Origin of the sequence: Chryseobacterium phocaeense, from assembly GCF_900169075.1 — a bacterium.
In the GTDB taxonomy this organism is placed as follows: Bacteria; Bacteroidota; Bacteroidia; order Flavobacteriales; family Weeksellaceae; genus Chryseobacterium; species Chryseobacterium phocaeense.
This window is the reverse complement of sequence record NZ_LT827015.1, coordinates 3,055,483-3,113,153: the sequence shown is the minus strand read 5'-3', so window position 1 is coordinate 3,113,153 and position 57,671 is coordinate 3,055,483. Positions and strand designations below refer to the sequence as shown.

At 38.7% G+C, this 57,671-nt stretch carries 57 protein-coding genes and 1 pseudogene (2 of these 58 only partly in view); 44 read left to right on the top strand and 14 right to left on the bottom strand.

The features are described from left to right. On the top strand, positions 1-707 hold the 3' portion of the coding sequence (aceA, locus tag B7E04_RS20945) for an isocitrate lyase (protein WP_080780459.1). 574 nt of this gene lie to the left of the window's left edge; only the last 707 of its 1,281 coding nucleotides appear in the window; its start codon lies beyond the left edge, outside the window; it ends in the stop codon at positions 705-707. A gap of 740 nt (positions 708-1,447) precedes the next feature. Further along, the gene (locus tag B7E04_RS20940) at positions 1,448-1,837 is read left to right on the top strand and encodes an acyl-CoA thioesterase (protein WP_080780458.1); all 390 of its coding nucleotides are present in this window, start codon (positions 1,448-1,450) and stop codon (positions 1,835-1,837) included. A 19-nt stretch (positions 1,838-1,856) separates the two neighbouring features. Here B7E04_RS20940 and B7E04_RS20935 read toward each other — a convergent pair whose 3' ends face one another. Then, positions 1,857-3,296, bottom strand: coding sequence for a hypothetical protein (locus B7E04_RS20935; RefSeq protein ID WP_080780457.1), 1,440 nt, complete (start codon positions 3,294-3,296; stop codon positions 1,857-1,859). A gap of 63 nt (positions 3,297-3,359) precedes the next feature. Between B7E04_RS20935 and B7E04_RS20930 the strand changes: the two genes are divergently transcribed. The 4 genes from B7E04_RS20930 (at position 3,360) to B7E04_RS20915 (ending at position 6,557) form a co-directional block, all read left to right on the top strand. Continuing rightward, the gene (locus B7E04_RS20930) at positions 3,360-3,806 is read left to right on the top strand and encodes a 6-pyruvoyl trahydropterin synthase family protein (RefSeq protein ID WP_040998146.1); all 447 of its coding nucleotides are present in this window, start codon (positions 3,360-3,362) and stop codon (positions 3,804-3,806) included. Between the two features lie 29 nt (positions 3,807-3,835). Further along, positions 3,836-4,627, top strand: coding sequence for a UDP-2,3-diacylglucosamine diphosphatase (locus B7E04_RS20925; RefSeq protein WP_080780456.1), 792 nt, complete (start codon positions 3,836-3,838; stop codon positions 4,625-4,627). Positions 4,628-4,811: 184 nt separating this feature from the next. Beyond that, positions 4,812-5,795 carry a LuxE/PaaK family acyltransferase gene (locus B7E04_RS20920; protein WP_080780455.1) on the top strand — a complete coding sequence of 328 codons (984 nt, stop codon included), beginning with the start codon at positions 4,812-4,814 and terminating at the stop codon, positions 5,793-5,795. Positions 5,796-6,011: 216 nt separating this feature from the next. After that, on the top strand, positions 6,012-6,557 hold the full coding sequence (locus tag B7E04_RS20915) for a hypothetical protein (RefSeq protein ID WP_080780454.1): 546 nt from the start codon (positions 6,012-6,014) through the stop codon (positions 6,555-6,557). A gap of 271 nt (positions 6,558-6,828) precedes the next feature. On the opposite strand, the gene aqpZ is transcribed toward B7E04_RS20915, so the two are convergent. Continuing rightward, the gene (gene aqpZ / locus B7E04_RS20910; RefSeq protein WP_080780763.1) at positions 6,829-7,545 is read right to left on the bottom strand and encodes an aquaporin Z; all 717 of its coding nucleotides are present in this window, start codon (positions 7,543-7,545) and stop codon (positions 6,829-6,831) included. A 218-nt stretch (positions 7,546-7,763) separates the two neighbouring features. Between aqpZ and B7E04_RS20905 the strand changes: the two genes are divergently transcribed. From B7E04_RS20905 to B7E04_RS20895, 3 genes are all read left to right on the top strand, one after another. Next, a complete protein-coding gene (locus B7E04_RS20905) occupies positions 7,764-8,384 on the top strand; it encodes a DUF5715 family protein (protein ID WP_080780453.1) in 621 nt (206 codons plus the stop codon). Between the two features lie 199 nt (positions 8,385-8,583). Beyond that, a complete protein-coding gene (locus B7E04_RS20900) occupies positions 8,584-9,321 on the top strand; it encodes a hypothetical protein (protein ID WP_080780452.1) in 738 nt (245 codons plus the stop codon). Positions 9,322-9,339: 18 nt separating this feature from the next. Further along, complete coding sequence (locus B7E04_RS20895; protein WP_080780451.1) at positions 9,340-9,963, top strand: hypothetical protein; 624 nt, start codon at positions 9,340-9,342, stop codon at positions 9,961-9,963. A 2-nt stretch (positions 9,964-9,965) separates the two neighbouring features. Here B7E04_RS20895 and B7E04_RS22580 read toward each other — a convergent pair whose 3' ends face one another. Continuing rightward, a complete protein-coding gene (locus B7E04_RS22580; protein ID WP_262484668.1) occupies positions 9,966-10,100 on the bottom strand; it encodes a hypothetical protein in 135 nt (44 codons plus the stop codon). A gap of 12 nt (positions 10,101-10,112) precedes the next feature. On the opposite strand from B7E04_RS22580, the gene B7E04_RS20890 reads away from it, so the two are divergent. The 13 genes and pseudogenes from B7E04_RS20890 (at position 10,113) to B7E04_RS20830 (ending at position 28,104) form a co-directional block, all read left to right on the top strand. Continuing rightward, positions 10,113-10,742: a sensor histidine kinase gene (locus tag B7E04_RS20890; RefSeq protein WP_228440009.1), complete on the top strand. Its 630-nt coding sequence runs from the start codon at positions 10,113-10,115 to the stop codon at positions 10,740-10,742. Next, positions 10,711-11,388 (top strand): response regulator transcription factor, encoded by a 678-nt coding sequence (locus B7E04_RS20885; protein WP_080780449.1) that lies wholly within the window; start codon positions 10,711-10,713, stop codon positions 11,386-11,388. Before B7E04_RS20890 ends, B7E04_RS20885 begins: the two co-directional genes overlap by 32 nt. 148 nt (positions 11,389-11,536) lie before the next feature. Then, positions 11,537-12,160, top strand: a pseudogene (locus tag B7E04_RS22715) (T6SS phospholipase effector Tle1-like catalytic domain-containing protein); the annotation flags it as partial. Positions 12,161-13,161: 1,001 nt separating this feature from the next. Further along, positions 13,162-15,090: an ATP-binding cassette domain-containing protein gene (locus B7E04_RS20875; RefSeq protein ID WP_080780447.1), complete on the top strand. Its 1,929-nt coding sequence runs from the start codon at positions 13,162-13,164 to the stop codon at positions 15,088-15,090. Positions 15,091-15,357: 267 nt separating this feature from the next. Continuing rightward, entirely contained in the window at positions 15,358-15,714 is a 357-nt protein-coding gene (locus B7E04_RS20870; RefSeq protein WP_165439483.1) for a hypothetical protein, read from the top strand. Between the two features lie 302 nt (positions 15,715-16,016). Beyond that, the gene (locus B7E04_RS20865) at positions 16,017-18,401 is read left to right on the top strand and encodes a TonB-dependent receptor (protein ID WP_080780446.1); all 2,385 of its coding nucleotides are present in this window, start codon (positions 16,017-16,019) and stop codon (positions 18,399-18,401) included. A gap of 27 nt (positions 18,402-18,428) precedes the next feature. Further along, complete coding sequence (locus B7E04_RS20860; protein WP_080780445.1) at positions 18,429-18,989, top strand: hypothetical protein; 561 nt, start codon at positions 18,429-18,431, stop codon at positions 18,987-18,989. Positions 18,990-19,219: 230 nt separating this feature from the next. Then, on the top strand, positions 19,220-20,554 hold the full coding sequence (locus tag B7E04_RS20855; protein ID WP_080780444.1) for a trigger factor: 1,335 nt from the start codon (positions 19,220-19,222) through the stop codon (positions 20,552-20,554). Between the two features lie 441 nt (positions 20,555-20,995). Then, on the top strand, positions 20,996-21,682 hold the full coding sequence (locus B7E04_RS20850; RefSeq protein WP_080780443.1) for a hypothetical protein: 687 nt from the start codon (positions 20,996-20,998) through the stop codon (positions 21,680-21,682). 151 nt (positions 21,683-21,833) lie between these two features. Beyond that, positions 21,834-24,686, top strand: coding sequence for a M16 family metallopeptidase (locus tag B7E04_RS20845; protein WP_080780442.1), 2,853 nt, complete (start codon positions 21,834-21,836; stop codon positions 24,684-24,686). Between the two features lie 175 nt (positions 24,687-24,861). After that, positions 24,862-27,072: a cysteine peptidase family C39 domain-containing protein gene (locus B7E04_RS20840; RefSeq protein WP_139785466.1), complete on the top strand. Its 2,211-nt coding sequence runs from the start codon at positions 24,862-24,864 to the stop codon at positions 27,070-27,072. A 4-nt stretch (positions 27,073-27,076) separates the two neighbouring features. Next, entirely contained in the window at positions 27,077-27,574 is a 498-nt protein-coding gene (locus B7E04_RS20835; RefSeq protein ID WP_080780440.1) for a hypothetical protein, read from the top strand. 29 nt (positions 27,575-27,603) lie between these two features. Then, complete coding sequence (locus B7E04_RS20830; RefSeq protein WP_080780439.1) at positions 27,604-28,104, top strand: hypothetical protein; 501 nt, start codon at positions 27,604-27,606, stop codon at positions 28,102-28,104. A 58-nt stretch (positions 28,105-28,162) separates the two neighbouring features. Here B7E04_RS20830 and B7E04_RS20825 read toward each other — a convergent pair whose 3' ends face one another. The 3 genes from B7E04_RS20825 to B7E04_RS20815 all read right to left on the bottom strand — a co-directional run bounded on the left by B7E04_RS20825 (position 28,163) and on the right by B7E04_RS20815 (position 30,165). Next, positions 28,163-28,528: a helix-turn-helix transcriptional regulator gene (locus tag B7E04_RS20825; protein ID WP_080780438.1), complete on the bottom strand. Its 366-nt coding sequence runs from the start codon at positions 28,526-28,528 to the stop codon at positions 28,163-28,165. A gap of 141 nt (positions 28,529-28,669) precedes the next feature. Beyond that, positions 28,670-29,254 carry a DUF3109 family protein gene (locus tag B7E04_RS20820; protein ID WP_080780437.1) on the bottom strand — a complete coding sequence of 195 codons (585 nt, stop codon included), beginning with the start codon at positions 29,252-29,254 and terminating at the stop codon, positions 28,670-28,672. Positions 29,255-29,259: 5 nt separating this feature from the next. Next, on the bottom strand, positions 29,260-30,165 hold the full coding sequence (locus tag B7E04_RS20815; protein WP_080780436.1) for a DUF6427 family protein: 906 nt from the start codon (positions 30,163-30,165) through the stop codon (positions 29,260-29,262). 42 nt (positions 30,166-30,207) lie between these two features. On the opposite strand from B7E04_RS20815, the gene B7E04_RS20810 reads away from it, so the two are divergent. Next, positions 30,208-30,441 (top strand): DUF6341 family protein, encoded by a 234-nt coding sequence (locus B7E04_RS20810; RefSeq protein ID WP_062649610.1) that lies wholly within the window; start codon positions 30,208-30,210, stop codon positions 30,439-30,441. A gap of 80 nt (positions 30,442-30,521) precedes the next feature. On the opposite strand, the gene B7E04_RS20805 is transcribed toward B7E04_RS20810, so the two are convergent. The 5 genes from B7E04_RS20805 to B7E04_RS20785 all read right to left on the bottom strand — a co-directional run bounded on the left by B7E04_RS20805 (position 30,522) and on the right by B7E04_RS20785 (position 33,712). Continuing rightward, positions 30,522-30,959, bottom strand: a complete 438-nt coding sequence (locus B7E04_RS20805; RefSeq protein ID WP_062649608.1) for a universal stress protein — start codon at positions 30,957-30,959, stop codon at positions 30,522-30,524. Between the two features lie 61 nt (positions 30,960-31,020). Continuing rightward, a complete protein-coding gene (locus B7E04_RS20800; RefSeq protein ID WP_080780435.1) occupies positions 31,021-31,626 on the bottom strand; it encodes a fumarylacetoacetate hydrolase family protein in 606 nt (201 codons plus the stop codon). A 65-nt stretch (positions 31,627-31,691) separates the two neighbouring features. Then, positions 31,692-32,114, bottom strand: a complete 423-nt coding sequence (locus B7E04_RS20795) for a putative signal transducing protein (protein WP_080780434.1) — start codon at positions 32,112-32,114, stop codon at positions 31,692-31,694. A gap of 3 nt (positions 32,115-32,117) precedes the next feature. Next, entirely contained in the window at positions 32,118-32,882 is a 765-nt protein-coding gene (locus tag B7E04_RS20790) for a 3'-5' exonuclease (RefSeq protein ID WP_062649600.1), read from the bottom strand. A gap of 116 nt (positions 32,883-32,998) precedes the next feature. Further along, positions 32,999-33,712, bottom strand: coding sequence for a CDP-alcohol phosphatidyltransferase family protein (locus B7E04_RS20785; protein ID WP_080780433.1), 714 nt, complete (start codon positions 33,710-33,712; stop codon positions 32,999-33,001). Positions 33,713-33,801: 89 nt separating this feature from the next. On the opposite strand from B7E04_RS20785, the gene B7E04_RS20780 reads away from it, so the two are divergent. The 12 genes from B7E04_RS20780 to B7E04_RS20725 all read left to right on the top strand — a co-directional run bounded on the left by B7E04_RS20780 (position 33,802) and on the right by B7E04_RS20725 (position 47,609). Beyond that, entirely contained in the window at positions 33,802-35,730 is a 1,929-nt protein-coding gene (locus B7E04_RS20780; protein ID WP_080780432.1) for an LTA synthase family protein, read from the top strand. A 252-nt stretch (positions 35,731-35,982) separates the two neighbouring features. Next, positions 35,983-36,402, top strand: coding sequence for a DUF2147 domain-containing protein (locus tag B7E04_RS20775; protein ID WP_080780431.1), 420 nt, complete (start codon positions 35,983-35,985; stop codon positions 36,400-36,402). Positions 36,403-36,659: 257 nt separating this feature from the next. Next, positions 36,660-37,640: a pyruvate dehydrogenase complex E1 component subunit beta gene (locus tag B7E04_RS20770; RefSeq protein ID WP_080780430.1), complete on the top strand. Its 981-nt coding sequence runs from the start codon at positions 36,660-36,662 to the stop codon at positions 37,638-37,640. A 117-nt stretch (positions 37,641-37,757) separates the two neighbouring features. Next, on the top strand, positions 37,758-39,749 hold the full coding sequence (locus B7E04_RS20765; RefSeq protein WP_080780429.1) for a KUP/HAK/KT family potassium transporter: 1,992 nt from the start codon (positions 37,758-37,760) through the stop codon (positions 39,747-39,749). A 67-nt stretch (positions 39,750-39,816) separates the two neighbouring features. Next, positions 39,817-40,290, top strand: a complete 474-nt coding sequence (locus B7E04_RS20760; protein ID WP_034706517.1) for a Fur family transcriptional regulator — start codon at positions 39,817-39,819, stop codon at positions 40,288-40,290. 3 nt (positions 40,291-40,293) lie between these two features. Continuing rightward, a complete protein-coding gene (locus tag B7E04_RS20755; RefSeq protein ID WP_080780428.1) occupies positions 40,294-42,027 on the top strand; it encodes an OstA-like protein in 1,734 nt (577 codons plus the stop codon). Positions 42,028-42,301: 274 nt separating this feature from the next. Then, positions 42,302-43,225 carry a hypothetical protein gene (locus B7E04_RS20750; RefSeq protein WP_080780427.1) on the top strand — a complete coding sequence of 308 codons (924 nt, stop codon included), beginning with the start codon at positions 42,302-42,304 and terminating at the stop codon, positions 43,223-43,225. A gap of 1 nt (position 43,226) precedes the next feature. Further along, positions 43,227-44,054, top strand: coding sequence for a hypothetical protein (locus B7E04_RS20745; protein WP_080780426.1), 828 nt, complete (start codon positions 43,227-43,229; stop codon positions 44,052-44,054). A gap of 2 nt (positions 44,055-44,056) precedes the next feature. After that, the gene (locus tag B7E04_RS20740) at positions 44,057-44,833 is read left to right on the top strand and encodes a hypothetical protein (RefSeq protein WP_080780425.1); all 777 of its coding nucleotides are present in this window, start codon (positions 44,057-44,059) and stop codon (positions 44,831-44,833) included. 137 nt (positions 44,834-44,970) lie between these two features. Continuing rightward, positions 44,971-46,146, top strand: a complete 1,176-nt coding sequence (locus B7E04_RS20735) for an aspartate aminotransferase family protein (protein ID WP_080780761.1) — start codon at positions 44,971-44,973, stop codon at positions 46,144-46,146. Positions 46,147-46,335: 189 nt separating this feature from the next. Further along, complete coding sequence (locus tag B7E04_RS20730) at positions 46,336-46,722, top strand: START-like domain-containing protein (protein ID WP_040998091.1); 387 nt, start codon at positions 46,336-46,338, stop codon at positions 46,720-46,722. A 77-nt stretch (positions 46,723-46,799) separates the two neighbouring features. After that, positions 46,800-47,609, top strand: a complete 810-nt coding sequence (locus B7E04_RS20725) for an aminotransferase class IV (RefSeq protein WP_080780424.1) — start codon at positions 46,800-46,802, stop codon at positions 47,607-47,609. Between the two features lie 136 nt (positions 47,610-47,745). Here the strand turns inward: B7E04_RS20725 and B7E04_RS20720 are convergent, their stop codons facing one another. Together B7E04_RS20720 and B7E04_RS20715 are read right to left on the bottom strand one after the other, a co-directional pair. Beyond that, positions 47,746-48,264: an N-acetylmuramoyl-L-alanine amidase family protein gene (locus B7E04_RS20720; RefSeq protein ID WP_228440007.1), complete on the bottom strand. Its 519-nt coding sequence runs from the start codon at positions 48,262-48,264 to the stop codon at positions 47,746-47,748. A gap of 107 nt (positions 48,265-48,371) precedes the next feature. Next, positions 48,372-48,920: a YqgE/AlgH family protein gene (locus B7E04_RS20715; RefSeq protein WP_080780423.1), complete on the bottom strand. Its 549-nt coding sequence runs from the start codon at positions 48,918-48,920 to the stop codon at positions 48,372-48,374. 24 nt (positions 48,921-48,944) lie between these two features. On the opposite strand from B7E04_RS20715, the gene pdxH reads away from it, so the two are divergent. Continuing rightward, complete coding sequence (pdxH, locus tag B7E04_RS20710) at positions 48,945-49,589, top strand: pyridoxamine 5'-phosphate oxidase (protein ID WP_080780422.1); 645 nt, start codon at positions 48,945-48,947, stop codon at positions 49,587-49,589. Positions 49,590-49,933: 344 nt separating this feature from the next. Here pdxH and B7E04_RS20705 read toward each other — a convergent pair whose 3' ends face one another. Further along, the gene (locus tag B7E04_RS20705) at positions 49,934-50,224 is read right to left on the bottom strand and encodes an HU family DNA-binding protein (RefSeq protein WP_062649570.1); all 291 of its coding nucleotides are present in this window, start codon (positions 50,222-50,224) and stop codon (positions 49,934-49,936) included. A gap of 399 nt (positions 50,225-50,623) precedes the next feature. Here B7E04_RS20705 and panD point away from each other — a divergent pair, with 399 nt between their 5' ends. The 8 genes from panD to B7E04_RS20665 all read left to right on the top strand — a co-directional run. After that, positions 50,624-50,974: an aspartate 1-decarboxylase gene (gene panD / locus B7E04_RS20700; RefSeq protein WP_027379879.1), complete on the top strand. Its 351-nt coding sequence runs from the start codon at positions 50,624-50,626 to the stop codon at positions 50,972-50,974. Continuing rightward, a complete protein-coding gene (locus tag B7E04_RS20695; RefSeq protein ID WP_080780421.1) occupies positions 50,974-52,002 on the top strand; it encodes a lysylphosphatidylglycerol synthase transmembrane domain-containing protein in 1,029 nt (342 codons plus the stop codon). The genes panD and B7E04_RS20695 overlap by 1 nt, the downstream gene beginning before the upstream one ends. A 384-nt stretch (positions 52,003-52,386) precedes the next feature. Next, positions 52,387-52,962 carry a TerD family protein gene (locus B7E04_RS20690; protein WP_080780420.1) on the top strand — a complete coding sequence of 192 codons (576 nt, stop codon included), beginning with the start codon at positions 52,387-52,389 and terminating at the stop codon, positions 52,960-52,962. A 27-nt stretch (positions 52,963-52,989) separates the two neighbouring features. Beyond that, entirely contained in the window at positions 52,990-53,661 is a 672-nt protein-coding gene (locus tag B7E04_RS20685) for a TerD family protein (protein WP_062649562.1), read from the top strand. Positions 53,662-53,743: 82 nt separating this feature from the next. Continuing rightward, a complete protein-coding gene (locus B7E04_RS20680) occupies positions 53,744-54,382 on the top strand; it encodes a vWA domain-containing protein (protein ID WP_062649559.1) in 639 nt (212 codons plus the stop codon). A 23-nt stretch (positions 54,383-54,405) separates the two neighbouring features. Further along, positions 54,406-55,449, top strand: a complete 1,044-nt coding sequence (locus B7E04_RS20675) for a TerY-C metal binding domain-containing protein (protein ID WP_080780419.1) — start codon at positions 54,406-54,408, stop codon at positions 55,447-55,449. A 24-nt stretch (positions 55,450-55,473) separates the two neighbouring features. After that, complete coding sequence (locus B7E04_RS20670; protein ID WP_080780418.1) at positions 55,474-56,697, top strand: PP2C family serine/threonine-protein phosphatase; 1,224 nt, start codon at positions 55,474-55,476, stop codon at positions 56,695-56,697. A gap of 2 nt (positions 56,698-56,699) precedes the next feature. After that, positions 56,700-57,671, top strand: partial view of a helix-hairpin-helix domain-containing protein gene (locus B7E04_RS20665; RefSeq protein WP_080780417.1) — the 5' portion only. Its footprint extends 540 nt past the window's final position; the window shows 972 of its 1,512 coding nt (coding positions 1-972); its start codon is at positions 56,700-56,702; its stop codon lies off the right edge, out of view.

Genomic DNA, 57,671 nt, shown 5'->3' with positions numbered 1-57,671 from the left:
GTGGAAAAGTTTTGGTACCTACTCAGGAAGCGATTAACAAACTCGTGGCGGCACGTCTGGCCTCGGATGTCTTGGGTGTTCCCTCCATTATTATAGCAAGAACCGATGCGGATGCGGCAGATCTTCTGACTTCAGATATTGATGACAGGGATAAAAGATTCGTGACGGGAGAAAGAACTTCTGAAGGCTTCTATGTGGTGAAGAACGGAGTAGAGCAGGGAATAGACCGGGGGCTTTCCTATGCCCCTTATGCAGACCTGATCTGGATGGAAACTTCTAATCCGGATCTTGAACAGGCACGAAAATTTGCAGAAGGAATTCATGCCCAATTTCCAGGGAAGATGCTGGCTTATAACTGCTCACCATCGTTTAACTGGGCTGCAAAACTGAGTGTGGAGGAAATGGCAGATTTCCGGGAAGAGCTGGCGAAAATGGGATATAAATTCCAGTTTATTACTCTGGCAGGTTTCCATGCGCTGAATACGGCTATGTTTGAACTGGCTCTGGCTTATAAAGAAAGAGGGATGGCAGGATATTCCGAACTGCAGGAGCGTGAGTTTGCCCTTCAGCAGAAAGGATTCAGAGCGGTAAAGCACCAGTCGTTTGTAGGAACCGGCTACTTTGATGAGGTTCAGAATGTGGTAACCAACGGTTCTTCCGCAACGGTAGCGATGAAAGACTCTACAGAAACAGCACAGTTTCATTAATCATTTTCTATATTTAATTAAAATTTTTGATGTAAGCCTTCCCTATTTTGGGAAGGTTTTTTGGGTGAAACGCTTACTAAATTATTCTTTAAATGTTATTTTTTAATAACTGATGTACTTATGATTGATTTTTTTCATCTTTCTTGTCGGGTTGATAGGTGTTTTTTTGTCTCTTTCTGTTATCTTTTTGGAAAAAAGATGTTAACTGCTTTTTTGTTTTATTATTGATAATGAGTAGTTTGTGTGTTTGTTTTGTTAACCAGGATTGTTGTTGTTTTATTTTTCTTTTGAATTGTACTAGTTTTGGAAAAGAGAATTGAAAGAATTATTTAGAAATGTAATAATTGATTATGATTATTAATCTATACAAGAAAATGTAATATTATTTTTTAGAAACAGCAAAGGTCGGCTGTATAAATTGGTGCCCGCCAACAGCTCTTATCTTTTGATGATCACTCTACTCAGGCAGATTGGAATATTTTAAAGTGAAGTAATAATAAAGTAAAAATGAAATCATAAACTTTCTGCTGCGAAAATAGAGTGATGGCTTAAGATCGAGTAACAGATTCTAAAAACACAAATGATGATGATGAAGTAAGTGTCTTTGGGCAGGCCCTGCTTCATCTTTTTTAAATGAAACCCTGATAGAAATCATTGAAATTTAATGTTGCTTCCGTTAGTTTATCATATTAATCGCAATCAAAAGTTTATATATTTGATTGTAAAAGAAAACAGACGGAATGAATTTAGTTTATGAGAAAAATATAACGGTCACCGAAGAGCATATAGATCAGAATAATCATGTGAATAATGTGCAGTATGTACATTGGGTAGAAGAAATGGCAGCAGAGCACTGGGATCATGTAAAGGAAAAAACAGAATACCCCGATGATGTATGGATGCTTGTGGATCACCATATTCAATACAAAAAGCAGGTCTATCTTGATGATATCATTACAGTAAAAACTTACCCAAAAGCCCCGGAAGGAATCAGACAGCCCAGAAAAGTAGAATTTTATTGCCACGGGCAGCTGGTGGTGGATTCACATACCTTATGGGTGCTTTTTGATAAAACTACCGGGAAAATAAAGCGGCTGCCTGAAAACTGGCTGGATAAGCTGAGCGAATAATACGGCTTTACAGGTCTATTCAGAATTTGTAAGCCGAAACCCCTCTGTTTTCTCTAAAAATTTCCGGGTCTTCATACACAGACTCATATAATTCCTGTATTTCTTTCAGATCTACGCTCCGGATGATATTTCCCTGCAGATCCAGCAGGTACCATTCTCCACCGGTTACTGCGTATTCATCAAGATATTCTTCAGGCCTTTTCCATTGGCTGTATTCGTAATACAGGTCAAATTGATAAACGTCTCCGTTTTTATTGGCGAGATATGAATGAGGATTCAGTTCTTCAATCCATTCATATTCAAAAGGGATGATTATTTCAGATTGCAGATTAATCATTCCAAATTTACCTTTTTCCAGTTTTTTCCCGGCACTGGTATACATATCTTCATCTTCGCAGGTAATCTTCGGGCTGATATTTTCATTGAATTCATCAGAGTAAGTCCATGAGAAATCTCCCTGAAACGCTTTTAATCTCGATGTATCGTAAGTCCAGTCCAGATAATTATAGAAAGGTCCTGTTTCAATCCCATAATCATTTAAAATTCCCCATTTTTTATAAACATCAAAAAACCGGATCCATGATTTTTTCTTATCAACCAGCTGACCTTCTGCAATTTTAACCTTAGTTTTATCAGCAAACAAATGAAGAGCTATTTCATTGTCATTATGAGTGATAGCTGCGTTCAGCATGTCACTAACAAATATTTTCTGATAAAAACCGTCAATTAAAAATTCATTCCGATGGTTAACCAAACCAAACCCACCTTCTTTCTCAATGGTGTACATCGTATGGGAATGGATTTCCTCTACAAATTCTAAATTAATTTCAGTAAAAATATGTTCTTTCTCATTATATGCAATCTTTGGAATGCGGTTGGGAATATATCCTTTTTCCTCCTTTATAAAACGTCCTTTGCTATCAAAATAGAACAATTTTTTTATGTGGTTTTGTGAATCTTCTTCATTATCCGGAAACATGGAGCAACAAAACACATTGAAATCCTTATAATATCTGATTTCATAAAAATAGGGAAGAATCAGAATGCTTTGGTTTTTTAGGTCAAATACTCCGGTCAGGTGGAAATAGTTTTTATCAAAATAATGATCGAAGGGCTGGGAAACGATATTGATATTAAAAGTTACCTGATGAAGCGAATGCACATATTCCCCAAGCAGGGCAAAAGGATGTTCCCTGTTTTTTAAATGGAGAATATGCCGGTCATCTATAACGGTTACCGGATAAGCCGCCTGGAAATCACTGCTTTTATGTTTTTCCAGACAGACACTTTCAAGATACTCACGGAAATCCATATCAGGAATGAATTTATACTCAAACCGGCCTGCTGGATTTTCCTGCTCCTGAATTTCTTCATCAGAATACAATTGGTCTTTTCCAAGATAAGTTCTTATAAAATTGTGGGCTTTTTTGAACTCCGGATCTAATTGATCACTATCCATTTTTTGTTATTTTAAAATCAAAGCTAAAATAATTAATTCAAACTTAAGCCTTATCTTTGCATTATGATACGTATTACAAAAATTTTCACATTCGAGACAGCCCATGTGTTGTACAATTATGATGGGAAATGTAAAAATATGCACGGGCATTCCTATAAACTGTTTGTAACCGTGAAAGGAAGACCTGTTAATGATCTGGAGAATCCCAAAAACGGGATGGTTGTAGATTTTGGGGATATTAAAAGTATCGTAAAATCTGAGATTGTAGATGTTTGGGATCATGCCGTTCTTGTGAATGCCTTATCTCCGCATAAAGAACTTGGAGAAGACCTTGAAAACAAAGGACATAAAGTGATCTATTGCAGCTTCCAGCCGACCTGCGAAAATATGCTGTACGCTATTGCTGCCAAAATAAAATCAAAACTTCCGGCTGAGGTTTCTCTTGCCTACCTTAAACTTCACGAAACGGAAAACTCTTACGGAGAGTGGTTCGCAGAAGATAATAAATAACAGATATTTACCTATAAAAGCTCAGACCGGTGTTAAAAACAATTATTAATTTAGAGCCTGGAAAAAAAGTCTACTTCGCTTCAGATCAGCATTTTGGAGCTCCTAATCCGAAGGAGAGTAAAATGCGTGAAGAGAAATTTATCCGCTGGATGGATGAGATCAAGGAAGATGCGCAGGTTTTGTTTTTAATGGGTGATCTTTTTGACTTCTGGCATGAATGGAAGCACGTTATTCCCAAAGGCTACGTAAGAGTTCTTGGAAAAATAGCCGAGCTGAAAGACAGGGGAATTCACATTTATTTTTTTGTAGGAAACCATGATCTATGGATGAAAGACTACCTGGAAGAGGAGATCGGGTGTACTGTTTTTTATCAGAAGCAGTATTTTGAAATGGGAGGAAAACAGTTTCTGCTGGCTCACGGAGATGGGCTGGGGCCTGGCGACAAAGGGTACAAAAGAATGAAAAAGCTGTTCACTAATCCTGTTGCCCAATGGTTTTTCAAATGGCTGCACCCGGATATTGCCATGAAGTTTGCCCTCTATCTTTCCCAGAAAAATAAAATGATCTCCGGGGAAGAAGATAAAGCCTTTTTAGGTGAGGATAAGGAATTCCTGGTTATTTACTCGAAAGAAAAACTGAAAACCCAGAAAATTGATTATTTCATTTATGGACACCGTCATCTTCCGATGGTGCTGGAATTGGAACCTAATGCAAAATACATCAACCTGGGAGACTGGATTTCTTATTTTACGTATGGGGTTTTTGAAAAGGATTTTGAATTGAAAACTTTTAAGGACGGGACACAAAAAAATTACCCCTGAGAGAGAGGTAATCTCCGAATGAACCGAAGCCCACTCTTGTTTTTAATCCATATTCCGAATAGGTAATTGCAATAAGTTTACCAAAATATAATTCATCGGAAAAAAAATAATAAAGAAATATGTTTTTATTTCGTAATTGATTCATTATGAGTATGTAGTGAATTAAAAAAAATCTCAAAAAAAATTGAAAAATATATTCAGTATACGGACAGAGCAGGATTTCCTGACTGCAGCGATAACCACTTTCAGGTATCAATATGAAAACATTGAGATCTACAGGAAGTTTGTGGATTTTCTGAAAATTGATGCAGAGAAAGTTGATAGTCTGACAAAAATTCCTTTTCTGCCGATAGAAATGTTTAAAAATCATCAGATCCTGGATGAAAACACTACGGCTGACCTGTTTTTTCAGAGCTCAGGGACTACTCAGATGAATCTTTCAAAACATTTTATTGCAGATCCGGCTTTATATGAAGAAAGTATTTACAGAAGTTTTGAAAAATTTATAGGAAAACCTGAAGACTTTATCTTTCTGGGACTTCTTCCGAGCTATCTCGAAAAGCAGAATTCCTCACTGATTTATATGGTGGATTATCTGATGAAAAAATCTGCAAAGCCGGAAAACGGATATTTTCTCTACAACCATTCTGAGTTACTTGAACTTTTAACCAGGCTCAAAGATAAAAAAGTGATTCTTTTCGGAGTGTCTTTTGCGTTGCTGGATTTTCTGGATACCGCAGCAGCATCGGGACTTTCGATATCAGGATCTGAACATCTTACCGTTATTGAAACGGGTGGAATGAAAGGAAGAAAAGAAGAAATGACCAAAGATGAACTTCTGAAAATTTTACAGGATGGTTTTAAAACAGAGAAGATCTATTCAGAATATTCAATGACGGAACTGCTTTCACAGGCCTATTCTCTCGGGAACAATGAATATCAATGCCCGGAGTGGATGAAAATTTTAGTCCGCAATGCGGAAGATCCTTTCTCCTACGAAAAAGAAGGAAGAACAGGAGCAATTAATATTATTGACCTTGCCAATATCCATTCCTGTTCTTTTATTGCCACACAGGATCTGGGAAAAACACTTTCCGGTGATCGTTTCCAGGTATTGGGAAGAATAGACCATTCCGATATCCGGGGATGCAGTCTGTTAGTGAGCTAAGTTTGAGCGTGGGAGAGTGAGAGAGTCTGAGAGTATCAGTGTTGGAGCGTATGAGCGTTGGTGAGATTCAGATCGCTTGATTTTGTTTAATATTTCTTAAAAAACTTTCAGCGGTCAGATAATTAAATTTTAACTTTCCCTAAACCCTAAACCCTAAACCCTAAACCCTAAACCCTAAACCCTAAACCCTAAACCCTAAACCCTAAACCCTAATCAATGCTCAAAATAGAAGAACTTGTACATGCCTACATCCATTCCCACTGCGATTTTGAAAAAGAAATTGTACTGACGAATTATTTCCAGGCAGACTGGGAGGCGGATATGCTCTTCATTGATGCTGAGGGATTCAGTCATGAAATAGAAATCAAACTTTCAAAAAGTGACTTTAAAAATGATTTTAAAAAATCATACCTTAATAAAGATACCGGTGAAAAATTCCTGAAGCATGATAAAATTTCCTGTGGCGATTATGTCTGTAATGCTTTCAGCTTTCTTCTTCCGATGGGAATGATAGATCATGCTGTAATTCCGGAACATTGCGGAATTATTGAATTCTACCATAATGAGGACACCTGGGAAACTGAATTTTATCTCATCCGGAAACCTACGAGAGTCCATGAAGACTCTTACTGGAAGCTGAATGATAAGGACCTTTTTATCCGCAAAATGGCCCTCAATTTACTCCAGCGCAAGCTGGAAATTAAAGGAAAACATGAAGAACTGATCTTTAAAAATCCTTTTGAGATCAGAAAAATAAAATAGCCTGAGTTCGGAGTGAGACATTTTTGTTTTTCAATAGGGTCAGGAAGTTTGAAGATCGAAGCGGGAAGTTCCTGAAGCCTGAAACAGAACTTTAAACAATTTTTATTAATTTTTTAAAGCCAGATTGATCAAATTTCATGATTGCTGTTTAAAATTATTGGCTGCTATTAACTTCCAGCCTCTTACTTCCAGCCACTTTATCTTGAACTCATATTAAATAAAAAAATCCTGTCAGACGACAGGATTTTGTATGGATATCATCATGAAGATATTAATCAGGAACTTCTGCGGTGTCTCTCTGAAGAAGGAATTTGTAAACCAAACCTCCCACAACTCCTCCTAAGATAGGTGCTGCCCAGAACAGCCAAAGCTGTGACATCGCCAGCCCGCCCGCAAAAATAGCCTGTGACAGTGATCTTGCCGGGTTTACTGAAGTATTTGTGATGGGAATTGAGATAAGGTGGATCAGGGTAAGCGCCAGACCGATCGCAATGCCGGCAAATTTTCCGTTAGCCCATTTGTCTGTAGCCCCCATTATAACAATCAGGAAGAAAGCTGTTAGTAAGAATTCGGCAAGGAATGCTGCTCCCATACTGAACGCTTTACCATTGTACACCGCTTCTCCGTAGAAATTGGTAGCAAAAGCTCCCGGTTTTGAAAAGTCTACAACTCCCGCGCCGTTAAGAATCACATAAAGACATCCTGCCGCTGCAAGAGCACCAAGACATTGTGCTACGATGTAAGGAATCAGGTCTTTTGCAGGAAATCTTCCTCCGGCTAAAAGTCCGAAAGATACTGCCGGATTGAAATGTCCGCCAGAAATATGCCCGACGGCATAAGCCATCGTAAGAACCGTAAGACCAAATGCTAGGGATACCCCAAGTAGGCCAATTCCGATATCGGGAACTCCGGCGGCAAAAACTGCACTTCCGCAGCCTCCGAAGACAAGCCAAAAGGTGCCGAAAAATTCAGCAAAAAGTTTTTTTATCATGTTGTTTATTTAAAAATGTATCTCAAATGTAAAATTTAAATTTTATAAAAAAAAGTTAAAATGTAAAAAATAATTAACTTTTAGTAAGTTAAAATTCAGGATTTAGTAATTTGGTTTAATGTTTGTTAAGAATTTTTTTTAGAATGACATTGTGTGAAAGTTAAATGCTGCAACATAATTGTTTATCTTTCGTTTAGTAATTTAAAGCATGGTTAATGAGAAAGTTTTTTTGTGTGGCACTGGTGCCCTTTATGTACAGCTTTTATTATTCGCAGGCAGTAAAGAAAGCACTTCCCTGTTATGATCTGACATCGGTCCTCAAAGTAGAGCCTACAGCTTTGTATAAACCGCATCTGGACGCTTCCAAAAGTTTTGGGGTAAAGCTGCTGAAAGATTCCAAAACAGTACAGAAATACATTAACAGCGGAAAATTCCATAAAATAAAGAAAACATCAAAGGGCTATCGGGTACAGAAACTTGATTACAGCAGGGCTTATATGGTTTCCAAAGCCAAAACCACCCTTGAGAAGATGGGCGCCAGGTTCAGCAAAGAGACCAAAGGACATACTTTCACCGTTTCTTCCATCACCAGAACACTGGAAGACCAGTGCAGACTGAGAAAAGTAAATTCCAATGCATCACTGGGAATCAGTTCGCACAATTACGGGAATTCCTTTGATATTTCTTATATCCGGTTCAATAATGTGCTGAAATATAATCCGAAAATGGAGGCTGCACTGGAAAAGGTTTTGAAATATTATGCAAATGCAGGGAGGATTTACTACATCAAAGAAAGACAGCAGAGCTGCTATCATATTACTGTAAGGAACTATTGACTATTTTTGAGATGATAATAGAGATTTCCTGTTCATACCACATTTTCATAAATAAGTCACAAAACACCTTTCTATTCTGAATACTTTTTATTCCCGCTCTGGATTAAATTTATTTTACAAATAATAAATTTATGATGCGATTATTTGTGCAGGATGTTTAGTTTGTATAATTTTATGCCACTAAACAAACCATGAAATTATGAACGAAAACGAGTACAAACTGGCCTCAGCCGAGTGGGGCAGATGCGTTTCAGACTATCAAAAGGTATCAAGCCTAATTCCTACCAATTACATTTTCGAGCTGAATTCTGATCAGATCGGTAAAATCACAGAAAAAAACCAGTATATCGACCTTTGTGCAGAGGTGGGTGTATATGGCGGGCAGCTGGTTCTTATTTTCCTTCCTCTGGATGCACAGGGGCATGTAGACAAAGGTGTGACAGAGTATCAGTATACCACTCTGGTACCTCTTAAGCATGATATCAGACTGCAGGAAACAAAAGAATTTACCGTTGTGAAGAACGCGGTTCTTTCCAGTGATCTTACGAAAGTGGATGATAATACCAATATGTCTTTTCCTGTTTCGGAACAGCCTGTCCTTGATCAGGATATTGCCGTAGATGCTATTGAACGCTGGAGAAACGAAGGAATGGAGTGGTTCTTCCGTGAGTGCACTGAATTTCACGGAGAAAGGATTTTCAGAAGATTTTATATTCCAAAAGAAGATCTTACCCATCCTTATCCGGAAGTAACAGGTATTAAATGTTCATTCGGACTGAGATATAATGATATTTACCAGAGAATGCTGGTGACCCTTATCTTTATTTCTTTCCATGAGCTTCTTCAGAAAGGAACTTCTGAAACTGTTATTTCCAATACCTATGACTGGGCGAAACCATGTCCGCCTGTATGCCGTATTCCTGAACTTGGATCTTAAATACGTAGTGTAACGGGAATGACAGATTTTTTTAAAGCCATTTTATTCCTGAACTATGGTCTGCTGCTGTCCGTCATCATTTTGGGAGCAGCAAAATACCGCATTTTACATACTAAAGAAAAGCAATATTTTCACTGTATTGCTTTTCTTTTTTTTATTGAATTACTGAACCTGGCCCTGCCATATGTGTTCAATCTTAATGATACCTCGTTTCTGTACCCGCTGTATATAGCAGGAGAATTTTTTCTGCTGACCGCTTTATTCATCAGGAAACTGAATTTTCCAAAATATTTTCCTGGCATTACAGCAGTACTGGCAGTGGGATTTATGGTATCAAAATATACATTTAATTTTCCTTTCAACAGTGATATTGTGAAGGTGGTTTCCAATATTATAATCATCTGTCTTTCGGGGTTTGCCCTGATCCGTGAAATCAGGGATGCGTCTACACAGAACCGTTTTCTCCTTGTGGATGCCTGTATTTTTTTCTATTATTCCGTTTCGGTGTTTGTTTTTATTATTCAGCACCAGCTCGCGAACCTGTCGGAAAATGACTATTATATTATTCTGAGTGTGAATAATATCCTGTCGAGCATTTTATACTGTTCATTTTTATATACCTTCATCAGATTAAAGAAGTAACCTTAAATATTAGCCTGCTGATCCTTATAATTGTTACCATAACAGTTATTGTTTCGTTTATTCTCCTTGCCTACAGATCTTTTATCAGCCGGATTATCAAGGAAAAGAATGTCCAGCATGAAGCTGAGGTTCTTCATCAGAAAAATCTTGTGCTTGAAAACATCAAAGCACAGGAAGAAGAAAGAAAAAGAATAGCCGTGATGATTCACGATGATATCGGAAACAGGCTTAATATCCTTTCCTTATGGCTGAATAATCTGGATACCAAAGGTGATGAGGTGATCAAGAAGAATATTTACAGCCAGATGTCATCCCTTATTGATGCCGCCCGAAGTATTTCCCATTCATTGTATCCTGTCAACCTTGAGTCCGTGGGCTTTGTGTTGTATGTGGAAGAGCTGATCGCGAATCTTTCCCACAAGATCAATATCTCCATGCAGGTAATGCCAGGCTTTGAGAAAAAAGATATCTTTGTAGAAGTGCAGCTGTACCGCATTATTCAGGAATTTACCACCAATGTGATCAAGCATTCCACAGCTACGGATCTTTGGATCTACATCAAGGACTATCCCCAACATATGGCGGTCATTATTTCTGATAACGGACAAGGATTTGACTATGATCTCGTGAAAAAAGGAATGGGGATCAAAAATATCGAATCCAGAATAAAATCCATGAATGCCACCCACAAGTGGAAAAGCGTCTTAAATAAAGGAAGCCGATTAATAATTTTAATTCCCGGAAACCATGAACCACCAAATCAAAATAGCATTAATTGATGATGAACAGCTGATCCTTGAAGGGGTGAAAATGCTGCTTTCAAACGAAAAAAATATATCCGTATGCCTTACTTCCAATAACGGCCCGGATTTTATTGAAAAACTGGGAAGCCTTTCCGCAAATGAATTTCCGCATATCGCTTTGGTAGACGTACAGATGCAGCCTATGAACGGTTTTGAACTTGTAGAAATTCTCAAAGAAAAATATCCGGACCTCAGAATCATCATCCTCTCATCCCATTATAAAACTTCCATTTTAGGATATATGGTGAAGCTGGGAGTTTCAGCCTTTCTTCCAAAGAATTCAGACCGGAAAACATTCATCGATGCCATTACCATGGTCTATAAAAACGGAGTTTTCTTTACTGCCGAAGATCATCAGATGCTGTTTACCTACATGAACAGTTCGGCCAAGAAAAAGTCTCTTTTTGAAATGGATGATGAACTTTCCGAAAGGGAAAAAGATGTTGTGAAACTGATCTGCCAGGAATTTACCAATAACGAGATCGGGGAAAAGCTCTTCATCAGCCCCAGAACCGTGGAAAGCCACCGCCAGCGGATCCTCGAAAAGATTGGAGCCAAAAATACGGTGGGTATCGTGATCTATGCTGTCGTCAATAATATATATTCTCTTGATAAAATGTAATTCCGTAGAAATACGGAATTTTTTATTTGGTATTTTTCACGCTAGTATTCCTTGTTCATCTTCCGTTAATTTGAAAAATAAGTTTGGGCACGATCACAGAATGAATTGGTTATGCAGAAAAAACTTTAATGATTAAAGCAACACAGCGATGGAAAACGATATTATAGTATCTGTCGGGATTTTTTTTGACGGAACCGGAAACAACGGAATCAATGCCAATACGGACCCAAATAAGAGACCTGCAATTAATAACGAAAGCTACAAAGGAGCACCGACCAATGTTTATAAATTATTCAATGTATTCAACAGTACTTATAAAATATACATCGAAGGAATTGGAACCGTTACCGGAGGCGAAGACAGTAATTTTGCAATGGCCACCTGTGCCAACCCTCCCGATGCCACAGGATATTCTTCGGATGACAAATTGCAGAAAGCGGATATTTTTGTACAAAATACAGTGAATGATAAAAATGCGGAATACCATTTCTATGTGTATGGATTCAGCAGAGGAAGTATGCTCGCCAGGGAATTCTGTAACCAGCTTGCGGCGAAATATCCTTCGGTGAATGTTAGCATAAAGTTTCTGGGCGTTTTTGATACTGTGGAGTCCAAGCCATTCAATACTTATGATATGAACCTGCCACAGGAGGTGGAAAATGCGCTTCATATATGTGCCGTAAACGAGTGCCGGTTCTTTTTTCCACTGACCGGGTTTTTTGAAAATTCAAAAAATATGCAGGATACCAAAACGGAAACAGGAAGTTCGGTATGGAAAGAAGTTTTTGTTCCCGGTGCGCATGCGGATGTAGGCGGAGGTTATCTGGAAGCGCCCCATTCGGTATATATTTCAACCGATTTTATTAATGAGAAAGATCTGCAGGACTATGTTTCTGATGTCAGAAATGCCAAAACCGATGCTGAAGGCAATAAAATCTGGGATGCGCTGCTTGAAAGTTTTCAGATTGAGAAAGGCGTTGTTCTGTCCCAGGCTTATGTTTCAAGGGAAATCATATTCAATACGCTTCCGCTGGTCTACGGAAGATTAATGCTTGATGAAACCAATAATGCAGTTCCAGGTATTTTCAATACAGATCTTACCCATTCAGGGCTTGAAATTACAGATGATACTTTCCTGTCTGATTTTTACACGAAACTCACTGCTTATGTTAATAGTTTCTCACCTGAAATGAAACCTTTTTATGATTATGCCGAATTTGCTCCATATACCCATATTTCCGCCAATTTCGGACTGTATCATGATGAAACATTGAAGAAAACAGCCGATGAAATCGAAGCTGAAATGATCAACAACGGCCTGAATGTTCCCAGCAGCACCTCTGTAGACCGTGGAATCCATACCAGGTTTCTCACCGAACTGCACCTTCCAGAAGACAGCTTCGTCGCAGATTTCCTATATGGGACCAACGTTCCTAATAATGATATCTGGAGCCGTACAATTGAAATAAGATCCTTTGCGGCCGAACAGAATTAATATATAATGTTAGTACTTTTCAGTTTTAAATTTAGGTTAGGAGGGGGTGTCTGTATGGCGCCCCTTCTTTTATTAATGGCGAAAAGGTGAAAAGGCAAAACAGCGAAAAGGCTAATTTGCAAATTTGCCCTTCCTCCTTCTCAGCTTTCTTTGCCTCCTTTGCCGTTTCGCTATTTAGCCATTTCACCCTTTTGCCTTTTCACATATCACTATTCATTTCTTTTTCCGTACTTTTGCACCCGGAAATTCATTATTCATCATTAATTTTTATTTAAAAAATGCTTTCGGTTCAAGGTTTAGGATTACATCATTCAGGAAACTATCTGTTTCAAAATACAAATTTCACCATTAAAAAGGATGATAAGGTAGGACTCGTGGGGAAAAACGGAGCAGGAAAATCTACTTTACTGAAGATGCTTTCCGGCGAAATTAATTTCTATGAAGGGAATATTGTCCCTGAAGGAAATATCACCATTGGTTTTCTGAAGCAGGACCTGGATTTTGTGAAAGGAAGAACGGTGTGGAATGAAACCATGCAGGCCTTTGAGCAGATTAATGCATGGAAAACACAGCTGGAAGATGTTAACCATCAGCTGGCGACAAGAACCGATTATGAAAGTGATGCGTATACGGATCTTATCAATAAGATGACGGAGCTGAATGATCTTCTGATGAACCATGACGCCTATAATCTTGAGGGCGATATGGAGAAAATCTTATTTGGATTAGGTTTTAAAGCAGATGATTTTCATAAAATTACCGATGAATTTTCCGGAGGTTGGAGAATGAGAATCGAGCTGGCCAAACTGCTGCTTCAAAAGAATGACATCATGCTTCTCGATGAGCCTACCAACCACCTGGATATGGAATCCATCATCTGGCTGGAAAACTTCCTGAAAGATTATCCCGGGGCCATTGTTCTGGTAAGCCACGACAAACAGTTTATGACGGCGGTTTGTAACAGGACCTTCGATATCAATAATAAAAAAGTAGACGACTATAAAGCCAACTATTCCAAATATCTTATCATGCGTGAGGAGCGCCGTGAGAAACTGATCCAGGCGAAAAAGAATCAGGACTCAGAGATCAAGCAGATGGAAGACAATATTAATAAGTTCCGTGCCAGTGCTACAAAAGCATCGTTCGCACAGTCGCTTATTAAAAAGCTGGATAAGATAGAGCGTATTGAAGTGGATAATGAAGACGTTTCAAAATTCAATATCCGTTTCGTACAGTCTATGGTGCCCGGAAAAGTAATTTTTGAAGCGGAACATTTAGGAAAAGCATACGGAAATAAACAGATCTTTGATAAGGTAGATTTTATTGTTCAGAGAGGAGACCGTATTGCGCTACTGGGGCAGAACGGACAGGGAAAAACCACGCTGGCGAAAATTCTTGCCGGTGACATTAAAGATTATTCCGGAACCTGGAACCTTGGGCACAACGTAAACATCGGATACTTTGCACAGAACCAGGAAGAGGTACTGACTCCAAACAAAACGGTTCTGGAGGAAGCTGAAGATGCGGCTACGGAAGAAACCAGACCGAGGGTAAGAGATCTTTTAGGATCATTCCTTTTCCAGGGAGATGCTGTAACCAAGAAAACCAAAGTGCTTTCCGGGGGAGAAAGAAACCGTCTGGCACTGTGTAAACTGCTGCTTCGTCCTTTCAATACCCTGATTATGGATGAGCCTACCAACCACCTTGATATTCAGTCTAAGGAAATTATCAAGCTGGCTTTGCAGAATTTTGAAGGAACATTAATTGTGATTTCTCACGACAGGGAATTCCTGGACGGACTTTGTGATAAGATCTATGAATTCCGTGACGGAAGGATGAAAGAATTCCTCGGAAGTGTGGGAGAATATCTTGAATACAGACAAAAGGAAACTTTAAGAGAAATTTCTGCCGAAAAAGCAAAACTTCATAAAGATGATGTGAAAGTTGAGGCAAAACCGGCACCGAAAGAAGTGAAAGTTGAAGAAAAATCCTCAACGATTGTCAGCAAAGAGCAGAAAAACATTCAAAATAAGTTAAAGAAGGTAGAAGAGAGGATTTCTGAGCTTGAGGCAGAAGTTGAAACAATGGAAGCCTCATTTGCAAAAGAAAACCCTTCTGAAGAAACGTTGGAAAAATATAACAAAGCGAAAGAAGATCTGGATCTTGCCTTGCAGGAATGGGAGCATTTGGGAACTCAGCTTGATTAATAGGAGTGATTGGGTTTGAGAGTGGAAGCGTTTGAGAGTTATGAGTTATGAGTTATGAGTTATGAGTTGCTGGTTGACAGTTAAAAGTTTCTGGTTTCCTATTTCACAGCTAATATCTGAAAATCTGATGTCTGAAATCTGGCATCTTGATTCTTGATTCTTGATTCTCGTCTCCAATCCTCCTCTCCTGTAACAAAAAAAATCATTCAGCGACGTATTGTATAGTTTTTTTCATAAAACTTAAATTATTTTTATAATTTTACCCTTATGATTTTTAAGGAAAGCAGAAATCTGAAGAATTTTATCTCAAAGCTATTGTTTGGGATTTACTTCATTGCGCTGTTTTCCCAGAGTTTTCACCATCATGATACGATGGATTATTTTAAGAGTTTCAATCTTAAGAAGACCGAAAATACCGTTACTAAAGCTTTTGCTAAAGACAAACCGGGCGACTGTCTGGCATGTCATTTCTTAGCAACCGGAAATACATTGATTCCTGAGGAGTTCAGTTTTACTTTTGAACATTTTGCGCACGAAGTAAAGCAAAGTATTGCGATTCAGGAAAAGATATGGTCACAGACCAAATTCACTTTTCAGCTTCGGGGGCCTCCCGCAGTTTCATAAATCATAGATTTTTATTGGCTTTAATTGGGTTTAAAGTTCAATATTGGGGTAATGTTGTCTGATACAGGATTCTGGTTTCGGGGTCTGAGAATTCAGAGGGCTTTAGAGTTGGTGAGTTGGGATCTGCTTATTTGCGATTCTTAAACTTAGAGCTCAGCATCTTTCTTAAATCTCAAGATCTTATTCAGGCATCTGAGTCATCAGTCATTAATACATTTTACATTGTACAATTAGCATCCCCCTTCAACAAAATTTTTACGAAAAATGTACCTGAAAAAGGTACGCAATCAATCTATTTGACAATGAAATTGATATATAGTCTGATGTTGGTCCTTTGCGGACTTACATTGTTCAATGCACAAAAAACCTATACTGTAGCAGGAACCGTTCAGGATTTTCACGATAAAACATTGCTGGAAAATGCAGTGGTGAATATCGGCGGATTTACAGCTAAAACAGACAGTAAGGGGAAGTTTATATTCAGCAAAATTCCTGCGGGAAACTATACACTCATTGCTAAACACCCTGATTGTGATGATTATACTGAAAATATAGGAGTCGGTCAGGATGTACATTTAACCATTACCCTGGAGCATCACAGTAAGGATATTGAAACGGTGACCATCCATGGAAGCCATAAAACAAAAGGCTCCGTGATTATGAGAACGCTTGATAAAACTGAAATCGAGAGGAATTCCACTGAGAATTTAGGGAATTTATTATCTAAGCTTTCAGGTGTCACTGCATTGAAAACCGGTAATAATATTACAAAACCGGTAATCCGGGGTTTGTACGGAAGCCGGATTTCTATTGTAAACAATGGGGTGAAAATGGCAGAGCAGGAATGGGGAGTAGAGCATGCCCCAAACATTGATGTGAATGATTTTGAACATATTGATGTTATTAAAGGTGCATCCGCTTTGAAGTATGGGAACGAAGGAGTTGGCGGAGTTGTGGTTTTGGAACCCGCAGTTTTACCAAAGAAAGACACCATTATGGGAAATCTCAAACTTTCTGGGATTTCCAGTGGAAAGGGAGGTGAAATTTCAGCTAACGTTGCTAAAACATGGGAAAACCAATGGTTTGTGAAAACCGGTGGAAGTTACAGAAAAACAGGAGACCAATATGTTCCGAATCATACGTTGCAGAATACCGGAATGGAATTTAATTCTTTTAATTTCGTATTTGGGAAGCATAGTTTTCTCCAGGGTTTTGATATTTCATATAGCGGAATCAATCAGGAATTTGGAATTTATAAAGGAGCGCATCTGTCGAGTCCTGAGGATTTTTACAATGCGGTTAATTTTGGACAGCCTTTTTATCTGGATCAGTTTTCCTATGATATAGACAACCCTAAGCAGGAAGTAGAGCATCATATTGCAAAACTTTCGGCGTACAGAAGATTTGCTGATTTTGGGAAACTGACTTTTCAGTACAGCTTTCAGCTAAACCGACGAAAAGAGTTTGACATCAGAAAAGGAGAGCTTAGCGAGCTGCCTTCAATGGATTTGCGGTTAATTACTCATTCGGCAAGCTTAGTCCATTTAATTGAACGAACAAATTGGAGTCTGGAAAGCGGAATTTCTGCGGCTTTTCAGGATAATTTTCCTGATCCGGCAACCAAGGCCAGACGTTTGATTCCTGATTATTACAGATATGACGGCGGGGCTTTTTCTGTTTTTAAATATCGTTTCAATTCAAAATTCAATGCAGAAGCTGCAGTGCGATATGATTTCAGCAGATATGATGCTTATAAATATTATGATTCTGATAAGTGGAATGATAACTATGCTGACATTTTTCCACAATTTTTTGTGAGTGAATCCGGAAGCAGAACATTAACAAGGCCGATTTTGGACTATCATAATTTTTCTGCTAATATCGGGCTGGATTACAAACCAATACAGAGTCTTGAATTTAAACTGAATTTGTCAAGGGCAGACAGAAGTCCGAATGCGGCAGAGCTTTTTTCGGATGGGCTGCATCATTCGGCGGCTGTGATGGAAGAGGGTAATTTGAGCATCAAAAAAGAAACGGTTTATAATATTAATCTTTCATTGGCCGGTCACTTTAATGTTCTGAAAGGTCTTCATATTGAAGCCAATCCCTATTTTATGATTTCTGATAATTTTGTCAATCAGATTCCGACAAGTGTCTTAAATACAAACAGAGGGGTTTTTCCTGTTTGGTCTTACCAGCAGATTAAAGCAAGAATCTACGGTTTGGATGCCGATGCGGAATTATCGATCCTGGATAATTTAAAATGGAGATCCGGATTCAGTATTTTGAGAGGTGATGATCTTTCGAATAATGAGCCATTAATTCTGATGATGCCTGCAAAGCTGAGAAATTCTATTGAGCTTAATCTGAATAAACCTAAGAATTTCTATGTCACTTTGGAAAACGAAAATACATTTAAACAGAATCATTTTCCTATAAGGAATTTACCGGTAACATTTATTAAAGACGGTGTGGAAAGAAATGAAATCGTGGATTTTAGTTCTACTCCTGCTGCGTTTACATTATTCAATGCTTCGGTTGGAGCAGATTTATTTAAAAATCTGAATTTAAATTTCAGAATCAACAACATTTTTAACGTAGAGTACCGGGAATATCTGAACAGACTCAGGTATTATATGTACGAACCCGGAAGGAATTTCGTCGTTACTCTTAAATACAATTTCTAATTATTACAACTTAAAATTTACATTAAAATGAAAAAATTCATCAATATAACATTAGTCCTTTTTGCAGCTCTTTTAGTTTTCTCTTGTCGAAATGATGACGACGCAATTCCTGAAGATGTTCACGAGCACGACGAAATAGGGAAAGTGGTTCTTAAACTTACAAATAAGGCTGATGCAACGGATATACAGACTTTAAATGTTATTTCAGGTGTTGCGGATGGTCACTTGCATCTGCACGCAGGAGATACTTATCTGGCAGAATTGGATTTCCAGATTAAACATGACGACCACTATCATTCATCAGAGGAAATTGTGGAAGAAAAAGATCATCATTTTATTACATATGCTCCTGCCAATGCAGATATCGTTGTACTGAGAGCTGCAAACGATATAGTGAGAACAGACGGTCAGAAGTTAGGTTTAAAAACTGAATGGACAGTTAATTCTACTCAGGCGACAGGTAAAATGAATATCAAACTTATTCATGGCCCTACATCTGTTAACCAGAACTATCCCTCAGCAACAAATCAATTGGGGCAGACTACTGGTGGGGAAAGTGATGTAGACATTACTGTTGATGCCCATTAATCCCATTATTTGATTTTGTTACCAAAAACCACTGGAATGTATCCGGTGGTTTTTTATTTGATGAGGGAGGATTAAAGTCATATAATACTTTTTAAACAATTAAATCTTTTTCTGACCGAACGATAATGAAGTTGAATCTCTTTTAACAATATTTGGCTTTTTAAGTTGGTTTTAGTTGAGTGATTTTCATAAAAATTTCATATTTTTGCAACCTAAAATTTTAATCAATAATGAAGGTTACCGCAAAAAACCATGATGATGTAAGTGCATTGCTTACAGTGACATTGGAAAAATCTGACTACAAAGAAAAAGTAGATAAGCAGTTGATTAATTATGCTAAAAATGCGCAAGTTCCTGGTTTCAGAAAAGGGAAAGTGCCTTTGAGTATGGTTAAAAAACAATATGAAGCAGGTATTGCATTCGAAGAAATCAACAAGCAGGTTTCTGACGCATTGAACAACTATGTTAATGAAAACAAATTAAGACTAGTTGGCCAGCCTGTTCCTCAGCCAGTAAACGAATTGGATTATAACGCTGCTCAAATTGAAGTGGCTTTCGAAGTAGGATATGAGCCTGAATTCACTATAGATCTTTCTAAATATGAAGCACCTCACTATAAAGTAGAGGCTTCCGACAAAGAAATTACAAAAAGTATTGAGAACATGCAGAAGCGTTTTGCAGAGCAGGTTCCTCAGGATAAAATCACTAAAGATTCTTACATAGCTTTGGAAATTTCTCAGGTTGTAGAAGAAGATGCTGAAGGAGAACATAACCACCACCCAAAAAATGCTACCATTACTGCTGAAAACAAAGAAGCTTTCAAATTGGTAAAAGCGTTGAAAATGGACGGTTCTGTAAAAGTATCTAAAGAAACTCTTGCAGAGAATGAAGAATTAGCTAAAGAATTAGGATTCTCTAAAGAAGAAGTGGAGCATTTACACCACGCTGAAGTAGAAGTTAAAGTAAAAGATTTCTATTCACTGAACTTAGCTGAGCTTAACCAGGAATTATTCGACAAAGTATACGGAGAAGGGACTATCAAATCTGAAGAAGAGCTTAAAGAAAAAGTAAAATCTGAATTGGATGAGTACTTCCAGCAGAATGCTGACGTTCACTATGTGAATAAAGTATTGGAGCAGGTTACTGAAAAAGAAGAAGTAAAACTTCCTGAAGAATTCCTTGTAAAATGGTTATTATTCTCTAACCAGAATATCCAGTCTGAAGAGCATGCTAAAGAAGTTCTTAATGCAGAGAAAAACCAGTTAAGATACCAGATCATTGAAGGAAAATTAATGACTGATAACGAGATCCAGTTAGACTACGCTGATGTATTGGCTCAGGCTGAGCAGTTGGTAAGAAACCAGTTGGCGATCTACGGAATTCACCACTTAGGAGATGAAGAGATCCAGAAATATGCTGTTGAAATGTTGAAAGATCAGGAGCAGGTAAGACAAATTTCTTCTGAAGTAGCAATGGCTAAACTGAAAGACGTTATCCTTGAAAAAGGTGGAAAAAAAGAAACTAAAATCTCTCACGATGAGTTTTTAGAAGAACTTAAGAAATAATTTTATTTCAATATAAATATTTGAAAACCTCCGCGCAATCGGAGGTTTTTTTATGTCTATGTATTAATGTAACTTCCGCTTTATCAAATCAACTTGTTGATTCTTCTTAGCTTCCTTAAAATCAATACTATAATGATAAAACTTTTCGTGAAAAAAAAGCTTCTCGCAGATCTTGCCGATTACGCAGATTTTTAATCTGAACAAGTAATATTGAAGAATTTAACTTCATAAAAAAACGAATCACTACTTAAAGAGAAGTTCATCCAATATTCTTAAAAACTTAATAAGAATCTTAATGGTTTAAAAAGCATTAAAAATTAAAATCCGTTAAAAAATCTTAATGTATACCCCGAGAATTATAAACTATCCAAGGATTAATGTTCCGTGGCTTAGTTGTTGTGTGCAATATTCCTATATTTACATCCTAAACTTATTATAGATATGAAAAAGATCATCATTCCGTTTTTCTGTGCCGTACTTTTTTCAGTACCTGCAACAGCTCAGCAGACCAGTACAGCTCCCGCAAAGACGGAAGTTGTAAAATCCAAACTTACCCCAAACCAGGTTGTTGATAATTACTTCAAAGCTTTGGGAGGCAAGGCCAAATTAGAAGCCGTAAAGTCTAGCATTACAGATAATACACTTAATGTTCAGGGGATGGACGTCACCATGAGCACAATGAAACAGGGCAATAAATTCAAATCCGTGCAGACCGCTATGGGACAGAAAGTAACCCAGGTGTTCGACGGTGAAAAAGGGTATATTGAAAGAGCAGGCCAGAAATCTGATTTCCCGGCTGAGACTATTGCTGAGCTTAAAAAAGGAACTACCATTGAAGCCTTGGCATTCAATCCTACCACTTTTAAGGAAGTAACCGTTGAGAAAATGGGCGATAAAGATTACAATGTATTATCCTCAGAAAAAGGAAAATTTTTCTTTGATCCGGCTACGGGACTTTTGTATAGCTCAGTAGCAGGAGAGGGAACGGTTACCGTAAAGAATTATATGACCGTTGATGGGCTGAAATTCCCGTCAGAAGTAGATATTGAAGGAAAAGGTCAGAAAATGACAATAAAAACAACGAAAATTGTTTTGAATACAGGCGTTTCTGATGCAGATTTCAAATAAAAAGTAATGTTTTACGAAATAAAAGCCGGATGTTTTCCGGCTTTTTTGTTGACTTTTTAATTTTAACTCAACTTTAACTATAATATGAATTTTTCCATTTCTTAAGCTGGTGAATAATTGATAATTTTAGTCCGAAATAAAATCAAATTATATGAAGAAAGTTTTATCCTCATTTGCAGTGATCTTCCTGATGTCTGCGAATGTTTTCGGACAGAACATCCCAATGGATCCTTCTGTGAGAATCGGTACTCTTCCCAACGGAATGAAGTACTACATCAAAAAAAACTCATTACCTGAAAAGAAAGTAGATTTCCGTCTGGCCATCAATGCCGGATCTATTCTGGAAGATGAAAACCAGAGAGGTCTAGCCCACTTTATGGAGCATATGAACTTTAACGGAACCAAGAATTTTCCGGACAACAAGCTGGTAGATTTCCTGCAGTCTATCGGAGTGAAATTCGGACAACACCTTAACGCCTACACCAGCTTTGATGAAACCGTATACATGCTTCCTGTTCCGCTGGATAAGCCGGGTAACCTGGACGCCGGACTGAAAGTAATGGAAGACTGGGCTTTTAATGCCACGCTTTCAGATGCACAGATTAATAAAGAAAGAGGAGTAGTTCTTGAAGAGTTGAGATTAGGACTCGGTGCTGATAAAAGAATGGCGGATAAATATCTTCCTAAATTATTATACAAATCCCAGTATGCGGACAGACTTCCGATCGGTAAAAAAGAAGTTCTGGAAAACTTTAAACCGGATGTGATCAGAAAATTCCACCAGGACTGGTACAGACCGGACCTGATGGCAATAGTTGTGGTAGGAGACATCAATGTAGATGAGGTTGAAAAAAAGGTTAAAGATAACTTCGGGAAATATAAAAATCCTTCAAAGCCGAGAGAAAGAAAAGTATTTGATCTTCCGAATCATAAAGAAACATTGGTAGCCATAGAAACGGACCCGGATGCTACCAGCTCAATGGTTCAGTTCATCATGAAAGATGCTGATGCCTACCAGCCGGATGTTACAGTGGAACAATACAACCAGAGCATTGTAGAAGGACTTTCTACAACAATGCTGAATAACAGGCTGAGAGAGCTTATCAATTCAAACAATCCTCCATTTACCTACGGATCCGTTTATCATGGAGGAACCTATGCCAGAACCAAGGAAGCTTTCCAGGGATTTGCGATGGTGAAAGAAGGAAACCAGCTGAACGCTTTGAAAGTTCTTCTGGAAGAGGTGGAAAGAGCAAAAAGATTCGGGTTTACCCAGTCTGAACTGGACAGGGCTAAAGCGCAGATGATCTCCAATATTGAAAGATCTTACAACAACCGCGATAAAACGGAAAGTGATATGCTGGTTGATGAGTATGTAAGAAATTTCCTGGAGCAGGAGCCAATGCCGGGAATTGCATGGGAATATGAGGATACCAAGTCTTTCCTGCCTAAGGTTACCCTGGCTCAGACCAATGAAATCATCAAAAAAATGGTGAAAGATGACAGCCGTGTCATCGTGATTACAGGTCCTAAAAAAGATAACGTGACCATGCCTACAGAAGCTATGGTGATGAATACTTTTGAAACGGTAAAAATGGCTGATCTTAAACCTTACGAAGAGAAAGCAGCTATTAAAAACCTGGTAAAACCATTTAAATCAGAAGGAAAAATTGCTAAAACTGAAACCGATGCCAAGCTGGGTACTACAACCTGGACGTTAAGCAACGGAGCTAAAGTTACCTTCAAGAAAACTGATTTCAAAGATGACGAAATTGTTTTCTCCGCAAGAAGCTTAGGAGGAAATTCCCTGATCTCCGATGCAGATTTCATTAAAACCCAGTTTGCTTTTGGAGCCCTTTCCGAGGCTGGAGTAAGTGGACTTTCCAAGGCAGACCTTACTAACTATCTTGCCGGGAAACAGGCCAGCGTAAATCCAATGGTAGGCCCTTACTTCGAAGGAGTTTCCGGAAGATCTTCACAGAAAGACCTGGGAACGGCTATGGAGCTTATGTATGCCTATTTTACAGACCTGAATTACAATCCTGCTGCATTTAATGCTTACAAAGAAAAGCAGTCTGCCATGCTGGATAACCTACTGTCTAACCCTCAGGCTTATTTCTCCAATGAACATGCGAAGTTCATGAACCAGAAAAACCCTAGATTTATAGGATTGTTCCCGATGGCAAAAGACTGGGCGAATACAGATTATAAAAAAGCGTACGATATTTATAAAGAGAAATTTGCCAATGCCGGAAACTTCCAGTTCTATTTCGTAGGCAATGTAGACGAAGCCAAACTTAAAGATTTGGTTCTTCAATATATCGGAGGTCTTCCTACTTCCGGAAAAACAGCCACTTTCAAAGATACCGGGTACAGACAGCTGACCGGAGACCATGCTAAAATATACAAAAAAGGAAAAGATCCTAAGAGTTTGGTAACCATCTCTTATAGTGGAGAAGCCCCTTACAATGAGAAAGAAGCTCTTGCCCTTGCAGCACTTGGGGAAGTAGCTACGATCAAGGTGATTGAGAAGCTTAGAGAGGATGAAAGCGGTATCTACGGCGGTGGAGCAAGAGGAGGAATGAACAAAATTCCTTACAGCTCTTATAATTTCAGCATCAGCTTCCCTTGCGGACCTGAAAATGCAGAAAAACTTACAAAAAGTGCAGTAGCTGAACTTCAGAAACTGATAGACAAAGGTCCTGAACAGAAAGATCTTGACAAATACAAAGAAGGAGAATACAACGACAACAAGACAGAGCTTAAAGACAATATGTTCTGGCTGAGCGCCCTTTCTAAAAACCAGCTGGATGGCAGTGACAAATACGATATCCTGAACTATCAGGAAAAAGTAAAAGCACTTACCGTAAAAGACCTTCAGGATGTGGCTAAGAAATACCTTTCCAAAGGGAAAATTACCGCTACCCTGATGCCGGAAGACGGGTGGGAAAATGCTAAAAAAGCTGAAACAAAACCTGCCGTAACAGCAGGAGCTGGTAATTAATATTTTCCACAATAATTGATAAAAAAAACCGCAGATTTTCTGCGGTTTTTTTGTTGTGTTTTTGTCTTGGTTTTCTATTTTGTTCCCATTACATACGTCAAGTTTTGTCGCATCCAGCAGCTAGCTTTGTTTCAGGAACATTCAGAAAGAAAATTAATTGACAAAAATACAGCTTATGAAAAAATTATTTGATGATGACTGGGATGATGATTTATCAGGGTTCAGAGTCATCTCTATAGAAGATTTAAACAAAGGGTTTGCAGGAGATAAAAGTGCTTTGGCAGATACTATAGTCAACAAAGATAATTCTCCCGATTACAGAAGCCCTTTTCATGATTACAGAAAAACTCCGTTAGGATATTCTTATCTTACAGACAATCCGGTATCAGTATTTGCCTCAACCGGAGTAAATGAAAAAGGAGAAAAAGGCTATGAATATTATGCAGAAGTTCTGCCTTGTGAAAGTGGTTCTCAGGTATATGGAAGCTATCAGGCTAATGAAAGAAAGAAGCAGGCCCTATTTCTGTTTTATGAAAAACCTGATCCAAGCAAATCAAACTTTTCAGGGGATTTCTGTATTGCCAAAATGGGAGAGTATTTTGTACAGCTATTCAAAAGATTTCCGGAACCATTGTCCTCCAGTATAAACGGAGAGTTTTTCAGGAATATCACCTCTATGGAAGATGAAGCAGCTTATCTTACACAGCTGGCTTATACTTTTGAAAAGGATAAGATTAATGCTGCTCTTGTGCATAACGCTTTAATGAGAGAATATCAGTTTTATACCGGAGACAAAAGGTTTGAGGAGATTATAGGAAATATGTCTTCTATTCCTGCAGATGCTATTGGATGGTGTGCTGAACAGCTGGAACATATTAAGCCGTCTGAAAAGAACTATAATCCTGAATCTAAAGACTATGCGCCGCTGATTCCTCTTATAGGAGGGATTCCTGTTCCTGTACATATAAATAAGGCGGCACAGTTCTTTGAAGAGGTAGGAGACAATGCTTTTGTTCAGGGTGCTGAAGCTGCTTTTTCAAAGGTGTGGTCTATGGTTGAACAGGCAGCCGGTAAACTTGCGAATGCTTCTATAGATCATCTTCCTGAAGCCTTTAAAAAGATGGTCAATAAAATTTCCGGGGCTATCGGTAATATTAAATCTTTTCTCATCAATGTAAAGGATGATCTTGATGAAATGGCAAAACAGGGTCTGGAAATCCTTAAGCTGCTCAATGCTTTTTATTGCGGTATCCACAGTGGTCTTGTGAGTCTTATACAATGTTTGCTCTATATCCTTGAATTTCTTTTACAGCCGACAACAACTTTTTCTTATCAGCAATATCTTGAAAGGAGGGACCTGATGGAAAAAGCAGAAGATGTACTGGACTGGATTACAGAAAATATTCCTGTATTCTTACAAGGAATTAAAGACCTTTTCAAAACTGGCGGCAGTATTTCGCAGTCTGATATGGAAGGAATACTGGATAAGATGAAAGAATACTTTGGGGAAGTTTCCCGCTACACGGTGGCTTTCTTTGTAGGTATTATTGCTTTCGAGGTATTGATTAATATGCTGCTGGTGATTTTTACAGGAGGTATCGGTAATGTGGTAAAAGGAGAAACTTATCTGGCTAAGATAACGGGTCTTTTAAGAGTACTGGCACGGGAAACCTTTTCCGTGGTCACTTTAGGAATTCCGGATTTGCTGGCTTTTCTTTCAAGATTTATTGTTAGATTTGGAAAAGCTTGCACTAAGGGATTTAAAGGTTTTTTCAGATTTATTGAAGAGCTGATGCAGGGGGCAAAGAATGGGGCGAAGGCGGAGGATCTGGCTGATGAAATGCATGATCTGGAGGAAGTAATCATCAGAGGGAAAAAACTTCAACGAGGAGGAGGTGATCCAACAAAATCTTTTGCCGAAAATGCAGGAATCAGGATAGAAAGATGGTTAAGTGAAACCAAAGTCTTTGGACAGTCTACGGATTACACTTGTGTTTCAACCTCTTTAAGAATGGTGTTGGATGATAAAGGAATTATTAAAAGTGAAAAGTATCTTGCTAGTGCCTTAAACACCACCACAGATGGAGCGAGAATTAAAGATATTCCAGATGCACTATATAACAGCTATTTGGATGATGTGGTTGCTATAGCAGAAAATAAAATAGTTTTACCTAAATTATTAGAAAAACTAGAAGATGGGGATAAAGCAATTGTAAGTTTATGGACGGATGAATTTAGAGGTCATGCTGTAGTACTTGAAAAGGTGGAAGCTGGAAAAGTATTTTTAAGAGATCCTTTACCAATGAATCATGGGACCTCTTATTCAATAAGTTTAGAAGACTTTAAGAAAATATTTAAACAAAAAGCAGTAATTATTAAAAAATAAAGTGATGACAGAATCAGGAAAGCTACAATACAACATAAAAGGAGAAAAACCTTCAAAAGGTTATCAGATTGTTAGGGTGAGAAATATAGTTCATGCAAAGGAGGTTTTGGATAATTTTAAAAGTGCAGTATTGACATTTTTAAAAAATAAAAATCTTCACTATGAAGACCTAAAGTGGGAAGAATTACTTCCTCAGGGAATTGTAAGCAAAATTAAACAGTTAGACGATGATGATTATGGATATGATGAATTACTTTATGATATAGATTCAACTATTTATAATTTCCAAGAGATTAAAGATTGGGAATGGTACAGTTCATTAGATACTGAAAAAGGCTTTGATATTATCGTTAAAGGAAAGTTTAATGCTGGACAATTCATCAGTTTTATCCACTGCCAGAACGTTTCATTAGATAATATCAGGATAATAGATGCAGATAAAGAAGAAATTTATGAGTTAAAAACCATCAAGGATTATACTACCTATAAAATTTTAAAATGATCTTGTAAAAGTTTTTTTGAAATAATCTAATGACAGAATCAGGAAACATACAATACAATATAAAAGGAGAAAAGCCTTCAAAAGGTTATCAGATTATAAGGGTTAGAAATATAACACATTCAAAAGAAGTCTTGGATAATTTTAAAAATGCAGTTCTAACAATTTTAAAAAACAAGAATTTAAGTGATGAAGATCCTAAATGGGAACAATTATTACCACAAGGAATTGTAAATAAATTAAAACAATTAACTGACGACGACTATAAGTACGATGAACTCTTATATAGAGTACATTCAAGTGTTGATAATTTTCTTGATGAAGATATTAAACAATGGGAATGGTATAGTTCTTTAGAAACAGAAAATGGATTTGATATTATAGTAAAAGGGGATTTTAATGCTATGTTTATTGGTTTTATCCACTGCCAGAATGTTCCGCTAGATAATATCCGGATTATAAATGCAGATAAAGAAGAAATTTATGAATTAAAAACGATTAAAGATTATACAACCTATAAAATTTTGAAATAGAACTTCAAAAACCATTTCCGTAGAGGAAATGGTTTTTTATTTTCAAGATTGGGTCAATCTATTTCTTCCCCTCTTTCAGCCTTTTCACTTCATCCTTCAGCAATTCTATATATTCCTGAAGATTTTTAATAACAGCCATGCTCATTTCACTGTTGAAATTGGTAACACTTCCCGTGGCAAAAGATCCCGGGCTGTCATTGAATACCGGATTATGAATAATGGTTTTGGCTTCATCATCCTCATAAATCTCCTCCATAGGAAGCTCCAGGAATCGTGAGATTTTCTCCCATTCATCTCTGAAAATACGTACATCACCGCTTTCTTTTCTGCTGTAGTTGGATACATCAGTGGCTATGATGTCGGCGATCTGCTGCTGGGTATAGCCTTTTTGTTTTCTTATTGCTCGTAATTTTTCTTTTTGCATAGCCGGGTTTTTTACAAAAATGCGAATTTAAATTGTATTCTTAAAATCCTTCGGCATGTTTTTAAAAAATTACCCTTGTCAAGGTTTTAAACCTTGACAAGGGTAAATAAAAAAACCGCAGGAAATCTGCGGTTGTATAATTTAAGAGCCATAAGCGGCTTTCCATTCATCGGCCGCCTCACACAGAACGTCGTAAAAGTCCGTCCCATATTTGCGGGTTAGCGGGGTTTTCAGGAATTTGTATATCGGAACCTGAAGTTCTTTTCCCAGGGCGCATGCATCGCTGCATACACTCCATTCGTGGTAGTTCAGGGCGGTGAAAGTAGAGTATTCCGTGATACGGATCGGGTAGAGGTGGCATGAGATCGGTTTCTGCCAATCAACAGCACCGTCTTCATACGCTTTTTCGATGCCACATTTCGTAATTCCTTTCTCATCAAAAGTGACATACGCACATTCGCGGTCTTCTACCATGGGTGTCACATACATTCCATCCTGCGGATCTGTAGTCCATGTGCCCTGTTCCTCCAGGGCCTTGATGCCTTCCTGGGTAAGATAAGGCTTTATTTTTTCAAAAATACCGTCTAAAATCTCGAGCTCATCCTCGTCCAAAGGAGCGCCTACATCTCCTTCCACACAGCATGCCCCTTTACATTTCGTAAGGTTGCAAATAAATTCTTCGGAAAAAATATCCTCTGAAATCAATTTATCGTCTATCTGAATCATAATCTTTAAAATAAATTAAAATAGGTACCGGCTTTAAAAGTAACCAGACTTATCATGATAAGCCATAAGCTTACCTCCTGCATCCAGTATTTGGGTAAAAATCTCATCATCCTGCTCAGGATAATGCTTGACGGGAATGCCAGAAGCAGTAAATATTCGTAATTTTTATTCATATACAGAATAATAGTCACCAGCTGGGCCAGTGAAAAGACAAGCAGGAAAGTATATTTATACCGGCTTATCGGGCTTTTTTTATTGTAATTTTTAAAATGGTCATATACTGCATAAATAAGCATCAATACGACAGGAATTAATGGAAGCAGATCTGTATAATTGGTCATCGGCTTCATTTTACCGAACGGGAAATAATCAATATTCCAGGTTGTAAAACGGAAAAAAAACATCACGGAAAAATAGCTGAACGCAATCATTACAATTCCCAAAACAAACCGGAATAGATTTAATCCCACTTTTTGAGAGGTGGCAATCACGTGAACGATCACGAAAACAGCCATAGGCCATGTGGTAGGCAGGAAAATAAAATTCAGTGCCACAATGGCCCCTACCAGTACATAGGATTTCTTCCTGATATCTTCATCTGCACTGGTGAGAAGGAGCAGAAGGAAAGAATTCGTAAGCAGTGAAACCGCAATGCCGATATCCAGATTTCCGGGATACAGCCCGAAAACGAAAATGGTATATAAAAATAATGGCAGATGGGTCTGATAATTCAGTGCTATGCTGTGAAAACAGAAATAACCCAAAGCAATTCCCAGAAAAGTTATTCCGGCAACAATAGCTTCGTAAGTGTTGAAATTCAGTATGTTGAATATTGTAACTACTAAAAGAAGAAAACCAATATAAACAGGAATTGAAAAAATATTGCTTTCTTTTGAAAGTAATTTAAACATTTTTTATAAATTTGTACAAAGTTAATTTAAAAAAGGAAAATAATGACGTCTTTCTGGTTATTCTTAAGTAAAGTTTTCAAATGGGCTTTCGGATTTTTTGACACATTTGGAAATGTTCTGAACTGGATTCTATTTACCGTTTGTTGTGTATTATTCATTTACTGGTGCTATGTATTGGTAGTGACACTGGGCGGTGATAAAGACAAAGAATATTATTCTCCTACTGAGGGAAAACACCCTTACTACGATCCTAAGATCTATAAAAAAGAAGGTTAATTAATTGGTTATATAGTAAAAAACCGATCGGACTTTGGTCTGATCGGTTTTTTTATTAACGATTAAAATTCAATTTTTATCTAGTCGTGGATAGGAAGTACAAGTACCGGAACATGGGAATCTTTCGTAAGCCCTTTGGTTAAGCTTCCGATAAAAACATCATAAATTCCGCTTCTTCCGTGCGATCCCATCACAATGTAATCTGCATTCTTAGCCCTTGCATATTCCAGGATGGTATCCTTTGCGATCCCCTGTTTTAAAAGATGCTCGCAGTCTACATCATGGGCAATGATCCTCTGCTCAATCTTATTCAGCTGTACCAGTTCCTCCCTGATCTCATTGGCTTCCACTTCAGGAAAATATTGATATCCCATATCACCGATGGCAAAACCAATATCCGAAGGTGCCACGTGAATCAGAAAAATCCTGCCGTTCAGTTGTTTTGCAAATTTTACGGCTCCGTCTACAAGCTGTTCTGTTTTATCCCCAAAATCTACGGGTAGTACAATATTTATCATGACCTTTCATTTTGTTATTCCTAAAGGTAAGAAAAAAAGCCGGATTTTTTATGTTAAATACTTATAATATTCGGATATCAAGAATTTTATCATCCTTCAGATAAGCTTCCAGTACATCATTCTCATGTACCTGCCCCACACCTTTCGGAGTTCCGGTGAAAATAAGATCTCCCACTCTCAGCGTGAAATATTGAGAAGCAAAAGCAATAATATCATCAAAGCTGAAAATCATATCTTTGGTATTACCGTTCTGAACTTTTTCTTTATTTTGAAGTAACGAAAACTGAAGGCTTTCAAGATCATAATTCTCCTTTTTAAAGAAATTTCCCACTACCGCAGAGCCGTCAAAACCTTTGGCCAGCTCCCAGGGAAGTCCTTTGGATTTAAGTTCACTCTGAAGATCCCTTGCCGTGAAATCTATTCCCAGACTGATCTCATCATAATGTTTATGGGCAGTTTCTTTCTGAATGTATTTTCCTCCCTTTGAAATCTTTAGAACAACTTCAAGCTCATAATGAACATCATTGGAAAATTCAGGAATATAAAAATCATTTCCTTTCAAGACCGCGGTGTCCGGTTTCATGAAAATAACCGGTTTTTCGGGGATTTCATTTCCTAATTCCTTAGCATGCTCACTATAGTTTCTTCCTATACAAATGATTTTCATAATGATCTGTTGTTTATATTGTTGCTGCCGCACATTGTACTTTAATGACGGCAGGATTTTATAAATTAATGCTTAAACTCATTACCACAGTAATAGCAGTGGTAAAGGTTGGATGGTGTTTTTAACGGTAAACCCAGAAGCAGTACACTGATGCCGAAAACCCCGCCCGGTTTCTCGTCCTGGTAAATATGATTCGAGCCGCATTTCGGGCATACAAAATCAAATTCAGCATTTTCAATGGTATGCTCTACCTCAAGAGAATATGCGTCATTATCATTATAATCCTGAAGAATTTTTTTTGCCTTTTCCAGATCATCCTCAAAAACCTGAAGCTGAATACCACCCACAGCCTGTGAAAGCAGCCAGTCCGACTGTATCAGCTGCTCATTGGCAATGAAACTATTCACTCCGTTATCCGCAAGAATTTGTTTATCCCTGTTGGCTTCAAGGGCAGTTTCATAAAATTTAAACTTAACTAAGCTTGACATTTTCTAAAATTTACTGGAAAGTTGGATCTTCGTAAATACCTTTTTGGTGTACAGCGGGAAATCCGCATTCTGAAGCCATCCGTAATAACCCAGATCCTTCTGGAAAACAGCTTTTACCCCCTGGCCTTTGTATTTTCCAAAGTTGAAAACAGCTTCCGACTTGTCATTATAGCCGATAAACCCTGCCAGATCTGCATTCTTGTTGTGGAAAGTGAATTCACTTAAAGGAGCGATCTCATTCGGAATATCGTCATACTTTCCAACCTGTGCATCCAGCACCTCGAAAGTAGCCATCACATCAGCCTCCGCAGAATGGGCGTTTTCCAGCACCTTTCCGCAGTAAAACTGGTAAGCAGCGCCTAAATTTCTGGGCTCTTTTTTATGGAAAATAGTCTGGGCATCCACCAGCCTGAATTTACTCAGGTCAAAATCCATTTCTACCCTCAATAGCTCTTCTGCCAGAAGCGGAACATCAAATCGGTTAGAATTAAACCCTCCCAGGTCACTTCCTGATAGCATTTCCATCACTTTTGGAGCAATCTCCCTGAAGGTTGGAGCATCCTTTACATCTTCATTATAAATGCCATGGATTTCGCTGGATTCAGCAGGAATAGGCATTTCCGGGTTCACACGCCATGTTTTGCTTTCTCTGGAAGCATCCGGATTTACTTTTAAAATACAGATTTCTACAATTTTATCCTTCCCGATATTGGTTCCGGTGGTTTCAAGATCAAAGATACAGAGAGGTTTATGGAGCTTTAAATTCATGTTGTTAATTTGAAAATTTGATAATGTATTAATTTGAAAATGTGCTGATTTTTACTTCACTAATTTGCAAGATACAAACTTCTAAAGTCTGATATCTGATATCCGACGTCTGAAATCTAGCCCAGCTGCCTCTGAAAAACCAGCGATACTACTATATAATAAATAACAAGCATTGGAATACCTACAATCTGAAATAGGATCAGAATGGCAATTCCGCCGGCTAATAAAATCACTTTCGGGTAATTGTCCTGCAGCTTCTTCGATTTAAATTTCATCGCCATCATTTTAATCGGGCTGATCAGAAGCCATGACGTAATAACCGTTAATGCAATCAGAAATAATGGATTGTCAAATAAAAATCCAAAAGTTCCGGTTTCTTTAAAAGCATAGTATAATCCAAATAGCAGTACGGTGTTGGTTGGCGTATTCAGCCCCTTGAAATAATAACGCTGTTCCTCATCAAGATTGAATATAGCAAGTCTGAGGCACGAGAAAACCGTCACCAGAAGACCAATATAGCTGATATCAAAAGGGAGATGCAGTCCCAGGATCTCATTTCCGAACGGCTCCAGAGCCTTATACATCGTAAGCCCCGGAATCAGCCCGAAACTTACCATATCCGCAAGGGAATCCAGCTGAAGCCCGAGATTGGAATTGGATTTTACCGCACGGGCAACAAATCCGTCAAAAAAATCAAATATGGAAGACAGGATCAAACAGATTGCCGTTGTCTGGTAATCTCCCAGGATAAGATGGATCGCACCTACACAGCCCGCGAACAAATTGGCAAGGGTCAGTGCATTGGCAAGATTATTTTTTATGAAATTCATGACAGCAAAAATACAGTTTTTCCAAATTTTATCCTGAAATATTATCCATGAAAAAATACAGTGATGTGATTTTGATGTAAATTTGCCGAATGAAATTTTTTAAAGAATTTAGGAAACAGGAAGTTCTGGCGCTGCTGTACAGGATTTTCCTGGCATACGTTTTTTATCAGGTGGCCAGACTTTTGTTTTGGTTTTTCAATAAGGAACTCATCAAAGTAGATTCCGTTTCAGATTATTTTAATATTGCATACCATGGAATTGCTTTCGATACCACGGCAATTTTATATACCAATGCATTATTTATTCTGCTAAGTCTTATCCCGATTGTTATCAATACCAAAAAAGTTTATCAGAAGATTTTGTTCTGGCTGTACTTTGTGACCAACGGAATTGCCTACGCGATGAACTTCGGTGATTTTGTCTATTATAAATTTGCCCAGGCCAGGCTGACCTCCACAGCATTGCAGGTCGCAAAGCATGAATCCAATATTTTTAAAGTATTCACCGTATCCATAGGGCAGCATCCTTTTGTATTGATCTGGTTCGTTGTTTTAATGGCACTTTGGGTTTTCCTTTACAAAAAAGTGAAAATTGAGCCACAAAAGCCTGTAAAACTGATTCCTTATTTCATCTGGTCTATCCTCGTTCTTTGCGGTACTGCCGTATTGGCGGTGGGAGGAATCCGCGGAGACTTCAAACACAGTACAAGACCGATTAATTTGGTGGATGCCAACCGTTTTGTAGTGAATCCGCTTCATGGAAATATTGTTCTGAACAGTACGTTTTCGTTTTTCAGGACTTTGGGGACGAATAATTTTAAAGAAGTTCATTTTGTAGATGACAAATTTATCGCTGACAATGTTCAGCCTTACAAAATCTATGACAGAAAAGTAGAAAACCGTCCCAATATTGTTATTTTCATCGTTGAATCTTTCGGAAGGGAATATTCCGGAGCTTTTAATAAAGATAAAAATATCAACGGATATGTTTCCTATACACCTTTCATCGACAGTCTGGCAGGGCAGAGTCTGATTTTTCCGAACACTTTTGCCAACGGGAGACAGTCTATTCACGGGATGAGCAGCGTGCTTGCAGGAATTCCAAGCCTTACCGATGCGTTTACCAGCTCACCATATTCCAACCAGAAAATCCAGTCTATTGTTTCGGTTTGTAATGATCTGGGGTACGATACTTCTTTTTATCATGGTGCTCCGAACGGATCGATGGGCTTCCTCGGATTTGGAAATATATTGGGCTTTAAGCATTATTTCGGGAAGAATGAATTCAATCATGATGAGGATTTTGATGGCATGTGGGCCATCTGGGACGAGCCGTTTCTTCAGTATTTTGCAAAGAATACAGGAAAGAAGCAGCCTTTTATGTCTACCGTATTTACGGCTTCATCACACCATCCGTTTAAAATCCCTGAAAAATACAAAGGGAAATTCAAAAAAGGAACCATAGAAATGCACGAACCGATACAATACACGGATTATGCCATTAAAAAATATTTTGAAACGGTTAAAAAGGAGCCATGGTTCAATAATACCATCTTTGTTTTCACAGGAGACCATACCAACCAGATTGCTTATGGGGAATATGAAAAAGCCATGAACCGTTTTGCAGTACCTTTGATATTCTATTCGCCGAATCCTCAGTATAATCTTAAAGGTGTAGATCCTGAAGTTGCCCAGCAGATAGATATTTATCCAACACTGGCAGATCTTATCGGGTACAATAAACAGATCAGAAGCTGGGGAAGAAGCCTTGTAAGCGATAAAAAGTATCCGGCTATTGTCGTGAATTCTGACGGAAGCACGGAACAGTTCATTATCGGGAATCACATGTACCGTTTTGATGGTAAGGAAATCACAGGGATATATGAAAAAAATGACCTCGGATTTGCAAACAACCTGATGGGAAAACTAAAGACGCCTGAAACAGAAAAGGAAATACAGACCGCGAAAGCGTGGTATCAAGATTATATGGATAGGGTGATTAACAGGAAACTGCATTAGGGCAAAGAAAGCTGAGAAGGCTAAGAGAAAGGCTAAAGGGCTAAAGGGCGAAATGGCAAATTTGCAAATTAGCTTTCTTTGCCTTCTCAGCTTCCTTCGCTGTTTTGCCCTTTCGCTATTTTGCCTTTTAGCCCTTTCGCCTATTCATATGCTCCGTATAACAAAAGTTTTTGCCTATCTAAAATTTAATTTATATTTTTAACAATAGATAGTTAACGAAAAACGTATATCAGAATTAAAACGATAAGAAATATGAAAAAAGTATTATTAACATTCGTACTTTCCCTGTTCAGTGTTTTGTCATTTGCACAGATTGAAGGTAAGTGGAAGACTATAGATGATGAAACGAAACAGGCCAAGTCTGTAGTGGAAATCTATAAAAAGTCTGATGGAAAGTATTACGGAAAAGTTTCCCAGCTGCTGATAAAGCCTGCGAATCCAAACTGTACGGAATGTAAGGACGACAGAAAAGGAAAACCAATCCTTGGGCTGGAGATCATCAGAGGTCTTAAAAAAGATGGGGATGAATTTACAGGAGGAACCATCACCGATCCTAAAACAGGTAAAACCTACAAATGTACTATTATAAAAAGCGGTGATAAACTGAATGTAAGAGGGTATGTGGGATTATCTTTACTGGGAAGAACCCAGACCTGGGAAAAAATGAACTAATCAAGTTTAAATAGAATTTTAAGACGGCATTTCAGAAATGAGATGCTGTTTTATTTTTATAAAAGGGAAGTCTGAAGCCGGAAGAAGGAAGTTATTGGGATTCTGAATGGATATCTATAATACTTTCCGGCTCCCTCAGTCACTTTAATTGTAGCCCGGGCTCAGCTTATTTAGGGCCTGCATTCAATGAGATGCCTTTTTTGTTATGTTACTAATAAAAAATCACTATTTTTGTAGTCTAAATTTTTCAAATAAATATGGCAGAATATACTTTTCGTGAGGTAATTGCACAGGCAATGAGCGAGGAAATGCGTAAAGACGAATCCATCTTTTTAATGGGGGAGGAAGTTGCAGAATACAACGGTGCATACAAAGCTTCTAAAGGAATGTTGGATGAATTTGGTCCTAAAAGAGTAATCGATACACCCATTGCTGAGCTTGGTTTCACTGGGATTGCCGTAGGTGCTGCGATGAATGGTAACAGACCAATTGTAGAGTATATGACGTTCAATTTCTCCTTGGTAGGTATTGATCAGATTATTAATAATGCGGCCAAGATCCGTCAGATGAGCGGTGGCCAGTGGAACTGTCCTATCGTTTTCAGAGGACCTACTGCTTCGGCAGGACAATTGGGAGCAACACACTCTCAGGCTTTTGAAAACTGGTTTGCAAATGTTCCGGGCCTTAAAGTGGTGGTTCCTTCCAACCCTTATGATGCGAAAGGATTGTTGAAATCCGCTATCCAGGATAATGATCCTGTGATTTTCATGGAATCTGAGCAGATGTATGGAGACAAAATGGAAATCCCTGAAGAAGAATATTACCTGCCGATAGGTAAAGCAGATATTAAAAGAGAAGGTACAGACGTTACGTTGGTTTCTTTCGGTAAAATTATGAAGCTGGCTATTCAGGCTGCTGAAGATTTGGCTAAAGAAGGAATCTCTGTAGAAGTGATTGACCTTAGAACTGTTCGTCCTCTTGATTTTGATACCGTTTTAGCTTCTGTTAAAAAGACGAACAGATTAGTAATCCTTGAAGAAGCATGGCCGTTCGCTTCCGTATCTTCAGAAATTACTTATATGGTTCAGCAAAAAGCATTTGATTATCTGGATGCGCCAATCAAGAGAATTACTACTCCTGACGCACCTGCACCATATTCAGCGGCATTATTTGCAGAATGGTTCCCTAAGCTTGAAAAAGTAAAAGAGGAAATTAAAAAAGCGATGTACGTAAAATAACTATGATAGAGAAAAACTTCCGAAAGGAAGTTTTTTCATTTATTATATTCATGAAGAATAATTCTTGACGTCATAAAATTAGTATAAATTTGCGCGTTTAAAAATAAATTGGCTGATATGGCAGAAGTTACAGAGGGTGGTCATCATTTTGACCTTAAGAAGCTCTCATTTGTAGGCGTTATAGTTTCTTTGGGAATTGTTTTCGGAGATATCGGGACCTCGCCCCTTTACGTAATGAAGGCGATCGTTAACGCTAGAAAAGACGGTGCCGGAATGCCGTTTGATGAATATATTGAAGGTGCTTTGTCCTGTATCATCTGGACCCTGACGCTTCAAACTACCCTTAAGTATGTAATCATTGCTTTAAGAGCAGATAACAAAGGTGAAGGTGGGATTCTTGCCCTGTATTCATTAGTAAAAAAACTCAAGAAAAAATGGCTCTATGTGGTCGCCATTATCGGTGCCTCCACGCTTGTGGCGGACAGTGTAATAACGCCTTCCTTAACGGTGATGTCTGCCATCGAAGGGCTTAAAATATACAATCCGGAAACTCCCGTAGTCATCATCACCATTGGAATTCTCTTTATAGTCTTTGTGGTGCAGCAGTTCGGGACCGCTTCCATCGGGAAGTTTTTCGGGCCTATCATGGTAACCTGGTTCCTCGTTCTGGGAATCTTCGGATCCATTCATATTGTAGATCATATAGAAATCTTCAAAGCTTTTAATCCTATATATGCCTATAACCTGATCACACACTCTTCCAGTGCCATCGTGATCATGGGGGCCGTTTTCCTGTGTACAACGGGAGCAGAGGCATTATACTCTGACCTTGGTCACTGCGGTGCCAAGAACATCAGAATCAGCTGGATTTTTGTAAAAGTGATGTTGATCCTGAATTATCTGGGACAGGGTGCATGGCTTTTGGATAACTACCATCAGGTGTTCAACGGGGTGAATCCTTTCTTCGGAATTATGCCTCAATGGGCGGTTCTTCCGGGAGTAATTCTGGCTACTGCCGCTGCGATTATTGCCAGCCAGGCGGTAATTACAGGATCTTTTACCATGTTCTCGGAAGCGATGTCTATTTCTTTCTGGCCAAACCAGCACATTGAATATCCTTCAGGGATCAAAGGGCAGATGTATATCCCGAGAATTAACTGGGGGCTGATGGCTTTCTGTTTTGTAGTCGTAATATTTTTCCAGAAATCAGAAAAAATGGAAGCAGCTTATGGGTTGACCATCACCATTACCATGTTGATGACCACCATCCTGTTGCTGTTCTGGCTAAGCCGTACAAGAGTTAATAAGATCTTTATCATAGGTTTTGCCGTAGTATATTTATTCCTGGAATCAGGGTTCTTCTACGCCAACGTGATCAAGTTTGTAGATGGTGGATGGCTAACAATGGTATTGGGAGGATTCATCGCAGTTTGTATGTATGCCTGGTATAACGGAAGACTTATCAAAGCTAACTTTATCCAGTATGTGAAAATAGAAAAATATGTTTCCATCCTGAAAGATATGAAGCTGGATGAAACCATTCCTAAATATGCCACCAATCTTGCTTATCTCAGCAGAGCCAAAAGAAATGACGAGGTGGAGTCCAAAATCATTTACTCCATCATCAAGAAACAGCCGAAAAGAGCCGATCATTACTTTATTTTAAGTATTGTGAACCAGGAAGATCCGTATACGTTCAAATACACGGTAGATGAAATTCTTCCGGGAACCGTATTTAAAATTAATTTCCTTTTAGGATTTAAAGTAGACCGTAGGATTAATGACTATTTCAATATGGTTCTGAAAGATCTGATGGCAGACGGAACCCTTCCTTCAAGAAGCAGCCATCCGTCTCTGAGAGCTCACAATATTCCGCCGGATCTGAAATATGTGATTATAGATAATACATATATCAACGATATACTTTTAACTGTTAAACAGAAGATTACACTCAATATCTACAACTTCGTGAAGTACATCGGAAGTGATGATTTCAAAGCTTGGGGAGTCTCCTCTCACAACGTAGAAGTGGAATCTGCGCCTATTACAGAATTAACGGTTTATGATAATAAAATTGAGCAGTCCGGTTTCTTCCGTCACAATTCTTAAAAGTACGGGTACCAAACCATAAGGTCTATTTAAATAAAAATCAATAAATTTGTAGATAATTTTTTTGATGGATACAGTACAAAAAGAAAAAAATATTGCTTTGATCAAGGATGTTTTAAGGAATTACCTTTTGGAAAAGGGTTTCAGAAACACACCTGAACGATATACGATATTGGAAGAGATTTACAGCATGGATCACCACTTCAATGTGGATGACCTGTATCTTCTCATGATGCAGAAGAAATATCATGTTTCAAAAGCAACGATTTACAACACTATTGAAATTTTCCTTGATGCAGGTTTGATCCGTAAGCATCAGTTTGGAGAAAAAACATTGACCTCTTCATCTTATGAAAAGTCTTATTTTGATAAGCAGCATGACCATCTGGTGATCTACAAAAAAGGCTCTGATAAAGAAATAGAAGAAATTATCGAATTCTGTGACCCACGGATTCAGGGAATCAAAGAAGCAATTGAAGAAGCATTTGGCGTAAATATTGATTCGCATTCGCTGTATTTCTATGGCACTAAGAATGATTAATCAATGAGAATACTCCTTTTTCTGTCAATTTTTATTTCTGCGTTAAGCTCCGCACAGGACAACAAAACTACGCAGATGGATCCTTATATTCAAAGTAAAGGAAAGCCTTCTGCAGCGGTCCGGCCTGAAGATAAGGTGAAGATCATCCATTCCGATGAATTTAAAAAAGATACCAAATACGAAGGAAACCAGTATCTGGTAGGTCACGTGGAAATTGAGCATCAGGGATCCATTCTTTATGCTGATGAGGTAATTCTTTATAACGATCAAAGTTTGGTAAAAGCGATCGGGAATGCTAAACTTCAGAATGCAGACGGTTCTGTAATTACTGCCCATGAGATGGAATACAATGGGGCTACCCAAAAAGGAGTCGCAAAGAAAAATGTAGTTCTTACCGATCCGAAGCAGACCATTAAAACAGATATCCTGTATTATGACAGGCTGGCCAATCAGGCGTACTTCAATACCGGAGGAACGATTTCTGATGCGCAGAATGTGATGTACACCAAATCGGCTACCTATTTTCTCAATACCAAAATGATTGATTTCGTTGGGAATGTAAAAATAGACAGCCCCGATTATATTATTGAAGGTCCCAACATTAAACAAAACCAGAATACAAAAGTGGCGGAGTTTTTCGGACCAACTACCATCACCAACCGTGCGAATCCCAAAAACAGAATATACACCGAAAGAGGAACCTACAGGATGGAAACAAAAGAAGCTTTCCTGAATAAAAATTCCAAGGTCTTTTATAATGATAAGATCCTTACGGGGGATGATATGTATTTTAACAATACTACAGGTTTTGGAAAAGCGACAGGTAATGTTACCCTGGACGATCCTCTGGAAAAAAGATACATTAAAGGAGGGTATGGAGAGGTATATCAGAAGAAAGACTCTGCAATGATGACGAAAAGCCCTTATGCGGTGAAGATCATGGAAAAGGATTCTATCTATTTCGCAGCAGAAAAGATCCTTTCTTACCAGAGACCGGATTCTCTGGATATAAAAGTCAAGAAAAGCTTTTTGAGAGCCTTTAAAAAAGCCCGTATCTTCAAGTCCAATGCACAGGGAAGAGCAGATTCCATTGCCTTCAATGAAACAGACGGAATCATGCACATGTATACCCGCCCGATTCTTTGGAGCGGTGAAAAACAGGTGACCGGAGACAAAGTGGAAGCCTACTTCAATACGAAAAATGAAAATATAGACTCGCTAAAAGTGATCGGAAATGCCTTTGCCATCAGTAAAGTGGATTCTTTGAATCTTAAAGATGAATTTAATCAGGTGAAGGGAAAATTCATGACCGTTTACTACGAGAATAATGACATCAAAGAAGCAAGAGTTGTGGGAAATGCACAATCTATTGTATATGTGGATGATGTGGATCAGGAAACCAAACAGCCTCAGAGAATCGGGATTACACTTTCTACCTGTGGAATCATCGGGGCTTTATTTGAGGAAAAAGGGCTGCAGATTGTTTCGTGCAGTATCGGAGCCAATTCTGACACCTATCCGATGAGTAAATTAGAACCGGAAAAAAGGAAGTTCCCTGATTTTAACTGGAACACCAGAGACCGGATCAGGAAGTGGCAGGATATCCTGGTAGACACCCCTGATTATGAAGAGATAAAGTATACTGCTGATAATGAGCTGTTCAATCAGGCACAGGATGCCATTGATAAAGAAAAAGCCAAAGAAGAAGCTAAAAAGCCAAAGCGGGTACGAAAATAATTAAGAATTTTTTTCGTAAAAAATAATAAATCACCATTTTTTCAATCGGAAATGGTGATTTATTTTTAATATAAAGGGTAAGAATTTCCGAAAATAGCACAAAATAACTGTTGTTTTTCTTAATAATCCAGTCTCTGCCTGCCCCCGGAATGCCTTTTAAATCTGAATTTTTTATTATTCCTTTTTATTTAACGTATTTTTTTTATTCACAATACATTTTAAATTATAATATTTTTTAAATTTAGAAGACCAACAATGATAAAAAAAATAAAAAATGAGAATCTACTATTCCCTGTTGGCCCTTATTTTTTCTATAATAAGGGTAAACGCACAAGTTGGGATTGCAAAAACAACCAATTTTCAGCCTGACGAAAGAACACTTTTACATGTAAAACAGGACAACAGTGCGGCGCGAATGCCAAGGTCTAACACTACTGCAGCACTGCCGGCATCGGCTGCCGGGACTACCGGAAACGGTACACAGAGTTCCATTATTTTCAACAGAGAGACGGGAAGCATTGTACAGAACGACGGGACAACCTGGAAAATTTCAGATCCTATCGTAACGACATTGAAGAACAACAAAATGGCACGCTTTATAAGAAGCGCAGTCATTACCGCAGATTGCGGAACGTGTGGATTGGGATGTGGTGGAGTGAACAGACTTTGCCCGCAGGCAGGAGGAGCAATAGATGTTCCTTTTACAAGTGCAAGCCCAAGTTATAATGATATCTCGGCAGATGTATCCCTTGCTGCTGCCACAAGTAATGTCATTAATATCAAAACAAGAGGACTGTATAAAATTTCCTTTAAAAGTGGTGCCATTGATGTGAAAACACCATCACTCTGCTTGGGAGTAGCCATTAATCTGTACTCCAAAATTGACCTGGAAACCAGTACCGCTGCAGCACCTGCTACGTGGAGGCCTATTACCAATAACAGTTCAAGTTCCACCAGTGGAGCATTATCTCTGGGAAGTCTTTCGCCGGGCGCTATTGATGTGGGACAGTCTTTGGCTATCACCTATATCGGAAGTTTCGAAGCCGGCGATAACCTCAGGCTGAGGTTTTATGGAAACCAGAACATTGGCTCGGGGGTTTGTACCGGTGTCATCGGTGGAAACATCCTGTCTTTTTCGATGAATACTACAGGAAGCGGTGTATCAGAAATTATTGTTGAAAAAATAAACATGCAATAAGATGAAAAAAATCGTATTAACCGCAGTGCTTTTATTTCAGTATGGTTTAAATGCACAAGTTGCTATTGGAGATAATATCATCAGTAATAAGAATATCGTTAAAGTGAAAGACGGAACCAAAGGAGTGATACTTCCGTATTCCAATACCCATACGGGTTTTCCCAAGTATGATGTGGCTTCAACAGATCTCTTCAGTGATTATCCCAATCTCGTAGGCAGTCTTATCTATAACAAGACAGATGATCAATATTATAAATATGACGGCTTTGCTTGGAATCCTGCAAGACAGATACAGGGTATTTTTCAGTCCAAAGGCTCCAGATTGGGAATTTCATCGGGGATTAGCATACCTTGTCTGGCTTTCGGGCTTGGCATATGTCTTTCTCTGGGAGCCCCAGTGTATCTGGCTCCGGATGATAAAAGCCAGGTGCTGGTAGATAATTTACTTCTCAAAAATGCAAGTACGGTGACCATCAAACAAAACGGAATGTATGATATTGCAGCCGCTCTTGGTTTTACCGGAGGCAGTGTAGGAGCCCAGTTAGGGATTACTGAATTTAAGCTTACCCTGCAGGTTAAATATACACCGGCTTCAGCCTGGGAAACCATTGTGACCAAAACGAATTATTCGCTGGTATTTATTATTGATACCCAAGGAAGTAAAACATCAAGTTTTTCACAAACCGTGTCCTTACCTGCCGGTGCCGAGCTGAGAGTTGTTCCTACAATAACAACTATTGGTGGGTCAGGGGGATCCCTGTCTGCATATGGAACGGATACCAGTTCCATCAACTCATATATCGGAGCACGTTTAATTAAAGCCTACTAACAATGAAAAAATATATAGTCTGCCTGTTCCTGTTGTCATTAAGCATGTACAGTGCACAAGTTAATTTCACGAATATAGCCAACCCTGACTCCAATGCTAACGGAAATGATCAGGTGATGATGTACATTACCAATACCAGTGAAGCAACGGGGGTTAAAGGTTTTGGCCTGCCGGCCGTTGAAACGGCTGTTGATCTGCCTTATACCGGTGCCGGTGCACCATCCACAAGAATAGAGGCTTTGCGGGGAATGCTGCTCTTTGTAAAAAGCACAGGCCAGGTGATGGTGTTTGACGGGCTCGTTTGGAGTAAAGCTTTTGAAGTAGAATCCGATAATGTTTCCAGATTCAGTATCAATCCGGTCAGTACAACTTCAGGGTCGGTAATGCTTCCCATTAATTCCCTGATAGATAAGCCAAATTTTCTGGCAGATCCTCTGAAACTTAAAACCAATACCGCAACCACAGGCGCAGACCTGAACAGGCTTTATATCCGCCAGAGTGGTTTATACAGAGTGAATGTAAGCTTGAATTTTACTGGAACTGCAGGATCATTCAGCAGCAGATTAGGCGCAAGCTTGTATGTCAATGATGTTAAAAGATTTCAGCTTTTGGAAAATACCGTGAATTTTGATGGAACAGTCAGGAAAATCAGCATGGATTTTTCAGTGTATATCGTTCAGGGGCAGTATATCACCCTGGAAGCAATTTCTGAACTTGGAGGAACCACTGCCTACAATGTAATCAATAACAGCTTTGTGACGGTAGAAAAAGTCCTGTAAAATAATCTTCTACTTTTTATTATTTATATTAGATTACCCTTAGATTTTTTTAAGGGTAATTTTTTTATTAAAGGCTGATAATTTCTGCATGTGACGAATCTTTTTTAGCTTTGCTGAAAATTTTTGCGACAATGGAAATGCATAAGGACTTTTTTATCTATCAGGCACAAACCACAAAATTTGCAGCTGGTTTTGAAGTTGAAAAAGCAGAAGGAAGCTATATTTACGGAACAGACGGAAAGAAATACCTGGATTTCGTGGCCGGTGTTTCTGCCAATACTCTGGGACATTCGCATCCTAAGGTAGTAGAAGCCATCAAAGAACAGGCGGATAAATACCTGCACGTGATGGTGTATGGTGAGTATGCACAGGAAAAGCCGGTAGCCTTGTGTAAACTTCTGGCGGAAGCCACACCTGATCCCCTGGAGATCACTTATCTTGTAAACAGTGGGGCAGAGGCTATTGACGGAAGTCTAAAGCTGGCAAAACGCTATACCGGAAGGGAAGAGATTGTTTCCTTTAAAAATTCCTACCACGGAAATACGCACGGCGCACTCAGTGTGTCCGGAAATGAAACCCATAAAAGAGAGTTCCGCCCGCTATTACCGATGGTGAGCTTTATTGAATTTAATAATGAAAATGACCTCGATAAAATTACAGAGAAAACAGCCTGCGTCATTCTTGAAACCATTCAGGGGGCAGCCGGGTTTTTAGTTCCTGAGGAGGACTATCTGATTCAACTTAAAAAAAGATGTGAAGAAACGGGAGCTCTTCTTATCCTTGATGAAATTCAGCCCGGCTTTGGAAGAACCGGAAAGCTATTTTCTTTCGAGCACTTTGGCATTGTTCCGGATATTCTGGTGGTGGGTAAAGGAATGGGCGGCGGAGTGCCGGTAGGTGCTTTTATGAGTTCCAGAGAGATTATGGAAACCCTGTCTCATTCACCGAAATTAGGACATATTACCACCTTTGGAGGGAATCCCCTGATTGCTGCAGCCAGCTATGCTACGTTAAAGGAAGTGCTTGAAAGCGGCCTGATGGAACAAACCGCTGAAAAAGAAAAATTGTTCAGAGAACTTCTCGTCCATCCGAAGATCAAAAACATCAACGGGAAAGGGCTGATGCTGGCCGTGAATCTGGGAACACCTGAATACACCCTTGATGTTGCTAAAAAATGTATGGAAAAGGGGCTGATTGTCTTCTGGCAACTCTATAGAAATGAATATATGAGGATTTCACCGCCTCTCACAATTTCAATGGACGAAATCAGACAGGGATGCCAGATTATCCTGGAGGTATTGAATGAAAAATAACTTTAAAATCTCTCGATTGACGAGAGATTTTTTTATGCTGTACATGGTAGTTTTTAACCTGCGAATTTTATTCAATTAAGATTTAAATCCTGTGATAAATATCATGAAGATTCTTTAAAAAAATAACTGCTTTTTAGTGTAATAAAAAAATTAATTTATATATTGCGGGACGATAAAAACAAAGATTATATGGCGAAACATAAAGTCCATTACGAATTTCCAATGCATTGTTTATCAGAGATTTTATATGAATATCTGGCGACGGCAGAGGGATTATCTGAATGGTTTGCGGATGAGGTAACAGAGAAAGGCGATGACTTCTTTTTCAGCTGGGGCGGAGGACCTGCCGAAAAGGCCACTTTGATTAGATATAAGCCTGAAGGTTTCGTACGTTTCAGATGGGAAGAAGATGAAGGGACTAAAAATTTCTTTGAAATGACAATTACAATAGACGATATTACAGAAGACCTGGCCCTGAACATTACCGATTTCTGTGAAGAAGGGGATGAGCAGGAGAACGCATTGTATTGGGAAAACCTGATTGAAAACCTCAGAATAAAATTAGGTGCGGCATAGGCTGCGCACTATGAAATGGTAAAACTGATGAACGATTTATCGTTCATTATTTTTTTATAAATAAATCACATCAAAAATTGGAAAATCAATATTTTACATCAGACGGATTATCTGTGAAGAACAGAGCGTTTCTTTTGGGTGACGCTGTGAAGGTTTCTTTCTTCCTGAGAAACGGAGGATTGATCATGGATGAAGAATGCTATTTCTTCCTGATGGCCTCTATGAGAAAAATGAGAATGAATATTCCGCTTACCTATACGCTGGAGTTTTTCCAGAATCTTTTCCATAAAGATCTTATCGCAGGTAAGGGAATAAAAAACGGGATTATTAATTTCCAGGTTTTCAGGAATAATGATGCCTTAACGGTATCAAAATCTTCAGTTTCCTATTTCTATGAGGTAACGGAGTCAGATGATGTGCTTGCAGTGCATCACAGGCCATTGGAAATGGATCTTACCAAGGAAATCAACGTCAATAATAATCTGCTGAGCAATATCAGGGTGCATTGCCCGGAAAATATTTACGGAGGTATTTATGCTGAGGAAAATGATCTGGATGATGTGATCCTTCTTAATCCCAACAAAAGAATTGCAAGGACCACTTCAGGAAACCTTTTATTTTTAGAAGGAAATATCATCAAAATTCCAAAGCAGTCGGAAGGAGCTTACATTTCTCCCCTCATGGAAAATTTCGTGACTTTCCTGCATAAAAATAACCTGGCAGATATCCAGGAACATGAGATTATTGCCTTTGAATCTCAAAAAGCGGAAGAGATTTTAATGATCTCAGATGAGAAGGGCATATTTTCTGTAGGTAAAATAAGAAATAAGACGTTCGAAAGCTCCCGTTTTATAGAAATGGTGGAAAGCTGGAAAAACAGTTTCTAAATTGACAAACCCGGTAAACAACAAAGTACCCAAGTCCTTTACCGGGTTTTATTCTGAATAAATCAGAAATTGTTTCTTTATTTAATATTCACGGATGATCTCTGTGAATTTTTGTGCGATTTCTTTCTGGCCGGCTTCACTGGTTATATATTCTCGTGTTGTTGATAAAGCCAAGTTCCACAAGTACAGCTGGAGCTTTGGTCTCTCTCAGTATGTGAAGATTGCGTTCCTCGATTTTGGTAGCGTTAAACTTTTTGGAAATTTTTTCAGCCAGTTTTTTCGAGCCCTCAGTATTCTGGATATATACTTCAGTTCCCTGTTTAGCGGTTTCCTTTTCAGGATTATTGTTTATGTGAAGGGAAATTACCATTTCCGGATTCAGCTTGTTAATCATATCTGTTCTTTCCCCAAGCGTTGGATACGTGTCGGAATCGCGGGTTAAAATAACCTCATACTGATCCTGATTTTCATTCAGCTTCTTAATTTCTTTAGCCACGCTGACTGTTATTTCTTTTTCAGTAAACTGTCCGAAGACTGTTCCATTATCATTTCCACCATGACCGGCATCGATCACGATTATTTTTTTGTTAATAGGAGAAAATGATAAAAAAGATACAGAGAAAACTGATAAAGCAAGTAATTTGATTCCTCTCATGGTGTGTAATTTTGGTTTTTCAAATAACGTAAATTCTTTCTTTAAAATTGGTTAAAGCAATCTTAAAATTTGTTAATGTTTTCAAAACGTATCAGTTACGAATTCAATTAGTTAAGAGAGATATCTTCAGGTGAATTGGCCCAAAGCAGATATTCTCCACCCAGGTTCTGCATAATAGACTTCCAGAGGGTCTGGTCATTGGGAAGGGTATAGTCCAAATTGTATACATCCACCACAGTCCACATCTTTCTCTGCACCTCATTGTCAAGCTGTTCGGCAGACCACCCCGAATATCCGGAGAAAATCTTCACGTCATTAATGCTCAGTTCTTTGTTGAGCACAGAGCTGATGATACTTTCAATATCTTCAGTGATATAAAAATTCTTATTGATCTCAGAATAAATCTCAGTTACCTTCTTGCCTTTCACGATAAAAAACACTTTGTCATTTTCCACCGGCCCGCCGTCATAGACCTCTATTTTGAAATCAAAAAAGTTTTTGAACTTATTACTCATCTGGCTGTTTTTCTTATTCAATATCAAACCAAATGCACCGCTTTCATTATGCTCAATGATTAGGACCACCGATCTCGAAAAAATATCGCCGGAAATGTCAGGTGTGGAAATTAATATTTTACCTTTGTATGAGTAATTCATACTCAAATTTAATAAAAAATATTTATGGAAAACCTGCACGACAAGAGAAAAGTGTATGAGAAATCCCAACTTATTGAAAGTGAGATAAAACAAAATCCCATTGAACAGTTCAGAGACTGGTTTTTGGATGCCAGCGGGAATCCTAACGTCTCAGAAGCCAATGCCATGGCGGTTTCTACCGTAGAAGAAGACGGCTGCCCGAGGACCAGAATGGTGCTTCTTAAAGAATATACCTACGAAGGTTTTATTTTTTACACCAATTACAACAGCAGAAAAGGAAAAGCAATAGAAAAGAGCCATAAAGCCTGTTTACACTTCTTCTGGCCCAGCCTGGAACGCCAGATCATCATTAAAGCCGATCTTGAAAAAATTGCAGAAAATCTCAGTGACGGCTATTTCCATTCAAGACCCAAAGGAAGCCAGCTGGGCGCAGCCGTTTCCCCACAAAGCCAGGTGATCCCGAATAAAGAATTTCTGGAAGAAAGGCTAAAAGAGCTTGAAAAACAATACGAAAACAGCGAAGTGCCAAGACCGGATCACTGGGGAGGATATATCGCTAAACCTTACGAAATTGAATTCTGGCAGGGAAGACCCAACCGCCTTCACGACAGGATTATTTATCAGTTAGAAGGTGGACTGGACTGGAAGATTTCAAGACTGGCGCCGTAGCTATAAATTATGAGTAATAAGTAATGAGTAATGAGTAATTATGCCTGGACAAGAAATGGGGTATAGTTTTTTCATGATAAATGATGCCTCTATTTAAATTTAAACTGGAATTTAAGGTAAATAAAATATGAAATTCAATAGGAGCGGGCTTTAGCCCGCTTTACATTTTGATACCCATTACAAGGGCCTTAGCCAAAACCTAATATCCCTGAAAAAATGACCAAATAACCTGGTTAGATTCTGAAATGACGGATATCTCTGGGTGGCTGAGGCTCCCTCCCGAAGCCACCAATAAAAAAGGCCGCTTCCTGAGAAACGGCCCTGAATTTTCTTAATCTGAATGATTATTTTTTCTTAGCACCAGAAACTGCAAGTGATAAATCAGCTCCTGCTTTGAATTTAGCAACTTTTTTAGCAGCAATTTTGATTGGTTTTTTAGTTGCAGGGTTGATACCTTGTCTTGCAGCTCTCTCAGCTACTGAGAAAGTACCGAATCCTACTAAAGAAACTTTTCCGTCTTTTTTCTTTAGAGTAGTAGTTACATTACCAATGAATGATTCTAAAGCAGCTTTTGCTGCAACTTTAGTGATTCCTGCATCTTTTGCGATTGCGTCGATTAATTCAGACTTGTTCATAATTTTTAATATTAAAGTTAGTTCGTAATTATAGCAAATATAATACTATTTTCTAATTGTGCAATTATTTTATTAAAACTTATAAAATTTTTTTGCATTTCGATGAAAACAGTTAAAATATGATAATTTGACTTTTCACGTAAAATCTACGTTACGGCTCACTAAAATCATGCCAAATGCTTATCCTTATTGACTTTAGCAAAAATTTAATATTATTTACTGTATTTATTAAATCCTGAATTCTGTGTAAACTATTAATGCTTTTAAGGATATGTTTGCTGATTTTATAAATAATAACTTGAAAACTTATGTAATGTAAAATTAAATACCTGGCTTTGTGGGAGTTTTAAAATGATTTCAAAAGGCGGATTTATAAATTTTTATTAATAAATTTGCAGCATGTTAATAGAAGTTTTCAAGTCTAAAATCCACAGGGTACGGGTTACAGCCTCGGACCTTAATTATATTGGGAGTATAACAATTGATGAAGATCTTATAGAAGCTGCCGGTTTGGTAGTGGGAGAAAGGGTTTATATCGTCAATGTAAACAATGGAGAGCGTTTTGATACCTATGTGATCAAAGGAAAAAGAAAATCCGGTGAAGTATGCCTGAACGGGCCTGCAGCCAGAAAAGTACAGAAGGATGATATCATTATTATTATCGCTTACGCACAGATGACTCCGGAAGAGGCCAAAACGTTCCAGCCGAAAATTGTTTTCCCGGACGAAAAAACAAACCTTCTGACCTGATGGAGAAAAAATCAAAGAATCCTTTAAAATCTATACTCACAATAGTAATATCGCTTGCTTTTGCAGGCTTTTTTTTATGGCTCGCATTGAAAGGGCTTGATTTTAAGGTAATCAAAGCATCTTTAGCTAAGGCCAATTATCTGTGGGTATTATTCGCTTCTGTTTTCGGTCTGCTGGCCTACTGGTTCAGGGCAGTACGCTGGAATCTGATGCTGGAACCTATGGGACATGCAATTTCCACCTCAAACTCATTATGGTCCATTTCTTTTGGGTATCTGATGAACCTTACCATTCCCAGGAGTGGTGAAGTGGCCAGGGCTACTGCTTTGTATGGTGTGGAAAAAGTGCCGGTAGACAGGTCTTTTGGAACCATTATTCTGGAAAGAGTAGTAGATCTTGTCTGTATGCTTGGATTCCTGGGGTTAACCCTTATTTTTAAATATGATGCCATTCTGTCCTTCTACGAAAACTCAGGCGTAAATATTAACCCTAATAAAATCCTGCTGATTCTTCTGATCCTTGTTGCAGGAACGGTGCTGTTTTTTGTATTCAGAAAGAGACTTGCAGGCGTTCCGTTTTTAGGAAAAATCGTAAATTTTATTAACGGAATTTTTGAAGGACTTGCGACCATATTCAAATTAAAAGAAAAAGGAAAATTCATTTTTTACACGATAGGTATCTGGGTTTCCTACTATTTTGCAGCCTATCTTGTATGCTTTGCACTTCCTGAAACTTCTGATTTTACCATAGCTGACGGCTTCTTCATTGTTGTTGTGGGTACTTTGGGAATGATCGTTCCTGCCAGTGGAGGGATCGGAGCGTTCAATCTGGCCATGAAGTACGGTTTTATGGCACTCTTCATTTCAGTAGGTAAAAGTGCCGAATTGGGTGGCGAAATGGGATTAACTTATTCATTTATCTCATTGCCGTTGCAGATCACTATTATGCTGATCATGGGACTCATTTCCATTCCTATGCTGGCCAAAGCAAGAGAGAAAGCAGTTGCTGACAAGGAATTTAAAGATTAGAATAAATGCAGCTTCTAAAATAATACAATCCGGTTTTTAAGACCGGATTTTTTATTGTAATTAAACGGCGTTAATCTGTTGTTTTACATACAAACTAATAAGATAACAATCAGAACTTCCTTATATTCTAAAAAATAAGCGAAGCGGTTTTGTTTATCTTATATTACACATGTATCAGGGGCATCTTTGTTTTCCTTCGCGTTTAAAGCATCGGAAAAAGCTGTTACGCGGCTGTAAACGGTGCCACATTATATGTTAAAACCCTCATAAATTCAAACATTTTGTCCCGCTATTTATATGTCATTCATTTTTTTATCTATAAATTTGGTCAATTCACAAATCAAATTTATCTTAAACAAAAAATAATTAATAATCTGAAACACTATGGCAATTAATTTACAGAAAGGACAAAAGATCGAAATAGGACTGACAAAAATGACGATAGGACTGGGCTGGGACCCGAATGAAGGAACCGGTTACGACTTCGATCTGGATGCTTCTGCCATCATGATTGATTCCGACAGAAAATTAGTAAATGAGGAATGTTTTGTCTTTTACAATAACCTGCAGTCACCGGACGGTGCACTGACCCACACAGGAGATGATCCAAACGGTAAAAACAGCGATGGTGACGATGATGAAGCCATCATTGTAGATCTTGAAAAAGTAGATCCGAGGGCAGAAGAAATACTTTTCGTGGTTACTATTGAAGACTTTGAAAGAAGAAAACAGAACTTCGGGCAGGTAAGAAATTCCTATATCAGAATTGTGGATAACCATACCAGTCAGGAAATTGCAAAATATGAGCTGGACGAGGACTTTTCCATTGAAACGGGAGTAGAATTCGGAAGACTGTACAAAAGAAACGGAAGCTGGAAATTTGAAGCCTCAGGAATCGGGTACAGAGCGGATCTTGCGTTCTTCCTTGAAAAATATTATAAAGGACAAATCATTAAATAATTATTTCAAATACACAAAACTATAACTATGGCAATTAATTTACAGAAAGGTCAGACCATTGATTTAAGAAAAAATGACCGCGGAGAAAGTGTTTATGACCTTTCAAAAGTGACGATCGGTTTAGGATGGGATGTGAGAAAACAGGGCGGTTTCTTCGGAAAACTGTTCAGTAAAGAAGCGGAATATGATCTGGATGCAGTAGCATTTCTTCTGGATGGAAACGGAAAAGTAGCCAACCTTGGGAAAACTGTACAGACCAACGATGGAAGGCAGATCGCACTGTATCAGGGTGACGTGGTTTTCTTTAATTCTATGCAGCACCCAAGCGGAAATATATGGCTGACCGGAGATAACAGAACCGGTGCAGGAGACGGGGATGATGAGCAGATCATCGTGAAACTTGATCAACTGGACGAAAGCTATCAGAAAATTCTGTTCCTGGTGACCATTTATCAGGGAAAACAGAATAACCAGCATTTCGGAATGATCGAAAATGCCTTTATCCGTGCCGTAGATGCCAAAGGAAAAGAAATTACGAAATACAGCCTTTCCGGAGATGCCAGCATGAACGGAAAATGTGCAATGGTTTTCGCTGAAGCCTACCGCCACAATGGCGACTGGAAATTCCGGGCTATTGGTGAGCCGCATCAGACCGATAATTTTATTGAGATCCTGAAACAGTACGCCTACAGCAATTAAATCTGAATTTTTATCAAACTGAAAAGCCGGCAGGGAAGTTTTCAACTTCCGCTGCCGGCTTCAGAAATACTATCACCTTACCATGAGCAGGAGATTATTAGCATACTTTTTACTGGACACTTCAGGTTCCATGAACGGAGAACCCATCCAGGCACTCAATAATGGATTTAACGGGCTGATCAGCATGCTCCGTGCAGATCCTCAGGCGATGGACAGTCTTCATCTGAGTGTGATCACTTTTGACCGTGAGGTTAAAAATATTATTCCCCTGACGGATCTGGCCAGCTTTTATCCTATGGAGATCACCTGTCCCGACAGTGGCCCGACGCATACCGGAGCTGCCCTGGAAATGGTTTCGGAACTTGTGCAGAAAGAGCTTGTCAAGGGGTCTTCAGATGGAAAAGATGACTGGCGGCCGCTGCTGTTTATATTTACAGACGGAAAACCTTCCGATATTCAGAAATACAGGCAGATGATCCCGGTGATCAGAGGCCTGGAATTCGGGGCTATTGTAGGTTGTGCAGCCGGCCCGAAAGCAGATGAACAGTTTTTGAAGGAACTTACAGACCACGTCGTTAAGCTGGACACAACTGATGCTATTACGCTTTCCTCATTTTTCAAATGGGTGAGCTCATCCATCACCATGGGTGGAAAATCGCAGGGAACAGGAGAAAGTGCGCCGCTGCCTCCGCCGCCTTCCGAGCTTAATATTATTATTTAAATCACTTGTCTTTACGATAAATCATGAGAAGACTGCCTATTTATTTTTTAGTGGATATCTCCGAATCTATGGTGGGAGAGCCTATTGAGCAGGTACAGGAAGGTATCGCCAATATCATCCGGGAACTGAAAAAAGACCCGTATTCACTCGAAACGGTTTATATTTCCATTATAGGTTTTGCCGGAGAAGCTGAAGTGATTACGCCGCTTCAGGATATCATCAGTTTTTATCCGCCAAAAATTCCTATTGGAAGCGGAACATCACTGTCTCAGGGGCTTATTAAAGTAATGGATTGTATCGATCGGGATATTGTAAAAACAACCTACGACAGAAAAGGCGACTGGAAACCCATTGTTTTTCTGTTCACGGACGGTGTTCCTACAGACGATGCAACCAAAGCCATTGAAAGATGGAATAATAAATACCACGGGAAGTCCGGTACCATTGCCGTATCTATTGGCGAAAATACCAATTACAAGCTGCTCGGAACCTTATCAGACAATGTTTTACTTTTTAATAATACTGATGAGAATTCCTACAAAGAATTTTTCAAATGGGTGACTGATTCCATTAAAACGACCAGCCAAAGTGTAACGGAAGCCAATAAGGAAGGCATTAACCTTTCCAAGATTGATTCTATCATCCTGGAAAAAGTAGATCCTGAACTGGAGCAAAGATTCCCCGACAATAATTTTGTGGTTCTGAACGGGAAATGCTCGGAAACGGAGAAACTGTATTTGATGAAGTTTAAAAAAACATTTGCAGAATCAAGTATTCCGGGAATGTCTACGAGATATTACAGGCTGGACGGAGCCTATAAAATTGATGAAAAAGCCTATTTCAGACTTTCTTCTTCCCAAAAGAACAACCTTAAAATTTCAGTGGAAGAACTTCAGGGGGGCACTTCATGCCCTCACTGTGCCAATCCTATTGCATTGGCCACCTGTTCATGCGGCGGAATTCACTGCCTCAAAGGCGAAGGATATAACAGATGTCCCTGGTGCGGAACTTCAGATTATTACGGATTTTCCAGTGAAGGTTTTGATATTAACCGTACCCTTGGATAATCCGAGCCAAAACCAAAAAACACCATGGAAAACACTCTAATTTATAGGGAAAAAGAAGAATTTAAAGAAGTTCATCTGGTTCTTAAAAATGCTAATGCTAAGCAGTTTTACGAATTCAGTTTTGAATTAGAGGATTTCCCCAATATAAGGATCAAAAACATCACCAATCTTCAGGAGACAGGTCTAACCTTCGGAAATAATAAAATATCGGGAATACCGCTTGCAAACAGCCTTCATGACCTTGATATTGAATTCTACCATATTCATGATGAAAGCTGCACGGAGATCAAGAAAGTTCATTTACTGGTTAACGCAGACCCAAAGGATCTTTGGAAAAATATTCCGGCTGATGTGAATTCCGTTTTCTATAAACCTGATGAAACCTCTTACAAAGGTCAGTTTTTAGACAAAAAGATAACGGCTGTGTCCAAACGCGGGCGTTCCCATGCTCATGAAGGAAAGTTCAGGGATGATGATTTTGCCGCGAAAAAATTTCCCGGAAACTGGAGCATTATTTCTGTTGCGGATGGAGCCGGTTCAGCACCAATGGCCAGGGAAGGGTCCAGGCTGGCTGTGAATTCAATGAACAGCTTTTTTGACTCGGAAGAAATTTTATCTGATATTGAAAAAAATATTCAAAATATTTACACTTCTCAATCGCAAGATTTACAAGCTGAAGGAAAAGAGAATATAATCAGAATTCTGTACGAAGGAGTTTTAAACGCCTATCATGTTCTGGAACAGACCGCAGCACAACATGCTTTCTCTATAAAAGATTTTCATACCACACTGATTTTTGCACTGGCTAAAAAATTTGATTTCGGATATGTCATCCTCAGTTTTGGAGTGGGAGACTGCCCGATTAACCTGATCAGTCCGGATTTTTCAGAAGTAAAGCTTCTTAACCGGATGGATGTGGGAGAATTTGGAGGAGGAACCCGTTTTGTCACCATGAAAGAAATTTTTAATGATGATATTGTTTCCCGCTTTGGAATTACCTGTGTGGATGATTTTTCCTATCTGGTACTGATGACGGACGGGATTTATGATCCGAAATTCATGACGGAAAGCCAGCTGGAGAACGTTGAAAGCTGGAAAGTATTTTTTGATGACCTCGCCGGAAATAATGATGACCGGACAAAAGTAGATTTTATCAACGATGCCGATATTGATCAACAGCTGCTGACCTGGACCGATTTCTGGAGCCGGGGATATCACGATGACAGAACACTGGCCATAATTTATTAAACATGAAAAAGACCGTTAAAGTGGTTTCCATTCTGGATGCCGCCAAGTCATATGAATACGTAGATGAAAGTCCTATCCGCGGCGGAGTGAAAGATGTTTACTTTTCGCCGGACAGAGAATATGTGGTGGCTTTTTACAGAACTCCTTTGGAAGCTGGCCAGAAAGAGCGTATTATGAGGATTGTTTCTACCTATCTTGGAAATATCAGGAATGGAAATTCTGCTGATTATTTTCTGAACGAAATATTCAGATGGCCGTATGATATTGTAGAAAAAGGAAAACTTACGGGAATTGTAGTTCCTGTTTATCATGATAAATTCTTCTTTGCGAAAGGCTATATCGGGTCAGATAATATCAAAGGCGAGGATAAAGTAGGAAAATGGTTTACCGCCCCGATGTTCAGGCATCAGCAATATCCTCTAAGACTGGATCATTCCGAGCTTGGGGACTGGCTAAGCTATTTCCAGATCACGATTAACATCAGCAGAGGCGTGAAGAAGCTTCATCAGATGGGACTGGCACACTCGGATCTTTCCTACAACAATATTCTGATAGATCCTGTTACAAAATCCGCCTGCATCATTGATATAGACGGATTGGTAGTTCCGAAATTATTCCCGCCGGAAGTGATCGGTACCGCAGATTTTATTGCCCCGGAGGTTTTAAAGACCAAGCATCTGAGCATGCAGGATCCCGGAAGACAGCTGCCCAACCAGAAGACTGATCTTCATGCACTGGCCGTACTGGTGTATATGTACCTCTTCAGAAGGCATCCGCTGAGGGGCGGAAAGATCTGGGACCTGGATTCTGAAAAAGACGAAGTGATTTCTATGGGCGAAAAAGCCCTGTTTGTGGAACATTCCACAGATCCGAGCAACCAGGTGAGGGCAGATCATCTTAGGAAATGGGATGCTTTCTGGGGCGATCCTCAAAAGATTCCATACACGGCAGCAGGCCCTTATCTTACTGAACTT

Excerpts from the sequence above, each read along its gene's own strand:
- B7E04_RS20940 (WP_080780458.1), top strand. The coding sequence starts at position 1,448 with ATGAATTTAGTTTATGAGAAAAATATAACGGTCACCGAAGAGCATATA.
- B7E04_RS20935 (WP_080780457.1), bottom strand. The coding sequence starts at position 3,296 with ATGGATAGTGATCAATTAGATCCGGAGTTCAAAAAAGCCCACAATTTT.
- B7E04_RS20930 (WP_040998146.1), top strand. The coding sequence starts at position 3,360 with ATGATACGTATTACAAAAATTTTCACATTCGAGACAGCCCATGTGTTG.
- B7E04_RS20915 (WP_080780454.1), top strand. The coding sequence starts at position 6,012 with ATGCTCAAAATAGAAGAACTTGTACATGCCTACATCCATTCCCACTGC.
- B7E04_RS20905 (WP_080780453.1), top strand. The coding sequence starts at position 7,764 with ATGAGAAAGTTTTTTTGTGTGGCACTGGTGCCCTTTATGTACAGCTTT.
- B7E04_RS20900 (WP_080780452.1), top strand. The coding sequence starts at position 8,584 with ATGAACGAAAACGAGTACAAACTGGCCTCAGCCGAGTGGGGCAGATGC.
- B7E04_RS20895 (WP_080780451.1), top strand. The coding sequence starts at position 9,340 with ATGACAGATTTTTTTAAAGCCATTTTATTCCTGAACTATGGTCTGCTG.
- B7E04_RS22580 (WP_262484668.1), bottom strand. The coding sequence starts at position 10,100 with ATGAAGAACCTCAGCTTCATGCTGGACATTCTTTTCCTTGATAATCCG.
- B7E04_RS20885 (WP_080780449.1), top strand. The coding sequence starts at position 10,711 with ATGAACCACCAAATCAAAATAGCATTAATTGATGATGAACAGCTGATC.
- B7E04_RS20875 (WP_080780447.1), top strand. The coding sequence starts at position 13,162 with ATGCTTTCGGTTCAAGGTTTAGGATTACATCATTCAGGAAACTATCTG.
- B7E04_RS20870 (WP_165439483.1), top strand. The coding sequence starts at position 15,358 with ATGATTTTTAAGGAAAGCAGAAATCTGAAGAATTTTATCTCAAAGCTA.
- B7E04_RS20865 (WP_080780446.1), top strand. The coding sequence starts at position 16,017 with ATGAAATTGATATATAGTCTGATGTTGGTCCTTTGCGGACTTACATTG.
- B7E04_RS20860 (WP_080780445.1), top strand. The coding sequence starts at position 18,429 with ATGAAAAAATTCATCAATATAACATTAGTCCTTTTTGCAGCTCTTTTA.
- B7E04_RS20855 (WP_080780444.1), top strand. The coding sequence starts at position 19,220 with ATGAAGGTTACCGCAAAAAACCATGATGATGTAAGTGCATTGCTTACA.
- B7E04_RS20850 (WP_080780443.1), top strand. The coding sequence starts at position 20,996 with ATGAAAAAGATCATCATTCCGTTTTTCTGTGCCGTACTTTTTTCAGTA.
- B7E04_RS20845 (WP_080780442.1), top strand. The coding sequence starts at position 21,834 with ATGAAGAAAGTTTTATCCTCATTTGCAGTGATCTTCCTGATGTCTGCG.
- B7E04_RS20840 (WP_139785466.1), top strand. The coding sequence starts at position 24,862 with ATGAAAAAATTATTTGATGATGACTGGGATGATGATTTATCAGGGTTC.
- B7E04_RS20835 (WP_080780440.1), top strand. The coding sequence starts at position 27,077 with ATGACAGAATCAGGAAAGCTACAATACAACATAAAAGGAGAAAAACCT.
- B7E04_RS20830 (WP_080780439.1), top strand. The coding sequence starts at position 27,604 with ATGACAGAATCAGGAAACATACAATACAATATAAAAGGAGAAAAGCCT.
- B7E04_RS20825 (WP_080780438.1), bottom strand. The coding sequence starts at position 28,528 with ATGCAAAAAGAAAAATTACGAGCAATAAGAAAACAAAAAGGCTATACC.
- B7E04_RS20820 (WP_080780437.1), bottom strand. The coding sequence starts at position 29,254 with ATGATTCAGATAGACGATAAATTGATTTCAGAGGATATTTTTTCCGAA.
- B7E04_RS20815 (WP_080780436.1), bottom strand. The coding sequence starts at position 30,165 with ATGTTTAAATTACTTTCAAAAGAAAGCAATATTTTTTCAATTCCTGTT.
- B7E04_RS20810 (WP_062649610.1), top strand. The coding sequence starts at position 30,208 with ATGACGTCTTTCTGGTTATTCTTAAGTAAAGTTTTCAAATGGGCTTTC.
- B7E04_RS20805 (WP_062649608.1), bottom strand. The coding sequence starts at position 30,959 with ATGATAAATATTGTACTACCCGTAGATTTTGGGGATAAAACAGAACAG.
- B7E04_RS20800 (WP_080780435.1), bottom strand. The coding sequence starts at position 31,626 with ATGAAAATCATTTGTATAGGAAGAAACTATAGTGAGCATGCTAAGGAA.
- B7E04_RS20795 (WP_080780434.1), bottom strand. The coding sequence starts at position 32,114 with ATGTCAAGCTTAGTTAAGTTTAAATTTTATGAAACTGCCCTTGAAGCC.
- B7E04_RS20790 (WP_062649600.1), bottom strand. The coding sequence starts at position 32,882 with ATGAATTTAAAGCTCCATAAACCTCTCTGTATCTTTGATCTTGAAACC.
- B7E04_RS20785 (WP_080780433.1), bottom strand. The coding sequence starts at position 33,712 with ATGAATTTCATAAAAAATAATCTTGCCAATGCACTGACCCTTGCCAAT.
- B7E04_RS20780 (WP_080780432.1), top strand. The coding sequence starts at position 33,802 with ATGAAATTTTTTAAAGAATTTAGGAAACAGGAAGTTCTGGCGCTGCTG.
- B7E04_RS20775 (WP_080780431.1), top strand. The coding sequence starts at position 35,983 with ATGAAAAAAGTATTATTAACATTCGTACTTTCCCTGTTCAGTGTTTTG.
- B7E04_RS20770 (WP_080780430.1), top strand. The coding sequence starts at position 36,660 with ATGGCAGAATATACTTTTCGTGAGGTAATTGCACAGGCAATGAGCGAG.
- B7E04_RS20765 (WP_080780429.1), top strand. The coding sequence starts at position 37,758 with ATGGCAGAAGTTACAGAGGGTGGTCATCATTTTGACCTTAAGAAGCTC.
- B7E04_RS20760 (WP_034706517.1), top strand. The coding sequence starts at position 39,817 with ATGGATACAGTACAAAAAGAAAAAAATATTGCTTTGATCAAGGATGTT.
- B7E04_RS20755 (WP_080780428.1), top strand. The coding sequence starts at position 40,294 with ATGAGAATACTCCTTTTTCTGTCAATTTTTATTTCTGCGTTAAGCTCC.
- B7E04_RS20750 (WP_080780427.1), top strand. The coding sequence starts at position 42,302 with ATGAGAATCTACTATTCCCTGTTGGCCCTTATTTTTTCTATAATAAGG.
- B7E04_RS20745 (WP_080780426.1), top strand. The coding sequence starts at position 43,227 with ATGAAAAAAATCGTATTAACCGCAGTGCTTTTATTTCAGTATGGTTTA.
- B7E04_RS20740 (WP_080780425.1), top strand. The coding sequence starts at position 44,057 with ATGAAAAAATATATAGTCTGCCTGTTCCTGTTGTCATTAAGCATGTAC.
- B7E04_RS20735 (WP_080780761.1), top strand. The coding sequence starts at position 44,971 with ATGCATAAGGACTTTTTTATCTATCAGGCACAAACCACAAAATTTGCA.
- B7E04_RS20730 (WP_040998091.1), top strand. The coding sequence starts at position 46,336 with ATGGCGAAACATAAAGTCCATTACGAATTTCCAATGCATTGTTTATCA.
- B7E04_RS20720 (WP_228440007.1), bottom strand. The coding sequence starts at position 48,264 with ATGAGAGGAATCAAATTACTTGCTTTATCAGTTTTCTCTGTATCTTTT.
- B7E04_RS20715 (WP_080780423.1), bottom strand. The coding sequence starts at position 48,920 with ATGAATTACTCATACAAAGGTAAAATATTAATTTCCACACCTGACATT.
- pdxH (WP_080780422.1), top strand. The coding sequence starts at position 48,945 with ATGGAAAACCTGCACGACAAGAGAAAAGTGTATGAGAAATCCCAACTT.
- B7E04_RS20705 (WP_062649570.1), bottom strand. The coding sequence starts at position 50,224 with ATGAACAAGTCTGAATTAATCGACGCAATCGCAAAAGATGCAGGAATC.
- panD (WP_027379879.1), top strand. The coding sequence starts at position 50,624 with ATGTTAATAGAAGTTTTCAAGTCTAAAATCCACAGGGTACGGGTTACA.
- B7E04_RS20695 (WP_080780421.1), top strand. The coding sequence starts at position 50,974 with ATGGAGAAAAAATCAAAGAATCCTTTAAAATCTATACTCACAATAGTA.
- B7E04_RS20690 (WP_080780420.1), top strand. The coding sequence starts at position 52,387 with ATGGCAATTAATTTACAGAAAGGACAAAAGATCGAAATAGGACTGACA.
- B7E04_RS20685 (WP_062649562.1), top strand. The coding sequence starts at position 52,990 with ATGGCAATTAATTTACAGAAAGGTCAGACCATTGATTTAAGAAAAAAT.
- B7E04_RS20680 (WP_062649559.1), top strand. The coding sequence starts at position 53,744 with ATGAGCAGGAGATTATTAGCATACTTTTTACTGGACACTTCAGGTTCC.
- B7E04_RS20675 (WP_080780419.1), top strand. The coding sequence starts at position 54,406 with ATGAGAAGACTGCCTATTTATTTTTTAGTGGATATCTCCGAATCTATG.
- B7E04_RS20670 (WP_080780418.1), top strand. The coding sequence starts at position 55,474 with ATGGAAAACACTCTAATTTATAGGGAAAAAGAAGAATTTAAAGAAGTT.